At 41.8% G+C, this 57,671-nt stretch carries 48 protein-coding genes (1 of these 48 only partly in view); 38 read left to right on the top strand and 10 right to left on the bottom strand.

All coding sequences use genetic code 11. The features are described 5' to 3' along the window. From ureB (NQ550_RS18590) to NQ550_RS18560, 7 genes are all read left to right on the top strand, one after another. A protein-coding gene (gene ureB, locus NQ550_RS18590; RefSeq protein ID WP_019163039.1) for an urease subunit beta crosses the window boundary here: on the top strand, positions 1 to 169 show its final stretch. 191 nt of this gene lie to the left of the window's left edge; 169 of the gene's 360 nt are visible here — the last part of the coding sequence; its start codon lies off the left edge, out of view; the stop codon is at positions 167 to 169. 12 nt (positions 170 to 181) lie between these two features. Then, positions 182 to 1,903 carry an urease subunit beta gene (gene ureB / locus NQ550_RS18585; protein ID WP_025577732.1) on the top strand — a complete coding sequence of 574 codons (1,722 nt, stop codon included), beginning with the start codon at positions 182 to 184 and terminating at the stop codon, positions 1,901 to 1,903. A 258-nt stretch (positions 1,904 to 2,161) separates the two neighbouring features. After that, positions 2,162 to 2,668 (top strand): AmiS/UreI family transporter, encoded by a 507-nt coding sequence (locus NQ550_RS18580; RefSeq protein ID WP_008705095.1) that lies wholly within the window; start codon positions 2,162 to 2,164, stop codon positions 2,666 to 2,668. Positions 2,669 to 2,748: 80 nt separating this feature from the next. After that, the gene (locus NQ550_RS18575) at positions 2,749 to 3,225 is read left to right on the top strand and encodes an urease accessory protein UreE (RefSeq protein WP_020993181.1); all 477 of its coding nucleotides are present in this window, start codon (positions 2,749 to 2,751) and stop codon (positions 3,223 to 3,225) included. An 18-nt stretch (positions 3,226 to 3,243) separates the two neighbouring features. Continuing rightward, positions 3,244 to 3,936 (top strand): urease accessory protein UreF, encoded by a 693-nt coding sequence (locus tag NQ550_RS18570; protein WP_008705090.1) that lies wholly within the window; start codon positions 3,244 to 3,246, stop codon positions 3,934 to 3,936. 152 nt (positions 3,937 to 4,088) lie between these two features. Further along, positions 4,089 to 4,697: an urease accessory protein UreG gene (ureG, locus tag NQ550_RS18565; RefSeq protein WP_008705089.1), complete on the top strand. Its 609-nt coding sequence runs from the start codon at positions 4,089 to 4,091 to the stop codon at positions 4,695 to 4,697. Positions 4,698 to 4,709: 12 nt separating this feature from the next. After that, complete coding sequence (locus tag NQ550_RS18560; RefSeq protein ID WP_020993180.1) at positions 4,710 to 5,570, top strand: urease accessory protein UreD; 861 nt, start codon at positions 4,710 to 4,712, stop codon at positions 5,568 to 5,570. A gap of 79 nt (positions 5,571 to 5,649) precedes the next feature. Here NQ550_RS18560 and NQ550_RS18555 read toward each other — a convergent pair whose 3' ends face one another. From NQ550_RS18555 to NQ550_RS18535, 5 genes are all read right to left on the bottom strand, one after another. Then, positions 5,650 to 8,295 carry an ABC transporter permease gene (locus NQ550_RS18555; protein WP_025577738.1) on the bottom strand — a complete coding sequence of 882 codons (2,646 nt, stop codon included), beginning with the start codon at positions 8,293 to 8,295 and terminating at the stop codon, positions 5,650 to 5,652. Between the two features lie 15 nt (positions 8,296 to 8,310). Further along, positions 8,311 to 8,982, bottom strand: coding sequence for an ABC transporter ATP-binding protein (locus tag NQ550_RS18550; protein ID WP_025577740.1), 672 nt, complete (start codon positions 8,980 to 8,982; stop codon positions 8,311 to 8,313). A gap of 135 nt (positions 8,983 to 9,117) precedes the next feature. Continuing rightward, a complete protein-coding gene (locus tag NQ550_RS18545) occupies positions 9,118 to 9,927 on the bottom strand; it encodes a sensor histidine kinase (RefSeq protein ID WP_330366401.1) in 810 nt (269 codons plus the stop codon). 82 nt (positions 9,928 to 10,009) lie between these two features. Then, positions 10,010 to 10,687 carry a response regulator transcription factor gene (locus NQ550_RS18540; protein WP_020993179.1) on the bottom strand — a complete coding sequence of 226 codons (678 nt, stop codon included), beginning with the start codon at positions 10,685 to 10,687 and terminating at the stop codon, positions 10,010 to 10,012. Between the two features lie 205 nt (positions 10,688 to 10,892). After that, positions 10,893 to 11,252, bottom strand: coding sequence for an arsenate reductase family protein (locus NQ550_RS18535; RefSeq protein ID WP_025577743.1), 360 nt, complete (start codon positions 11,250 to 11,252; stop codon positions 10,893 to 10,895). A gap of 316 nt (positions 11,253 to 11,568) precedes the next feature. On the opposite strand from NQ550_RS18535, the gene NQ550_RS18530 reads away from it, so the two are divergent. Beyond that, positions 11,569 to 12,420, top strand: a complete 852-nt coding sequence (locus tag NQ550_RS18530) for a hypothetical protein (RefSeq protein WP_144137355.1) — start codon at positions 11,569 to 11,571, stop codon at positions 12,418 to 12,420. 137 nt (positions 12,421 to 12,557) lie between these two features. Here NQ550_RS18530 and NQ550_RS18525 read toward each other — a convergent pair whose 3' ends face one another. Further along, the gene (locus NQ550_RS18525) at positions 12,558 to 12,950 is read right to left on the bottom strand and encodes a C-GCAxxG-C-C family protein (protein WP_020993177.1); all 393 of its coding nucleotides are present in this window, start codon (positions 12,948 to 12,950) and stop codon (positions 12,558 to 12,560) included. Positions 12,951 to 13,265: 315 nt separating this feature from the next. Here NQ550_RS18525 and NQ550_RS18520 point away from each other — a divergent pair, with 315 nt between their 5' ends. The 6 genes from NQ550_RS18520 to NQ550_RS18495 all read left to right on the top strand — a co-directional run bounded on the left by NQ550_RS18520 (position 13,266) and on the right by NQ550_RS18495 (position 19,294). Beyond that, positions 13,266 to 14,129: a substrate-binding domain-containing protein gene (locus tag NQ550_RS18520; RefSeq protein ID WP_008705068.1), complete on the top strand. Its 864-nt coding sequence runs from the start codon at positions 13,266 to 13,268 to the stop codon at positions 14,127 to 14,129. A gap of 146 nt (positions 14,130 to 14,275) precedes the next feature. Continuing rightward, positions 14,276 to 15,133 carry a phosphate ABC transporter permease subunit PstC gene (gene pstC / locus NQ550_RS18515; RefSeq protein WP_025577747.1) on the top strand — a complete coding sequence of 286 codons (858 nt, stop codon included), beginning with the start codon at positions 14,276 to 14,278 and terminating at the stop codon, positions 15,131 to 15,133. Beyond that, a complete protein-coding gene (gene pstA / locus NQ550_RS18510; protein WP_008705064.1) occupies positions 15,123 to 16,028 on the top strand; it encodes a phosphate ABC transporter permease PstA in 906 nt (301 codons plus the stop codon). Before pstC ends, pstA begins: the two co-directional genes overlap by 11 nt. 5 nt (positions 16,029 to 16,033) lie before the next feature. Next, positions 16,034 to 16,792 carry a phosphate ABC transporter ATP-binding protein PstB gene (gene pstB / locus NQ550_RS18505; protein ID WP_008705063.1) on the top strand — a complete coding sequence of 253 codons (759 nt, stop codon included), beginning with the start codon at positions 16,034 to 16,036 and terminating at the stop codon, positions 16,790 to 16,792. Positions 16,793 to 16,794: 2 nt separating this feature from the next. Further along, positions 16,795 to 17,466, top strand: coding sequence for a phosphate signaling complex protein PhoU (phoU, locus tag NQ550_RS18500; protein WP_008705061.1), 672 nt, complete (start codon positions 16,795 to 16,797; stop codon positions 17,464 to 17,466). Between the two features lie 160 nt (positions 17,467 to 17,626). Then, positions 17,627 to 19,294 carry a sensor histidine kinase gene (locus NQ550_RS18495; RefSeq protein WP_025577749.1) on the top strand — a complete coding sequence of 556 codons (1,668 nt, stop codon included), beginning with the start codon at positions 17,627 to 17,629 and terminating at the stop codon, positions 19,292 to 19,294. Positions 19,295 to 19,362: 68 nt separating this feature from the next. On the opposite strand, the gene NQ550_RS18490 is transcribed toward NQ550_RS18495, so the two are convergent. After that, positions 19,363 to 20,946 carry a response regulator transcription factor gene (locus NQ550_RS18490; RefSeq protein WP_025577751.1) on the bottom strand — a complete coding sequence of 528 codons (1,584 nt, stop codon included), beginning with the start codon at positions 20,944 to 20,946 and terminating at the stop codon, positions 19,363 to 19,365. A gap of 36 nt (positions 20,947 to 20,982) precedes the next feature. Continuing rightward, a complete protein-coding gene (locus tag NQ550_RS18485) occupies positions 20,983 to 22,716 on the bottom strand; it encodes a sensor histidine kinase (RefSeq protein ID WP_025577753.1) in 1,734 nt (577 codons plus the stop codon). A 255-nt stretch (positions 22,717 to 22,971) separates the two neighbouring features. Here NQ550_RS18485 and NQ550_RS18480 point away from each other — a divergent pair, with 255 nt between their 5' ends. From NQ550_RS18480 to NQ550_RS18395, 18 genes are all read left to right on the top strand, one after another. Beyond that, positions 22,972 to 24,450 (top strand): ABC transporter substrate-binding protein, encoded by a 1,479-nt coding sequence (locus tag NQ550_RS18480; protein ID WP_008705054.1) that lies wholly within the window; start codon positions 22,972 to 22,974, stop codon positions 24,448 to 24,450. Between the two features lie 62 nt (positions 24,451 to 24,512). Continuing rightward, on the top strand, positions 24,513 to 25,418 hold the full coding sequence (locus tag NQ550_RS18475) for an ABC transporter permease (protein WP_025577755.1): 906 nt from the start codon (positions 24,513 to 24,515) through the stop codon (positions 25,416 to 25,418). A 10-nt stretch (positions 25,419 to 25,428) separates the two neighbouring features. Continuing rightward, positions 25,429 to 26,319, top strand: coding sequence for a carbohydrate ABC transporter permease (locus NQ550_RS18470; RefSeq protein WP_008705044.1), 891 nt, complete (start codon positions 25,429 to 25,431; stop codon positions 26,317 to 26,319). 162 nt (positions 26,320 to 26,481) lie between these two features. After that, complete coding sequence (locus tag NQ550_RS18465; RefSeq protein ID WP_025577757.1) at positions 26,482 to 29,247, top strand: glycoside hydrolase family 3 protein; 2,766 nt, start codon at positions 26,482 to 26,484, stop codon at positions 29,245 to 29,247. A gap of 197 nt (positions 29,248 to 29,444) precedes the next feature. After that, a complete protein-coding gene (locus NQ550_RS18460) occupies positions 29,445 to 30,002 on the top strand; it encodes a TetR/AcrR family transcriptional regulator C-terminal domain-containing protein (protein WP_022381285.1) in 558 nt (185 codons plus the stop codon). A gap of 255 nt (positions 30,003 to 30,257) precedes the next feature. Then, positions 30,258 to 30,839 (top strand): HdeD family acid-resistance protein, encoded by a 582-nt coding sequence (locus NQ550_RS18455; RefSeq protein WP_008705039.1) that lies wholly within the window; start codon positions 30,258 to 30,260, stop codon positions 30,837 to 30,839. Between the two features lie 73 nt (positions 30,840 to 30,912). Further along, a complete protein-coding gene (locus tag NQ550_RS18450; RefSeq protein ID WP_008705038.1) occupies positions 30,913 to 32,262 on the top strand; it encodes a radical SAM/SPASM domain-containing protein in 1,350 nt (449 codons plus the stop codon). Between the two features lie 511 nt (positions 32,263 to 32,773). Continuing rightward, positions 32,774 to 34,420, top strand: coding sequence for a response regulator (locus NQ550_RS18445; protein WP_025577760.1), 1,647 nt, complete (start codon positions 32,774 to 32,776; stop codon positions 34,418 to 34,420). Positions 34,421 to 34,423: 3 nt separating this feature from the next. Next, positions 34,424 to 35,875 carry a sensor histidine kinase gene (locus NQ550_RS18440; protein WP_025577762.1) on the top strand — a complete coding sequence of 484 codons (1,452 nt, stop codon included), beginning with the start codon at positions 34,424 to 34,426 and terminating at the stop codon, positions 35,873 to 35,875. A 403-nt stretch (positions 35,876 to 36,278) separates the two neighbouring features. After that, entirely contained in the window at positions 36,279 to 37,337 is a 1,059-nt protein-coding gene (locus tag NQ550_RS18435) for an ABC transporter substrate-binding protein (RefSeq protein ID WP_008705032.1), read from the top strand. Positions 37,338 to 37,526: 189 nt separating this feature from the next. After that, positions 37,527 to 39,047 carry a sugar ABC transporter ATP-binding protein gene (locus NQ550_RS18430; protein WP_025577764.1) on the top strand — a complete coding sequence of 507 codons (1,521 nt, stop codon included), beginning with the start codon at positions 37,527 to 37,529 and terminating at the stop codon, positions 39,045 to 39,047. Then, positions 39,047 to 40,102, top strand: coding sequence for an ABC transporter permease (locus NQ550_RS18425; RefSeq protein ID WP_008705030.1), 1,056 nt, complete (start codon positions 39,047 to 39,049; stop codon positions 40,100 to 40,102). Before NQ550_RS18430 ends, NQ550_RS18425 begins: the two co-directional genes overlap by 1 nt. Continuing rightward, on the top strand, positions 40,102 to 41,124 hold the full coding sequence (locus NQ550_RS18420; RefSeq protein WP_008705029.1) for an ABC transporter permease subunit: 1,023 nt from the start codon (positions 40,102 to 40,104) through the stop codon (positions 41,122 to 41,124). The genes NQ550_RS18425 and NQ550_RS18420 overlap by 1 nt, the downstream gene beginning before the upstream one ends. Before the next feature lie 678 nt (positions 41,125 to 41,802). Beyond that, on the top strand, positions 41,803 to 42,660 hold the full coding sequence (locus tag NQ550_RS18415; RefSeq protein ID WP_025577767.1) for a class I SAM-dependent methyltransferase: 858 nt from the start codon (positions 41,803 to 41,805) through the stop codon (positions 42,658 to 42,660). A 136-nt stretch (positions 42,661 to 42,796) separates the two neighbouring features. Beyond that, positions 42,797 to 43,660: a YitT family protein gene (locus tag NQ550_RS18410; RefSeq protein ID WP_025577769.1), complete on the top strand. Its 864-nt coding sequence runs from the start codon at positions 42,797 to 42,799 to the stop codon at positions 43,658 to 43,660. Positions 43,661 to 43,777: 117 nt separating this feature from the next. Next, positions 43,778 to 43,963, top strand: coding sequence for a hypothetical protein (locus NQ550_RS18405; protein ID WP_025577771.1), 186 nt, complete (start codon positions 43,778 to 43,780; stop codon positions 43,961 to 43,963). Positions 43,964 to 44,274: 311 nt separating this feature from the next. Continuing rightward, on the top strand, positions 44,275 to 45,210 hold the full coding sequence (locus NQ550_RS18400; protein ID WP_025577773.1) for a DUF2971 domain-containing protein: 936 nt from the start codon (positions 44,275 to 44,277) through the stop codon (positions 45,208 to 45,210). 62 nt (positions 45,211 to 45,272) lie between these two features. Then, the gene (locus tag NQ550_RS18395; RefSeq protein ID WP_197724765.1) at positions 45,273 to 46,586 is read left to right on the top strand and encodes a phosphodiester glycosidase family protein; all 1,314 of its coding nucleotides are present in this window, start codon (positions 45,273 to 45,275) and stop codon (positions 46,584 to 46,586) included. Here the strand turns inward: NQ550_RS18395 and NQ550_RS18390 are convergent. Then, positions 46,571 to 46,717, bottom strand: a complete 147-nt coding sequence (locus NQ550_RS18390; protein ID WP_008705017.1) for a hypothetical protein — start codon at positions 46,715 to 46,717, stop codon at positions 46,571 to 46,573. The two genes, NQ550_RS18395 and NQ550_RS18390, sit on opposite strands and share 16 nt — an antisense overlap. Before the next feature lie 512 nt (positions 46,718 to 47,229). Here NQ550_RS18390 and NQ550_RS18385 point away from each other — a divergent pair. The 5 genes from NQ550_RS18385 (at position 47,230) to NQ550_RS18365 (ending at position 53,396) form a co-directional block, all read left to right on the top strand. Then, positions 47,230 to 48,519, top strand: coding sequence for an aspartate aminotransferase type Ic (locus tag NQ550_RS18385; protein ID WP_022380885.1), 1,290 nt, complete (start codon positions 47,230 to 47,232; stop codon positions 48,517 to 48,519). A gap of 258 nt (positions 48,520 to 48,777) precedes the next feature. After that, the gene (locus tag NQ550_RS18380) at positions 48,778 to 50,157 is read left to right on the top strand and encodes a L,D-transpeptidase family protein (RefSeq protein WP_025577777.1); all 1,380 of its coding nucleotides are present in this window, start codon (positions 48,778 to 48,780) and stop codon (positions 50,155 to 50,157) included. 12 nt (positions 50,158 to 50,169) lie between these two features. Then, complete coding sequence (locus NQ550_RS18375; RefSeq protein WP_025577780.1) at positions 50,170 to 51,222, top strand: D-alanine--D-alanine ligase family protein; 1,053 nt, start codon at positions 50,170 to 50,172, stop codon at positions 51,220 to 51,222. 85 nt (positions 51,223 to 51,307) lie between these two features. After that, complete coding sequence (locus NQ550_RS18370; RefSeq protein ID WP_025577782.1) at positions 51,308 to 52,678, top strand: UDP-N-acetylmuramoyl-tripeptide--D-alanyl-D-alanine ligase; 1,371 nt, start codon at positions 51,308 to 51,310, stop codon at positions 52,676 to 52,678. Between the two features lie 121 nt (positions 52,679 to 52,799). Continuing rightward, the gene (locus NQ550_RS18365; protein WP_025577784.1) at positions 52,800 to 53,396 is read left to right on the top strand and encodes a hypothetical protein; all 597 of its coding nucleotides are present in this window, start codon (positions 52,800 to 52,802) and stop codon (positions 53,394 to 53,396) included. A gap of 99 nt (positions 53,397 to 53,495) precedes the next feature. Here the strand turns inward: NQ550_RS18365 and NQ550_RS18360 are convergent, their stop codons facing one another. Beyond that, entirely contained in the window at positions 53,496 to 53,768 is a 273-nt protein-coding gene (locus NQ550_RS18360; protein ID WP_022380881.1) for a hypothetical protein, read from the bottom strand. Positions 53,769 to 54,244: 476 nt separating this feature from the next. Between NQ550_RS18360 and NQ550_RS18355 the strand changes: the two genes are divergently transcribed. Beyond that, a complete protein-coding gene (locus NQ550_RS18355; RefSeq protein ID WP_029677035.1) occupies positions 54,245 to 56,503 on the top strand; it encodes a hydratase in 2,259 nt (752 codons plus the stop codon). The last annotated feature ends 1,168 nt before the right edge of the window (positions 56,504 to 57,671 follow it).

The following is a 57,671-nucleotide window of genomic DNA, read 5'->3' as shown; positions in this document are numbered from 1 at the left end:
TTCAGGAACATCTGTAAGATTTGAGCCGGGTGAAGAAAAAGAGGTTCAGCTTACAGAAATGGGAGGCAGACAGAGAGTATTCGGACTGAATGATCTCACCCGCGCCCAGGCAACTGACGATACAAAAGCAGCATCCATGGAAACTGCGAAATTAAAAGGATTTCTGTAAGGAGGGACAACAATGAGTACAAAAATTTCCGGAAGCAAATATGCGGCAATGTATGGCCCGACTACAGGAGATAAGGTACGTCTGGCAGATACAAGCCTTGTGATCGAGGTAGAAAAAGATTATACAACCTATGGAGACGAAGTAAAGTTCGGCGGCGGCAAGACAATCCGTGACGGTATGGGACAGTCTGTAAAAACCTGCAGTAAAGACGGAGATCTGGATCTGGTAATTACCAATGCATTGATCGTAGACTCTACAGGAATCGTAAAAGCAGATATCGGTATCAAAGACGGCAAGATTGCAGGAATCGGTAAAGCCGGAAACCCGGACATCATGGATGGTGTGACACCCGGAATGACAGTGGGCGCATCTACAGAAGCACTTGCAGGAGAGGGAATGATCGTAACTGCAGGTGGAATTGATACCCATATCCATTTCATCAGTCCGCAGCAGATCGACTGTGCATTATACAGCGGTGTAACTACTATGATCGGTGGTGGTACAGGCCCTGCAGACGGTACAAATGCGACTACCTGTACACCTGGACCATGGAACTTAAAAATGATGTTAAAGGCAACCGAGGAATACCCGATGAACTTAGGCTTCCTTGGAAAAGGTAACTGCTCAGACGAAGCTCCTCTCATTGAGCAGGTTAGGGCCGGAGCTATGGGACTGAAGATCCATGAGGACTGGGGCGCAACACCGGCAGTTATCAATCACTGTCTGAATGTGGCAGATGAATATGATGTACAGGTTGCCATCCATACAGACACATTAAATGAAGGTGGATGTGTGGAAGATACACTTGCAGCTATCGGCGGCAGAACCATCCATACTTATCATACAGAGGGTGCAGGCGGTGGACATGCACCGGATATCATCCGCGCAGCAGCAGCTCCGAACGTACTGCCATCCTCCACAAACCCTACAATGCCATATACAGTAAACACCCTGGATGAGCATCTGGATATGCTGATGGTCTGCCATCATCTTGACAAGAGAATCCCGGAAGATGTTGCATTTGCAGATTCCCGAATCCGTCCTGAGACAATCGCAGCAGAGGATGTTCTTCATGATATGGGTATCTTCAGTATGATGAGCTCTGACTCTCAGGCTATGGGACGTGTAGGTGAGGTTATCACACGTACCTGGCAGACAGCAAGTAAGATGAAAGATGAGAGAGGTGCACTTCCGGAAGATGCAGGACATGACAATGACAACTTCCGTGTAAAACGTTATATCTCCAAATATACCATCAACCCGGCAATCACACACGGTATTTCACAGTATGTGGGCTCTGTGGAAGAAGGTAAATTCGCAGACCTCGTTCTCTGGAATCCTGTATTCTTTGGCGCAAAACCGGATATTATCATCAAAGGCGGTATGATCATTGCATCTAAGATGGGCGATGCAAATGCATCCATTCCGACTACACAGCCGGTTCTCTATCAGCCAATGTTTGCTGCACATGGAAAAGCTAAGAATGAAGCCTGCCTGACCTTTGTATCCCAGGCTGCCATGGATGAAAATGTAAAAGAGAAATACGGTCTTGAGAAAACTGTAGTACCTGTAAAGGGATGCAGAAATATAAGCAAAAAAGATATGGTATTTAACGACAGAACACCGGAACTGACTGTAGATCCGGAGACATATAAGGTTACTGTTGACGGCGAAGAGATCACTTCCAAACCGGCAGAGAAACTTCCGCTGACACAGCTTTACAGTCTGTTCTAAACAACTTTAAACCATTACATTCTGGTTATCTGATCATAAAAATGATATTCGCAGGACTGTTATTTATGGAGTTTTGTGAGAACTTTTATAAGAACTTACCAAACAATATAATGACAGTCCTGTCAGTATAAAATTCTGATTTTTATATGAAAATAAGCTGGATTTATTCATCTTGTTATGCGTGTTGAATAAAAGTATTTCCACTTACGAAATATAAACAGAAAAATATACTGAAGAAGCAGGAGAGGAGAGAATATTATGTTAGGAGTTTGTCTTTTATTCGTAGGAATCGTACTGATCAACAATGGTATGTGTTCTTTATACAATGTAGACGGAAAATCAACCGCCATTATGAACATCTTTACAGGTGGTCTTTCTTTATTTATTAACTTTGTCAATCTGGTGCAGGGCAATTATTATGCAGCAGGAACAGGACTGCTGTTCTGTTTTACCTATCTTTTCGTAGCCCTGAGTAAATTCCTGAAAGCAAGCCCTATCCCATTTGCATGGTTTTCTACTTTTGTAGCCATCAATGCGGTGATCTTCGGTACAATCGAGGGATTTACAGGAAGCACTGCACTGGGAATCACACCGGATCTGCGTTGGGCAGCAATCTGGTATCTGTGGGCAATTCTCTGGGGAACTGCTTTCGTAGAAGATATCTGCGGAAAAAAACTGGGAAAATTCGTTCCATATCTTCAGGTATTTGAAGGAATCGTAACTGCATGGGTTCCTGGAGTTATGATGCTACTTCAGATTTGGTAAGAACACAATCAATAAACCTTATCAATTGGAGAACAGGTGGTATTAATAAAACATAAAGCAGATTCTGGAGGTTGAAAATAATGCTGTGTGAACAGGTTTTAGGAAAGCTTCATGATTTTGATATTACAGGAAAAACAATAGAATATGTAGATATCGAATGGCACGAAGCATTTAAGAAAATACATAAAAAAATAACAGACAAAGGAACAGAAGTGGGAATCCGCATGGACGATTCCATTCTCGCCAGAGGTCTGTATCAGGATGATGTGATCTATGCAGATAATGAGAAGCTTGTAGTGGTAAACACACCGCCATGCGAAGTTATCCGTGTTTCTCTGACTCCCGGACATGAGAAAATGTCTGCAAAGGTCTGCTATGAAATCGGAAACAGACACGCACCGCTTTTCTGGGGAGAGAATGATACGTTTATCACGATCTATAATGAGCCAATGCTTGTTATGCTTCAGAAAATCCATGGAGTTCAGGCAGAGAAAGAAGTGTTGAAGCTGGACTTTGACAAGAGAATTTCTGCAAGTATTCATAATCATCATCATTAATAACAACGGAGGTTCTTCATGTCAGAAAAACAGTTCTATCTTCTACAGGTAAATGATGCGCTGTTCCCTATCGGAGGATATTCCCACTCCCAGGGACTTGAGACTTATATTCAGCGTGGAATTGTCCATAATGTAGACACAGCCAGAGAGTACATCACTCACAAAATCAAATGGAATCTTGCGTATACAGAACTTCTGGCAGCCAGACTTGCATACGAAGCTGCAGAGAAAAAAGACCTGCAGGAACTTCTGTACTTGGAAGAACTTCTGGAAGCATCCAGAATTCCTATGGAACAGAGAGAAGCTGCCAGAAAAATGGGTTCCCGTTTTGCCAAGACCATTGAAAAGCTTGGACTTTCCATCAGCGAAACAGGGATTTTCAGAGAATATCTGGATGCAAGAAAGGGAAAAGCAGTAAATCATTGCTGTATTTACGGAGTTTTCTGTGCAGAAATGCAGATTCCTCTGGAAGAGGCGCTGACACATTATCTATATGCCCAGACATCTGCAATCGTCACCAACTGCGTAAAAACAATCCCCCTCAGCCAGACATCCGGGCAGCAGCTTCTGAGCGGATGCTATGGGGAATTTGATGAGATATTAAAGGATGTCATGAACAGAAGTGAGGAGGACTTATGTCTCTCTGCACCTGGATTTGATATCAGAGGAATCCAGCATGAGAAGTTGTATTCCAGGCTATATATGTCGTAGCTTGAATTTGGTATTAGTTTATTCCAGGCTCAAGCGTGGATAGAAACAGAATCATGTGTATAATATGAAATCTTCAAAAATAATATGTGGAAAGTCAGTAAACAGATTATAAGAAGCTATCAACAAGTAAAGTAGAAAAGAGGAAATCGGTTATGTCATACGTAAAAATCGGAGTTGCCGGACCTGTGGGTTCCGGAAAAACAGCACTTATTGAAGCACTGTCAAGAAAGATGGCAAAGGATTACAGCATTGGTGTCATCACAAATGATATCTACACAAAAGAAGACGCCCAGTTCCTTGCAAAGAACAGCGTTCTTCCTGTAGAGAGGATCATTGGTGTAGAGACAGGCGGATGCCCTCACACAGCCATACGTGAAGACGCTTCCATGAATCTGGAAGCAGTAGATGAGATGATGGAACGCTTCCCTGATATTGAACTTCTTTTTATCGAAAGCGGCGGAGATAACCTGTCTGCAACATTCAGTCCGGAGCTGGTAGATGCAACCATCTTCGTCATTGATGTAGCAGAAGGAGATAAGATTCCGCGTAAAGGCGGTCCTGGAATCACACGTTCTGATCTTCTTGTAATTAATAAGATAGACTTGGCTCCATATGTAGGTGCAAGTCTTGAAGTAATGGAAAGAGATTCCAAAAAAATGCGTGGTGACAGACCATTCCAGTTTACAAATATCCGCGGAGATGAGAACGTAGATAAAGTGGTAGAGTGGATCAAGAAAAACGTACTCCTGGAAGGAATGTAAAGGAAAATGCCTATGGATAACAAATTCGGAAAAATATCCCGCATCAGCGCCTGCGCAGCCTTAAAAGACGGAAGGACTATTCTGGAAGATCTGTCTTTTACAGCACCATACAAGATCATGATGCCTTTCGAAAAAGAAAACGGTGGGATCCAGATCATGCCGCTCTGTGCTTCCGCAGGAATTATGGCAGGCGATTCCCAGGAATTTTCCTATCATGTAAAGGAAGGCGCAGACCTGGAAGTCCTGTCCCAGTCCTTTGAGAAAATCCACAAAATGGACGAAGGCTCAGCCGCCCGAACCATTGAAGTGCAGGTAGACAAAAACGCCACATTATATTACTATCCACAGCCGGTGATTCCTTTCGCACAGTCAGCCTTTGACAGCAAGATGACTATCCATCTGGAAGACGAAACCTCCCGTTTATTCCTGCTGGAGATCATCTCCTGTGGTCGAAACGCTCATGACGAACGTTTTCAGTACCGCAGATTCTCCTCAAAAGTCCTGTTGTACAGAGGAGACAAACTGATTTATCGTGATAATACCAGCTACGAACCGGACAAAATGCCCATGGAAGGAATCGGAATGTACGAGGGCTACACACATATGGCAAACCTGTTTCTTTCTAAGATCTGCAGCAGAGATGGTGAAAGTTGCAGTCAGGAATCCGGGAGTGTAAAGTCAGCAGATTCAGCAATCAATCTGGAACTTCAGGAAAAAATCTGGCAGATCCTTGATGAAGATTCGGAAATAGATGGAGGCGTTACCCGTCTCACAACCGGAGATCTGGCGTTGAGAATCTTCGGTTATCGTGCTCAGAAACTGCAGCAGGTAGCGGAAAAAATCAAGAAATTATACGAAAAAGAACAAATATAAAAAATGGCGGGAAATCCCGCCATTTTTTGTGCTGATGTATAGAATTATGTCGCTGAGGCGACCCGCCGCAGGCGGAGAATCATTGAGCATCCCTTAATTGCTCTACAACGCTGCATTTCGCTGCGTTGTCATACATCATGCAAGGAATCAGCCACCCCAGCAGAAGAAATACCGGAATTGTCAGCAGGACAGGCAGAATGGTGAATTGATACTCAAAGAACCAGAACATACTGCCCAGCATTTTTCCTGCAAGAGGTCCCACCGCCAGCGACAGAATAAAGGCCACTGCTACGGAGGACATTGCGTAAAACAATCCCTCGTAGATCAGCATGGTTTTGAGCTGCCGGTTCGTCATTCCTACAGCCTGAAGCACAGCAAATTCACGGCGGCGGGAAAGAATACCGGTCATCATGGCGTTGAAGAAATTTAAGAGTCCCACCAGCCCGATGATAGCACAGAGGATACCACCTATCAGAAGGAACATCTGCCGGAACTGAGCAAATTCAGAGCGAGCCGTGGCCTTGCTTTCATACATCAAGGGCGAAAACTCACCGGCAGTGAGCTTCGATAGATATTGCTCTGCTTCGGCCTCGTCCGCTTCGTCCGCTGTGTCGAACAGGTAGAGCATCGGAATGGCTGCACCACCGCTGTCCCTCTGTGCGGTGTCCACAGACAAAACTGCATCATAGCCAACGCCGCTATAACGATAACTCATGGAATTCGGAAGTTCTACCAAGGCGCAGACCGTGTACTCTACATCTCTGGCTCCATACAGTTTTTTCTGACGGTACTCCTCCGGTGTATCTTCGGTGCGGAGTTCTCCGGTGCGGCTGTCGATATATTTCACATCATCCGCATAGGTAGCCGTGATCGTGTCTCCCACCTTGGGGTAGTATTCAGGATTGAGCAGATTACCGTAGTCATCTAAGGAAACCGCAATGGCAATGGCGTTATTGTCCGGCTCCAGCATAGGAGAAATATCTCCGTCGAGCACTTGCAGCTTGTCAAACAGACTGTTATCCAGAGCCTCGATTCTGGTATCTCCCATCACCATATTGCCCCGGTGCTCCATGCGGCTCATATGGGTGTCCAACTGCTCGGCGCTTTCGTACCTTGCATAGTCCTGCCGCAGAGCATCCTCCGTCATCCACAGATATGCGGGTTTTCGCACAGCATATCCCGTGCCGGAAAGACTGGCCTTTGTGTTTGCTGCGATCTCTCCGATCTGTTCCGGCGTGATGAATTCATCTGCTGGGTTATAACGAAAATAGTCGGGAGTGCTGACGATAAAATCGGCGCAGGTCATGGCGGATACATACTTCTCCATGCTGAAGCCGCCCACAAAGGCACACAGCGCATTGAACAGTGTCACCGACAGTGCCAGAGACAACACCACCAGTACCGTCTTTTTCTTGTTTCGTACCAGATTGGCAAAGGCCATCTGATGGAGCTTTGCTCCTCGGATGCTGCGCCGTTTTTTCTTGGTCTGCATCACATCCGTATATTTGGTAGCCTCCACCGGAGAGACCTTGGCTGCCATTTTTCCGGGCTTGGAACAGGACAAAAGCACCGTCAACAAGGCGAACAGCATAGAACCAAGGAAGATCACAGGCGAAGTGCTGATGGTGGTGATGCCTGTATTCAACTGGATGGAGTGCAAGACAACAGGCATCAAAACAGCGCCGATGCCGTAGCCCAGCAGCAGCCCCGCCGGAATGCCGATCAGACAAAGCAGAAGTGCCTGCTGGCGAATGATGCGTTTGAGCTGCCGGGGCGTTGTGCCAATGGTTTTCAGAAGTCCGTAAAACCGGATATCCCCCGCAACAGAGATCTGAAAAATGTTATAGATGATAAGATACCCCGTGAAAATCACCAGCAGCAAAAAAGCTGCTATGGCGATCATCAGCTCTGGATCGAGCTGCGATTCCAGCTGGGATGAGGTATATCCCCAGTTGACGCCGATCCGGACGCTGTTGGGATCAGTATAGCTGTCCCATGTGTAGCCAAGATCGGTATCCACCTGCTCCATCTGCCCTTGAATGTTTGTGCCGGAGGTCAGCATGACATTCAAATCGGTGCGGAAAGGCTGTAAACCTGTTTTCACTGCCTGCGCTTCGATGTCATCTGCGTAATCACGGCTGATGTTGATGTAATGAACAGGCATTAGTTCATCATAGTCCCAATAGCCCACCAGCGTAAAGGTATCTGTTACAGTAAAGGCGGTTTGATCCTTGTCCGTAATGGAATAGGAAACCGTGACCTCGGCGCCCAGCTCCGGCGTTACGCCAAGCAGCTGCAACGCTGCCGTATCCATGGCTACCTCTTTGCCGCTTTCGGGCATCCGTCCGGTAGTAGGGGTGGCATAGCTCCATTTAGTGCAGTTGGCATCCATGTAGCTGATCTCTGCCGGTATTTTGGCAAAGACCCCCTCCGCAGTGATACCGATTACCTTCCGTGCCCCCGTAGCCTTTACCTTTGGGTGGGCAGCGATGCGTTCCGCCTGCTCGGGGGAAACATCCTTAAAGGTGCCATGCGCATAGCCGCCTACCTGCCGAAACTGGTAGGTTTCATAGCTGGCGTTCAACGACAAGACAATGGTGAACATGGAGGTAAATAGCAGCGTGGTCAGCGCAATGGCAAAAATAGCGATCAGATTGCGGCGACGGTTCGCATAAAGAGATTTTAAGCTGAGCTTTCGAATACATTTTCTGTTTTTGACATTCATCGTAGCCACCTCCCGTTAGTTCTGGGAGACGATCCGACCATCTTCGATACGGATAATGCGGTCTGCCATCTGCGCAATTTCTTCGTTGTGAGTGATCATTACGATTGTCTGGGCGAACTTTTGACTGGTGACTTTCAAAAGGCTCAATACATCCTGGCTGGTTTTGGAATCCAGATTGCCGGTGGGTTCATCTGCCAGAATGATAGCGGGTGCTGCCGCCAGCGCACGGGCAATGGCTACTCGCTGCTGTTGACCGCCTGAGAGCTGATTGGGCAGCGCATCCAGACGATCATCCAGCCCAAGTGTCTGTACAATCTGCTGTACGAAATCCTTATTGACCTTGCCACCGTCCAGCTCAATGGGTAGAACAATATTTTCATACACATTCAGCACCGGAACAAGATTATATGCTTGGAACACAAAGCCGATTTTCCTGCGGCGGAAGATGGTCAGCGCTTCCTCCCTCAGGGAGAAAATATCCTGTCCGTCCACCATGACCGTGCCACTTGTAGGGCGATCCAGCCCGCCCAGCATGTGCAGCAGCGTGGATTTGCCGGAGCCGGATGTGCCGACAATTGCAACAAATTCGCCCTTCTTTACACTTAAATCAACTCCATCCAACGCATGAACTGCGTTATTGCCGGAGCCATAAATCTTTCTCAGGTTTTTTGCCTGTAAAACTTCCATAAATGAGTACCTCCATGAAAAAATCTGTATGTATGAAAGGAAATGGTCCTTTGATACATACAGATTATCGCATAGGAATCTTTCCACATTCTTTCCGGCGGAAAATGAAATCTAACAGTTTTGATAGAATTGTTGTTATTTCGGCAGAAATATGGAAAACGTACTTCCTTTTCCCGGAACGGAAGCAACCTTGATATAACCGCCCTCTCCGGATATGATCTGTCGGGCAAGGTATAAGCCAATGCCGACCCCTTCTTGTTTCTGCACACTATTTGAGCGGTAAAAGCGAGCAAATATCTTCGCTTGCTCACTTTCCGAAATGCCTGTGCCAGTATCCGATATATCGATCCTTTCAAACAGTTCATAGCTTACAGCAGAAATCCTGATTGTGCCATGCTCTGTATATTTGATGGCATTGTCTACGATATTAGCCAGCGCTTCCGCTGTCCATTTGAAGTCGAATACAGCAAAAGCATTGGTATCTTGCAGTTGCAAAGACAATCCTTTTTCAGAAGCCTTGGCGGCATATTGTTCTACTACGCTTTCAAGCAGCGGCTGCAGCGCTGCTTGCTGAGGGGAGAGTGAAATGATCCCATTTTCCAGTCTGGAAAGCTTTACGAGAGAATCGATCAAAAATCGCAGCTTTTCCGATTGTTTGTACAATGCCTCCACATTTGCCTTCGTTGATGCAGGCAGAGTTTCCTCCATCAAAAGCTCGCTGTATAACAGCAGGTTTGCAATCGGCGTTTTTGTCTGGTGGGAGATGTCCGCAATCAAGGTTTTGATTTTGTCTTTTTCCTGCGCTACATTTCGATAAGATGCTTCTGCGGCGGAAAGATAGTGCGCAAACTTCGTTTCCAATGCAGACAGCTGGCTTTCATCAAAATTGGTTTCAGAAAAGGAACCGGTCATGGCAGCGTCCAGCATCCTTTCGATTTCTTCCATCGTTTTTCTGGCCTTTCTCCGCTCCCATAATACAACAGCTGCCGCCGCCAGAAAACACAGCAGTATGATCACAATGCCGGTTTTATTCATCTTTTATCACCCAGCTATAACCGATTCCATAGACGGTTTTAATGTACTTTTGTGCACCAAGCTTATCCCTCAGACGCTTGATTGTAACGGACAAAGCATTTTCATCCACATATTCTGCGCCATCTGTCCAGATCCGGTCGACAAGGTCTCCACGGGTCATGGTTCGACCACGATTTTCAACAAGCAGACGCAGTAATTTTTGTTCTGTTTTACTCAATTCCACTTTTGAATCTCCCACATAAAAGGTCATAGCCTCAAAGTCAAAGTGAAATAGATCAATATGGATCGATACATTTTTATGGTTTGACGCTTGCTTTCGCAGTTGGGTATTCACCCTTGCCCGCAAAACCGAAAGAGAAAAGGGCTTGGTAATGTAATCATCAGCGCCCCTCTCCAGTCCGTCTACGATGTCCAGATCGGTGTCATTGGCAGTCAGCAGAATAACAGGAACTCCGGGCATGTTTTCCTTGACTTCCCGGAGCAGCTCAAGCCCACTGCCATCTGGCAGATTGATATCCAACAGGATTAGGGATACACTACCGCAAAGCAATTGCTCTCTTGCCGCTTTTAGATCATGGCAGGATATAATCTGACGGTCATCTGCTTTCAATGCTTTACTTAAACCCTGATTCAACCCTATATCATCTTCAATAATCAATAATTGTTCCATGTATCTCACTCCTTCGTTATTCAAATGCCACCATCATTTCCTTGGGCAATTTTTTTCGTTTCGTTTTGGATTTCTGTTTCAGCCGGACAGCATGAATAGCACCTTCGGCAACCAGAAGTTCCCAGTCATATCTGGAGTTTTTGATTGTTCTGTTTTATGTGGCAAAGATTGATAAGAAAGCTATAAAAAAGAGGTTATGCGCACATCACATGTGCATAGCCTCGCTCCATTCTTTCTCCCTGAATCCGGTAAGTACAAAGTCATCTCCGATTACCAGAGGCCGTTTCACCAGCATTCCATCTGTAGCAAGGAGTTTCAGCTGCTCATCTTCAGACATATCTTTTAACTTATCTTTTAATCCCATTTCCTTATAGATCATTCCGCCTGTATTAAAGAATTTCTTCAGTGGAAGACCACTTTTTGCGTACCATTTCTTCAGTTCTTCGTAAGTAGGATTTTCTTCTTTAATAGCCCGTTCTTCATAATTGATATTGTGTTCGTCCAGCCATTTCAGGGCTTTCATGCAGGTACTGCATTTGCGGTAAACTAAAACTTTCATAGACATTCTCCTCGTATAGATTTATCGTAACTATTTACAGGTAATTACTTCCTCCATTATTGTTCCAGATAGATATATCATAAATTGGAAAGGGCGATTTTGCAAGAGAATGTTATGGAAGAATTGTAAGGTTCAGGTTTTCATGTTAATATATCCATATACAAAAGAAAAAACAGTTCCAGTTCCCCGGAGAGGAGAAATCATGCGTGATGAGACGAAGATGGACGTATATACGTCCGGAGTGACTGGCGCGGAGTATGATGCAGGAATGAAACAACTTATGAGCAATAAGGAGATTATCATTCCCATTTTGCAGATGACAGTGCCGGAGTTTAAAACGTGCTCACAGGAAGAAATTCTACAGTGCTTAGACATTTCTTCTATTACAAAAGATGATTTCGTAAGTGATATACCAAATGTAGAAAAGGATCTGAGATTAACAAAAGAAGACAGTGAACTCTCATCTCTTGTGGAGAAACTGGTGAGGTTTGATATTCGGTTTAAAATAATAAATCCAAAGTTATCTACAGAGAAAATAAGAGTGAATTTACATATTGATATGGAAGCGCAGAAAAGCTACCGTCCAAGTAATCCGTCATACCCTATATTAAAACGTGCAGTATATTATGTGGCCAGAGACCTTTCATCTCAGTTAAGTACTATTACGCAGACTACAGATTATTCAAAGTTGGAAAAATGTTATTCCATATGGATCTGTGCAGAGGATGTGCCAAAGAAACTGCAGAATACATTGACGGAATACTCTTTTTCGAAGAAGGATATTATAGGGGTAGCAGATGAACCTGAGGAGGATTATGATCTCTTAACAGTAATTATAATCCGACTGGGAAAAGAAACAGAAGAAAAAGGAATATTTGATTATCTGAAAGGGCTTTTTACTGGTGATATAAAGAGAATACAAAGATATTCACATATAGAATGGTCAGAACCATTTCAGGAGGAGGCGAGCAAAATGACAGGATTTGGAGATATGATTTATGAAAGAGGAATACAGCAAGGAATGCAACAAGGAATACAGCAAGGCCGTCATGAGGGAATGATTCTGGGGGCTCTCATGAGTGGAAAAACTCCAGAAGAAGTTTCGAAGATGTTGAACTTGCCTCTGGAAGAAATAAAAAAAGTTCAGGAACAGCAGATGACTGTGAACAAGTAGTGAAAGTAAATTACAGATATAAAATTAATTGGGAACTGGGAGCATTAATCAAGCTAATCATAAAAGAGGCTATGCACATTATACGTGCATAGCTCCTTTTGCGTTGGTATTTATGCATTGCGAATATCTGCCTGAAATCAATTTTCTGATTTTAATGCGTCTTCCAGGAATTTCACCGCATCTCTGACACAGTCATCACAGGAGCGGATTACCTTTCCGGTTTCCACACCCTTTAAGTCTTTACATATTACAGTTCCATTCTGCTGTTTAAACTGATTCATGACAGAGCGGACAGTCTGAGAGGTTCCGGCTTTGTCCTGGTTAATAAGTCCAGCTACAACTGCAGCACCGGAGATTGCTCCGCATGTACCGGCCATAGTGCCAAGACCTGCACCGAATCCCTGTGTGATCTTTTTGAGTGTATCCTCATCCATAGATGCCTCTTTACAGAAAGAACAGGCCACAGCCTGTGCACAGTTATAGCCGTTATGTTTCTTTTCTACTGCTTTTTCACATCTTAAATTTTTCATATATAAAATCCTCCTGTGTATAAATTTTAACCGAATCAAGTAAGTCCCCTGCTTGACTTGCGAAAAGTAATAAGCAGTGGGTGGGGACTTGAAGATATAGTTTATGATAGCACCTTGAACCTGTTTTTACAACCTTCACAAAAATTTTCAATTTACAAAGATTTTACTTTAGCGTGGTTTTACATTTAACTTTGGATTTCTATAATAGCACTTGTAAATGAGGCAACAAGTTATAAAACATAAAGATATTAAAAAGGAAATGAGCCTTTCACTTTATATTAAAAACATGGCTCATGGGAAGAGGAGAAAATTATCATGAAGAAAAAAATCGCAACAATCCTTACAGCAGCAGTTATCGGAGCAACAGCTTTCACAACAATCGTAAGTGCAGCAAGCGGAGACATCACAGTTGTATCCCGTGAAGATGGTTCCGGTACACGTGGAGCATTCGTAGAACTGTTTGGAATTGAAGAAGAAAAAGACGGTGAGAAAGTAGATATGACTACAGATGAAGCAAGTGTAACAAACAGCACATCTGTTATGATGACAACTGTTGCAGGTGATGAAAATGCAATCGGTTATATCTCACTTGGTTCTCTGGATGATACAGTAAAGGCAGTTAAGATCGACGGTGTAGAAGCTACTGTAGATAATGTTTCCAATGATTCTTACAAGATCGCACGTCCATTCAACATCCTTACATCTGATAAAGAAAGCGATGCAGCAAAGGATTTTGTAAACTACATTATGAGCTCTGACGGACAGAAGATCGTAGAGGACAACGGATATATCAAAGAAGCAGCAGATGCTAAGGCTTATGAAGCAGCAGACGGAGTTTCCGGTAAAGTAGTAGTTGCAGGTTCTTCTTCAGTAACACCGGTTATGGAGAAACTTGCAGAAGGCTATGAAGCAGTAAACAAAGACGTAACTGTAGAAGTTCAGCAGAGTGATTCCACAACAGGTGTAAACATGGCAGCAGAAGGAACAGCAGATATCGGTATGGCATCCCGTGACCTGAAAGATGAAGAGAAAGACCTTGGTCTTACAGCTACAGTTATCGCAAGAGATGGTATCGCAGTTATTGTAAACAAAGACAATGATGTTGATGAACTTACAAGCGATCAGGTAAAGGCTGTATACACAGGCGAGACTACTACATGGGAAGATCTTGCTAAATAATGTAACAGATTTAGTTTCAGAGCAGTTCGCCTGTGAATGAAATAGTACAGCAGGCGGGCTGTTTGCATGTTGAAAATCATATTTTCAGAATCACTGTAAAAGTGACAGGTTATGATTTTTGATACAGGGAAAGAAAGGTGTAATGAATGAACCACTTTAAAGAAAAAGCAATGAAATGTGTATTTCTGATCGCAGCCTGTACTTCAGTGTTGGCAGTGTTTCTGATCTGTGCATTTCTGTTTGCAAATGGTGTCCTGGCTATCGGGAAAATCGGTCCGCTGAAGTTCCTGCTGGGAACAAAGTGGAAGCCGTCAAATGATATTTTTGGAATCCTTCCAATGATCGTAGCAAGTATCTATGTAACTGCAGGTGCCATTCTCCTGGGTGTGCCGATTGCACTCTTTACTTCTGTTTTTATGGCACGTTACTGCCCGAAGAAAATTTACAGACCATTGAAATCAGGAATTGAATTGATGGCAGGTGTACCTTCTATTGTATATGGTTTTTTTGGCCTGATTCTCATTGTTCCTCTGATCAGACAGATTTTCGGCGGAACAGGAACCAGTATGCTGGCAGCCTGTGTTCTGCTTGGAATGATGATCCTGCCGACTATCATCGGAGTTACGGAATCTGCGATCCGCAGCGTACCTGAGAGTTATTACGAAGGTTCACTGGCACTGGGAGCAACCAAGGAGAGAAGCATCTTTTTTGTCATGCTTCCGGCAGCAAAATCAGGTATTCTGGCAGCAGTAGTACTTGGAATCGGTCGTGCGATCGGTGAGACAATGGCAGTTGTAATGGTTGCAGGTAACCAGCCGAGAATGCCACAGGGAATCCTGAAAGGTGTCCGTACAATGACTGCAAATATCGTCACTGAGATGGGTTATGCAACAGGTCTTCACAGAGAAGCTCTGATCGCAACAGCAGTTGTGTTATTTATCTTTATTCTTATCATTAACCTGAGTCTTTCTTTACTGAACAGGAGGGCAGAACATGCAAATTGATACAGCAGCGGCAATTGATTTGTCCAAAGAAAAAAAGCAGAATGAGTCTTCTTTCTCAGATCAGATGAAGGCATATATTAAGCATCCGGGATCAGGTGTTCTTGCATTGCTTACCCTTTTAGGTGCAGTCCTGACATTTGCATTACTGTTCTTTCTGATCGGATATATTCTGGTCAAGGGCGTACCGTATCTGTCAACAGACTTGTTCAGTTTAACTTATAATTCAGAGAATCTTTCCTTACTTCCTTCTCTGATCAACACATTCATCCTGACGGTTGTTTCACTTGTAATCGCAGCACCGCTGGGAATCTTTGCAGCCATCTATCTGGTAGAATATGCGAAAAAAGGAAGTAAGCTTGTAAATGTGATCCGTATTACAGCAGAAACACTTTCAGGAATTCCTTCTATTGTATATGGCCTTTTCGGTATGCTGTTTTTCGTAACAGCACTGCATTGGGGACTTTCTCTTCTGTCCGGTGCTTTCACATTGGTAATTATGATTCTTCCTCTGATCATGCGTACTGCGGAAGAAGCCCTGAAATCTGTTCCTGATTCTTATCGTGAAGCCAGCTTTGGACTTGGAGCAGGTAAACTTCGTACCATCTTCACCATTGTTCTGCCATCAGCAGTACCTGGTATTCTGGCAGGTGTGATCCTGGCCATCGGACGTGTGATCGGCGAAACAGCAGCCCTGATTTATACAGCAGGTACAGTTGCAGAGGTACCGAAGAACTTGATGGGTTCCGGACGTACTCTGGCACTTCATATGTATGTGCTGTCAGGTGAGGGCCTTCATATGAATCAGGCATCTGCAACAGCAGTTGTTATTCTGGCATTTGTTCTTGTAATCAATTTCCTGTCCGGAGCAGTTGCCAAACGAATTGCGAAAGGATAAGAAAAATGAGTGGAAATGAAAAAATAACAGTTGAAAATATGAACTTACATTACGGAAAGTTTCATGCGCTGAGGAATATAAACATGGCAATTCCGGAGAAAGAAATCACAGCTTTTATCGGGCCGAGTGGCTGTGGTAAATCTACACTTCTGAAATCTTTAAACCGTATGAATGACCTTGTTGAGGGATGTGTGATCACCGGTAAGGTACAGCTTGACGGTGAAGATATTTACGGAGATATGGATGTGAATCTTCTGAGAAAAAGAGTGGGAATGGTATTCCAGAAGCCTAATCCTTTCCCTATGAGTATTTATGATAACATTGCATATGGACCGAGAACCCATGGAATCCGTTCCAAGTCTAAACTGGATGATATTGTAGAAAAATCTCTCCGCGATGCGGCAATCTGGGATGAAGTAAAAGACAGATTAAAGAAAAGCGCACTGGGTATGTCCGGTGGTCAGCAACAGAGACTTTGCATTGCCAGAGCACTGGCAGTTCAGCCGGAGGTACTTCTGATGGATGAGCCTACATCCGCACTTGACCCTATCTCAACTTCCAAGATCGAGGAGCTGGCGATGGAGTTAAAGAAGGATTATACCATTGTTATGGTAACTCATAATATGCAGCAGGCTACACGTATTTCTGATAAAACAGCTTTCTTCCTTCTGGGAGAAGTAGTTGAATTTGATGATACTGATAAACTGTTCTCTATGCCTTCTGACAAGCGTACAGAGGATTACATTACAGGAAGGTTTGGTTGATTATGTCAAAGTATTTCGAAAGACAGCTGGAGGAACTGCACGTTCAGCTTATCACACTGGGAAGCTATTGTGAGAAAGCAATTTCATTCTCTGCAAAAGCAATCCAGAAGGTGCAGAATGAAGAGATTGCCCGCCAGGTTTTTGAGACGGACAGAGATATTGATGCCAAAGAAAGAGAGATTGAGAATCTGTGCCTGAGTCTTCTGCTTCATCAGCACCCGGTTGCAAGAGATTTAAGAGAGATATCTGCAGCATTGAAGATGGTTTCTGATATGGAACGTATCGGTGACCAGGCAGCAGATATTGCAGATCTGTCTTTGTATGTTGCAAAGAATACTACTGCGATTCCGGAGACTATCACACAGATGGCGGAGGACACTGTGCGTATGGTAACTGAGAGTGTGGATGCTTTTGTAAAGAGTGATCTGGAGTTGTGCAGAAATGTCATTGACAGAGACGATGTGGTGGATGATGCATTTAATGAGATCAAAGAGAAGCTTGCAGATATGATTTACGGAGGAAATCTGGATGCCAAGACAGGGCTGGATCTTCTTATGACTGCAAAGTACTTTGAACGTATTGGTGATCACGCAGTGAATATTGCTGAATGGGTAGAATATTCCATCACAGGACAGCACAGAAATAATGAGCATCAGGATTATCTGAATAATTAATTGAATAGAGAAAGTCTCTGATTTTGAATATAATTATTTGGAAGCAGGGCTTTTTATATCCGCAGGCGGGAACCGTTTGCGGATATTTGAGTTATTATATATCTCAATCGGAGACCGATATCTGCCTGAGGTATTAAATAAAAAGGGGAAGTGAAGAGAAGTGACAAAAAAAATCTTTAAATCTATAATGTTTGTATGTGCATTGGTTCTGACTGTGGGACTGGCTGCTGTAATGGGAATCCTTTACAGCAATTTTGACGGACAGATGCGCAAAGAGCTGTCTAAGGAAGCTGCTTATCTGGCATATGGTGTGGAGCAGCAGGGAACAGATTATCTGAAGAATGTAAAGGATAAGAGCTCAAGGATTACTTATATTAATAAGGATGGAACTGTGCTTTTTGATAATAAGGCTGATGCAGATGAAATGCAAAATCATAAGAACAGAACTGAATTTCAGAAAGCAGAGAAATATGGTGCAGGAGAATGTTCCAGGTATTCGGATACACTTTCTGAGAAAACAATTTATTATGCACTGCGTCTGAAGGATGGAACTGTGCTGAGAGTTTCAGGCACTCAGGATTCTGTGCTGGCACTGGTTGAAAATCTTCTTCTTCCCTTATGTGGACTCTTATTTCTGATGCTGATTCTATCAGGAATCATGGCATCTGTGATATCAAAAAGGATCGTAAAACCTGTGAATGAGCTGGATCTGGAGCATCCGGAGGAGAATAAGATTTACGAGGAGCTTTCTCCGCTTTTAGGTAAAATCCATAAACAGAACCGGCAAATCCAGAAGCAGCTGGAACTGGCAAAACAGCAGCAGGAAGAATTCTCTCTTATTACAGAAAATATGCAGGAAGGTCTGATCGTGATTGATAGGTATACCATGATTCTTTCTGCCAATTCCAGTGCATGGAATCTGTTCCGGGTAGATAAAGTATGTCAGGGAGAAAGTGTTTACTGTCTGGATCGTGCGGAAGATTTCAGACATGCGATCGAGCAGGTTCTCAGCGGAGAACATGCGGAACTGATATTGAAATTAAATGGAAGCGATATCCAGTTGATTGCCAATCCTGTGGTACGTGGACAAAAAACAGAAGGTGCTGTGATCCTGCTTGTGAATGTGACAGAGAAGCTTGAGAGGGAGAATCTGCGGAGAGAGTTTTCGGCAAATGTCTCTCATGAGCTGAAGACTCCTCTGACTTCTATTTCAGGATTTGCGGAGATCATGCAGGGCGGTCTGGTGAAATGTGAGGATATTCCCAAGTTTGCAGGGCGTATTTATAAGGAATCCCAGAGACTGCTTCAGCTGGTTGAGGATGTGATCCAGATTTCCCAGCTTGACGAGGAAAAAACATCCTACACCTGGGAACTGGTGGATGTTTATCAGGTTTGTAAGAATGCCTTTGAAAGTCTGAAGGAGAAAGCACAGAGCATGAATGTGCATCTTTATATCTGTGGGGACAGTATGAAGATGGAAGCAGTTCGGACACTTCTGGAAGAGGCAGTTTATAATGTCTGCGATAATGCCATTAAGTATAACCGAAATGATGGAAGTGTAAGCATTTTTCTGACTCAGACTGCACATGAGATACAGATTGTAGTCAAGGATACAGGTGTGGGAATTCCAAAGGAAGATCAGGATAGAGTTTTTGAGAGATTTTACAGAGTGGATAAAAGTCATTCCAAAGAGATTGGAGGTACCGGACTGGGACTTTCTATTGTGAAGCATGCGGTCAGCACTTTGAATGGAAGTATTGTGCTGAGAAGTGAAGAAGGAAGTGGAACGGAAATTACTATGAAATTTCTGAAAGTGCATAAGGAATAAAATAGAATAGATACAGAGGGGATGTCAGTTTGACAGCCCCTCTAAATTATACCGTAGAAAGAACCTTTTTATTTTTTTCGATATTCATTGGGGGTGCAGCCGACCACATCTTTAAACAGTTTGGAAAAGTAGGAATAATTTCCATAGCCGACTTTCAAAGCAACTGTTCCAACCGGGATGTCAGGGTTGAGCAGAAGCTCTTTTGCTTTTTCTAACCGATAGGTGGTGATGTAATTGATGATAGAGGTCTGCGTTTGTTTTTTGAAAAGTCGTGCCAGATAATCTGGATTGAGATAAACCATATCAGCCAGCATGGTACGTGAGATATCTTCGGAGTAGTGCTGATGGATATAGTTGAGTACAATATCAACGACGGAGTCTTTTTCGTTGACGAAGCTATTGTATTCTACGGCGCGTTGTATCAGATAGCGCAGATAATTAAACATATATGGTACAGCGTCCAGAGATTTTGTGATCAGTTCGTCTCTTTCTTCTGAAGAAAATAGAGTGTGTGCTTCGATTCCGTTTTTATGTAGATAGGAAAAAACAATTTGTTCGATATCAAGTCTCAGATGCAGAAGAAAATTTTTGGTGATACCACTGGCCTGAATGTATTTGGACAGGTAATTTTCGATATTCTGTAAAGCTGCGTCTGCCTGTTTTTGTTCCAGAAAAGTATTGATTACTTCCAGTGATGGAGGGATGTAGGAAGTTGTGCTGGGAACAAAATCTTGCAGAAAAAGTGGTTTATTTACGGAGTTAAGGTTGGATTCTCTCATTTCACGTAGTCTGGTAAGAGTTTCAGGCAGTTCTGTCAGGGAAACCTCTGGTGCAATGCCGCATGCAATTTCACAGTGCAGAAAACTCTGAAGATTTTTGAACAGTGTTAGTAGATTTTCTGTAAATGGCTGACGGATTTGTTCCAGTTGCAATCCAGAAAGTATGACAACGTATTCAAAGGTGTTCAGTATCACTATAGACTCATAGAGAATGCAGGATTTCTGAAAGGTTTCGGCTGTAATATTCTGGAAAGAAAAATCTACCATGGAAGACTCCATGGGCATTATCTGGCCGGAGAGTGGATAAAGCCGGAACAAAACAGGAATGAAGAGGTCATCTGCTGTATAGGAAAGATCTTTTTTTCTTAATTCTGTTTCAAGAAGAGAAGGTTCACGAAACAGAGTGGTGGCAAAAAGTTCTTTCCAGAATAAATCTACAATATAGCGGTAATTATCTTTCCATTTCTGACTGTCTGCTTTTGTCTGGGTGAGCGCAGCATTCTTTCTGACTTTAGAAACTGCTTTTTCCAGAATATGGGATAAAGTATCAAAGTCTATAGGTTTTAGCTGGTAATCGAGGGAGGACAGTTCGATAGCTTTTTTTGCGTAATCAAAATCCGCATAGCTGGTCAGGAAAATAAATTGTATTTCTTTTCCTGATTCCCGGACCCAGGAAAGAAGATCAAGACCAGAACCGCCGGGCATTTCGATATCGCAAACACAGATATCGATGGAGTTTTTTTCTATGATTTTCTGAGCTTGACGGATATTGAAAGCAGTGAGTACTTCTGTGACTGTTAGTTGCTCCCAGTTTATTTTTTTCTCAAGGGCCGCTACAACAAAGCGGTCATCATCAACTAATAATACGTTCATAAAACTTTCCTTTCATAAATTAGGCAGAGAATTGGATCAGACTGCAGGGAGAAGGATGGTTACGCAGGCACCCCCAGATGGGAGGTTTGAGAAAGTAATGACCGCTTCTCCCTGACCGTACAGCAGATTCAGACGTTGGATGGCATTGGTAATTCCAATACGGTGACCATTTTGAGGTTCCAGAGGAATAGCAGAATTTAGGGATTGCAGGATGTCTTCCGAGAATCCGCATCCAGTGTCCATGACCTGAATCTGAATATTTTCATGTGAATTTCCGCCGGCAGTCATCCAGGCGATGTCTGTGCGTATGATTATGGGTTCATCAAAAGTATTGGAGTGTTTGATGGCGTTTTCTATAAAGGTCTGGATCAGAATTGGTGGGATTCGTATGTTTTCTGTACCTTCTTCTGCGTGAATTTCATAGGAGAACGTATCTCCGTAACGCATCTTTTGGATTTCCATATAATTTTTTATATGTTCCAGTTCATTTTTTACAGGAACAAGATCCTGGGTGTTCTGGAAAATATATCGAAAATAGTTGGAAGTAATCATAGACATTTTCATGATCTCTTCGTAAAGCTGCGTCTGTGCCATACTGTAAATGGTATTCAGACAGTTCAGAAAAAAGTGAGGACGTATCTGTAGCTGAAGATAATTCATCATTGTTTTTTGTTTTTCCAGTTCTTTTTCGTAAATGTCAATTTTCAGTTTTTTGATCTGGCGCATCAGATTTTTGAACTGGGAGTTCGCCTGCTCAAGTTCGAGAAGATTGGTGTCTTTTAAATTGATGGTTTCTGCAGAATCATCCAGATGTGCCAGATTTTCTAAAAAGAGTTTGATCGGAGTCAGAACGTGTTTCTTCATATAGAAAATGGAAGTAAACAGGATAACTGCGACCAGAAGGACTGCCAGTGCAAGAATAAACTGAAGCAGGATTATTTTTTCATAAGCCCTGAATTTGCTGAGAATAATCTGAGGATAAAAAGCACCCATAATCAGAGCACCGCTGATAATCAGATTATTTCCCTTATTATAGGTCTCGTAAGAATCGGAATTGCTTTTTCTTGAAAATTCAATATGGTGTTGCTTCAGCAGTTCTTTATTAGTAAGTACGGTTCCGTTTTGCGAGGTAAGAGAAATGAAACCGTCTTTTTCTTTAATTATGTTTTTTAGTGGCTGAATGATATTGTCAGCAGGAATAAAACAGCAGGCGTAGTGGGAGCCTGTATGAAAGGATTTGTAAAAATATACGTTCTTTCCGAGCATTAGTACTTCCCAGGCATCCGTGTAGAAACTTGTTTTGGGCGCAGTTATTTTTTGGATCAGATGCTTGTTCAGCAGTACGAGCTGATTCTGAGTAAGTGTCTGAAAAATTTCTGTAGGACGATACATCCGTTCATTCTCTGAATTATATAGAAAAATCTGATATCCTTTTTCAAAAGATTCCAGAAAAATATCAATATTATTATGAACTCGTTCTGCGGATGAAATGAATTCCAGTTTGTCCTGTGTTTCCAACAGAGTATCTGCATCGTCATTTTCAGTCAGGAGCCGGATTAAATAGCGATTGATGGAAATATGTGCGGTGTCGATTTGCGAAGCATAAAGGGATGTTGTATCTTGCAGGGACTGAATACTTTGGGAACGCATGGAAAAAATGACAAAACAGCTGATCATGATATCCAGGATTACAACCGGAACCAGCAGAAAAAACAAAAATTTTATGACATGATCAATGGAGTATCCGGCAACACGATGTCTGGAATACATATAAATACCTCCTGAAATATTATAAAATCATTATGATGAAAACAATTATAACAAAAATCCGATAAAAAGATAACAATATTCCGACCTTTTGATACAACAAAAGAGACAAGCTATGAAAAAAGAAATCGGATTTCGGAAAGTGTGAGGTCGTTATTTTACTATTAAAATACTGGAAAATCTGTATAATGAGAAACATCAGACAGAGAGATGTATACATCAAAAAAAATTAAAAAGGAAAAGAATTGAGGTAAAAGGATGAATAAGAAAGTGATTGCAGCGGGAATGGCTATGGTACTGGCTTCTATGGGGCTGACTGCCTGTGGTGATTCCGGTTCAAAAGAGGCTAAAGATTCTTCTGATGAGACTTATACAGTTACAATGGCTTATATTGGAGATAAGGAGGAAGATACAGATCGCATCGAGAAGAAAATCAATGAGATTATGAAGAAAGATATCAATATGGAACTCGATATCGAACCGATCAGCTGGGGTGCCTATGCGGAAACAATGAAGCTGATTCTATCCGGTGGAGAAAAGATGGACATTGTACCAATCCTGGTGGAACAGGTTAATTCCATGGTGAATGCGAAGCAGGTTATTGACATGTCTGAATATATCGACAAATATGGCAATAATATTAAAGAACTGCTTGGTGATACTGCGAAAGCAGCAAATATCGGAAATTATGTATACGGTGTGACAACAGGACGCGAATGGTTCTGCCAGTCATCTGTTATTATGCGAAAAGATATTCTGGATGAGTGTGGAATTGATGTATCTTCTATCACAGATTATAAAGATTTGACTGACGTTTATGCAACTGTGAAAGAAAAATATCCAGATATGGTCATGATGGCAAGCAATAACAGTGCAACACCGGATACCAAATATGAAATGAATGATACACTTACTGATGGATTTGGTGTATTGATGGATCATGGTCAGGACACGACAGTTGTAGATTATTATGAGACAGATGAATATAAAGAGTTTGTAGAAACAATGTATGACTGGCAGCAAAAAGGTTATTTGTCCAAAGATGCTGCAACCACAACAGAGAGTGCGGAGAATCAGGTAAAAGCAGGTGCCGCTTTTTCTTACCTTGCACCAAACAAACCAGGATATGATACCCGTGCCGCTTTACTTTGCGGAACAGAGATGGAGATTGCTCCGATTTCCGAACCATGGGCTGGCACTGCACAAATTTCTTACCTGACTTATGGCATCAGTTCAAGTTCTGCTGATAAAGATAAAACAATGCAGTGTCTGGATTATTTATATGGAAATGCAGATATTCTGAACCTGTTGAACTGGGGGGAAGAAGGTGTTGATTACGAAGTTGTAGATGCTGAAAATAATATCATTAACTATCCGGATGGAAAAGATGACAGCAACACGTATCATCTGGCAGAAGGATGGCAGTTATTTGACCAGTTTAAAATGCATATCTGGGAGGGTGATTCACCAGATATCTGGGATGAAACAAAGGCACTGAATGAGAGTGCAATCAAATCAAAAGCATTCGGATTTACCTATGATTCTACAAGTGTTGCAAACGAACTGGCTGCACTGAGTAATGTAAAAGCAAAATATGCAGCTGCTCTTGGTTCTGGTACAGTAGATCCTGAAGAAACACTTCCGAAATTTATTGAGGAACTGAAGAAAGCAGGAATTGAGAAAGTGATCAGCACCAAACAGGAACAGCTGGACAAGTGGCTGGAAGAGAATAAATAACACAGACAGGGGATGCCGCTATGCATCCCCTGTTATATTCCAGATAATTGAAAGGAAAATTTATGAAAAAAGCAAAATTTAAAAGATGGGCACCGCTTTATCTGATGATGGCACCGGGGCTGATTTATCTTTTTATCAATAATTATATGCCGATGGCAGGACTTGTGGTTGCTTTCAAAAATTACAACGTGGTAGATGGAATCTTTGGCAGCCCATGGGCCGGTCTCAGCAATTTTACTTATCTGTTTAATGATGCGTGGACGATTACAAGAAATACGTTGCTTTATAATATTGTATTTATTATCATCAACCTGATTCTGGGAATTGCATTTGCCATCTTTATCTGTGATATTCGGAGCAAGGCATGCAAAACAATTTATCAAAGTGCAATTTTACTGCCGTTTCTTATGTCTATTGTAATTGTAAGTTATATCACTTTTGCCTTTTTCAGTGGGGACAATGGAATGCTGAATAAGACAATTCTTCCGTTTTTCGGGAAAGAAGCAATTAATTGGTATTCAGAATCCAAATATTGGCCTGTGATCCTGGTTATCGTAAATACATGGAAAGGTGTAGGATATGGATGCCTGATTTATATTTCCAGTATTTCCGGAATTGATCCTTCTTTTTATGAGGCTGCAGAACTGGATGGAGCTTCAAAGTGGAAACAGATCCGATACATTACACTTCCATCGATCATGCCGTCTGTAATCACTTTGACACTGTTAAACATTGGAAGAATTTTCTATTCTGATTTTGGATTATTCTATCAGGTTACACAAAATTCCGGTCAGCTTTATGATACCACCAATGTAATCGATACTTATGTATACAGGGCACTGCTTCAGTCCGGAAATATCGGAATGGCTTCAGCGGCAGGCTTTTATCAGTCCATTGTCGGATTTGCCTGTGTACTGCTGGCAAATGTGGTTGTGCGCAAATTAAGCCCTGAAAATGCAATGTTCTAGGAGGTAAAAAATGGTTAGAAGCAAAAGTGCAAAAAGATTTGAACGATTGGCACATACGGTCATGATACTGGTTACAATCTGTATTGTATTGCCGTTTATCTTGTTATTTATGTCATCTATTACCTCTGAAAGTGCTCTGGTTAGAGATGGATATTCCTTTTTTCCAAAAGAGTTCAGTATTCATGCCTATAAGTTTATCTGGGATAATGCTGCAAATGTATTCAGGGCATATGGAATTACAATACTGGTCACTGTAATAGGAACCAGTATTAATGTGGCAATGTCTGCATTGTTGGCGTATCCGCTTTCCCTGAAAAATCTTCCAGGAAAAAGAATCCTGAATTTCTACATATTTTTTACAATGTTATTTAATGGTGGACTGGTTCCTACATATCTCATGTATACAGGAATTTTCCATATCAATAACACACTGCTTGCATATATTGTGCCGGGACTTCTGATGAGTGCCATGAATGTTATGCTGATTCGTACATTCTTTGCAACCAGTATTCCGGATGCACTTTTTGAAGCAGCTCAGATTGACGGTGCAAGTCAATTCCAGATTTTTTTCAAAATTGTATTGCCACTGGGTAAACCCATTCTTATTGCCATGGGTCTGCTTTCCGGATTAGGATACTGGAATGACTGGACAAATGGTCTGTACTATATTAGAGATACGAAGTTATATGGCATTCAGAACCTTCTGAATAAGATGATTTCAGATTTGACAGCACTGACACAGAATGCTTCTGGTGCGTCAACTGTTGCAATTGCAGATATTCCATCTGCATCTGTCAGAATGGCAATAGCGTTTGTTGCAATGCTACCGATTTTATGCCTGTATCCGTTTTTACAGAGATATTTTACCAAAGGTATCGCGCTTGGTGCCGTAAAAGGCTGAAGATGTTTTGAAGGAAAGGTGGATTATTTTCCTGTAAATATTTAGTGTTTTCAGCAAAGATTTTTTCTGATAAGATGGGGAATAGAAAGTATTGGGGAAAAACGGTCGGAACGATCATTGCATCGCTTGAGAGATGTTGTTCTCAGAAAGAAAGGATAAAACATGAACGATTATAAATTGGATTTAGAGAAATATGCAACACTGGCGAGACAGGCAGCCGCAGAGGGATGTGTACTTCTGGAGAATGAGAAGCAGGCACTTCCTTTGAGAGAGGGAGAGAGTGTGGCTGTTTTTGGCCGCATGGCATTTCATTATTATAAAAGCGGACTTGGTTCCGGCGGTCTGGTGAATACGAGATATGTAGTGGGAATTCTGGATGCGCTGAAGGAGTGTAAAGAGATTCAACTGGATGAGAAACTGCTGGGTATTTATGCAAACTGGATTAAAGAGAATCCTTATGATGAAGGTCAGGGATGGGGTCGTGTTCCATGGTCTCAGAAAGAGATGGAAGTTACAGAGGAAATGCTGGACTGCGCACGTAGCAACGATGTTTCGCTTATTATTATAGGAAGAACTGCAGGTGAAGATCAGGATAATAATACGAATCCGGGAAGCTATTGTCTGACGGAGACGGAGGAGGATTTGATCTGCCGGGTCTGTGAGGTGAGTAAGTGCACAGTTGTGGTGCTGAATGTTGGAAATATTATTGATATGAGTTGGGTGGAGAAATATCATCCTCAGGCTGTGCTGTATGCATGGCAGGGTGGTCAGGAAGGTGGCAATGGTGTGGCTGATGTGCTGACCGGTAAAGTGTGTGCATGTGGGAAGCTGACAGATACCATTGCTGAGAGGATTGAGTATTATCCGTCTACGGAGAATTTTGGTGATCCATATAAGAATTATTATAAGGAAGATATTTATGTGGGTTATCGTTATTTTGAGACATTTGCGAAGGATAAGGTGCTGTATCCGTTTGGATATGGTTTGTCCTATACGAATTTTGAGACAAAGGCGGAGATTTTTAAGAATACTGAGGATGAACTCACAGTGGCTGCGACGGTTACCAATATCGGTGATGTGAGGGGCAAAGAGGTTGTACAGGTTTATGTAAAAGCACCGCAGGGTAAACTTGGAAATCCGGCAAGAAAGCTGATCGGATTTGCAAAAACCCGGGAACTGGCACCGGGTGAAAAAGAAGAACTTGTTATCATCATTCCCAAATATGATATGGCCTCTTATGATGACAGTGGAGTGACAGGACACAAATCCTGTTATGTTCTGGAAGAGGGAACTTATGAAATTTTTGCAGGCAGTGATGTAAGAAGTGCGAAATCAGCAGGAATTTACAAAGAAGAATTACGTGTAATAGAACAGTTACAGGAGGCATATGCACCGATTGAGAAATTCCGGAGAATGAAAGCCGTTCTGAGAGCGGATGGAACTTATCAGGCAGTAACAGAAGAGGTTCCTGTCCGCACAGCAGATCCACATAAACGCAGAGAGGAAAGAATGCCGAAGACTCTGGAGTATACGGGAGATAAAGGCTATAAGCTGGCAGATGTACTGGATAAAAAAGTTTCTATGGATGAGTTTGTGGCACAGATCAGTGAGGCGGATCTGATTGCCATGTTCCGCGGTGAAGGAATGTGCAGTCCAAAGGTCACTGCTGGAACTGCAGCTGCATTTGGCGGTGTGACAGAGTCTTTGAAGGCTCTTGGAATCCCGGTGGGATGCTGCGCGGATGGGCCGTCAGGGATTCGTATGGATTGCGGTACGAAAGCGTTTTCTCTGCCAAATGGAACTTTGCTGGGCTGTACTTTTAATACGGAGCTTGTGGGTGAGCTGTATGAAATGACAGGGAGGGAACTTCGACTAAATAAGATTGATTCCCTGCTGGGACCAGGTATGAATATTCACAGGAATCCACTGAATGGTCGAAATTTTGAATATATTTCTGAGGATCCGCTTCTCACAGGAAGAATTTGTGCGGCTCAGGTGAAGGCAATGGCTAAATCCGGAATTGGAAGTACGATTAAGCATTTCTGTGGAAATAATCAGGAAGTGGGACGAAGTACTTCTGATTCTGTTATGTCTGAGAGATGTCTGAGAGAAATCTATCTGAAGGGATTTGAGATTGCAGTAAAGGAGGGGGGTGCACGTTCTGTAATGACTACTTATGGAAGTGTAAATGGGCTCTGGACTGCAGGTAGCTATGATCTGTGTACAACCATTCTGAGAAAAGAGTGGGGATTTCAGGGTATTGTCATGACTGACTGGTGGGCGAAGTCCAATTATGAGGGTCATCAGGCAGAGGTAACTGCGAAAGCTCCTATGGTAGCTGCCCAGAATGATATTTATATGGTAGTGAGTGATGCGAAGTCCAATCCGGAGAATGACGATGTGGAGGAAATGCTTCATGCAGGAAAAATTACTGTGGGAGAATTGCAGAGGAATGCAGCCAATATCCTGGGATTTCTGTTAAAAAGTCCTTCTGTTTTATTGTTGACAGACAGAATATGTAAAGAAGAACTGGAGGCTATGAATACAAAGGAAGAGGACGATGTGGATGCCGGAAGTCTGGTAAGTATTGAAAGTGATTCGGTGACACAGAAAATTGTAATTGACGGTGCATTATTACATCCTGCAAAGGGAAAGGCAGATGTGATTGCTGTGACTAATGAGTTCATGGGTGATTTCACAATGAAGTTTACTTTGAAATCTGATCTTGGTGAGCTGGCTCAGCTTCCGGTTTCTGTATTTTTGGATAATATTCATAAGATGACTGTTTCAGTACAGGGGACCAATGGAAAATGGGTAGAAGAAAGCCGCATCCTGAATATGGGATTTAGTCATAATCACTATATCAAATTTTATTATAGTGCGGATAATCTTGAAATTAAAGAAATTGTGCTGATTCCGAATAGGTAAGACCAATTTTAGGAACGCTTGCAAAACTATATTCTTTATGGCATAATTATGAAAATACTCAGAACCTGCGAAAGATGAGTGATAATTGCTTTATAAAAGTGGTTATCTGTGGACTTTTTTAATGCGGAGCGGGCTGTTCAGAGGAAAAGTGTTACTGATGATTAGAACAGTGTTAAGAGTGATGAGGAAAAGATAATATGTCAGGTTTTACAAAGGAAATTATTGCAAAGACTTTTACAGAATTGCTGGATGAAAAGCCCATGTCTAAGATTACGGTGAAGGATATCGTGGAACGATGTGGTGTAAACAGAAATACTTTTTATTATCATTTTAAGGATATTCCGGATGTAGTGGAGTTTATTTTGAAAAAGAAGTGGGATGAGATTCTGGAACACCCACAGGACAGAGCCTCTATTCTGGAATGTATGGAAGAAATGGCAGATCTGGTGAGAAATAACAGAAAGGTTATGTTTAATGTTTACAGATCAGTGAAAAAAGATACGTTCCTTTTTTATATGAATGAGATTTCCAACTATATTATTATGGAATATTTTCGGAAAAATGCAGATCAGTTTGATCTTGATGAGGGAGAAATCCGGATTCTGATTCAATATTATAAGTGTCTGTTTATGGGATTTCTGATGGAGTGGCTGGATAATAATCTGAAATCTGATTTTGGAGAAGAAATGCGTCAGGCTTCCCGGCTTTTTGAAAAGCACCCGGAGCTACATGCGGTATTGAACAGATCAGAATAGAGTGAAAATACCTGTTGTTCCTGATATTTATTATAGCAATTCTCTTAAATGTATTATCTGAGAGAAGCGTTATAGGTAATTCCTTTAATTTTCATATTATACAAAATTAAGCTTATGTCTGTTTTTTGGACATGGGCTTTTTTTTGTCTATTTATTGTTAAAAAAATCACAGCTATAATAGCAGCCATAAAGAGATGAAAACAAGAGCCTGACAGTCACAGGTTCGGGTATATTTCAGAAGGGAGGAGCAATAGGATGGATGCACTGAAGCAGTTAAAATTAGCCAAGAATGGTTATATTATTATGTCTGTATTATTTATGGTTCTGGGTGCCTGTCTGATTATCTGGCCGGATTGTTCGATGGCAGTTTTCTGTACAGCAGTAGGGATTATGCTTATTGTATACGGATTGATAAAGATTCTGGGATATTTTTCCAGAGATATCTATTGTCTGGCATTTCAGTTTGATCTTGCCTTTGGAGTGCTGCTGGCAGCAGTAGGAATTATTATTATAGTACGCAGGAACGTAGTGGTGAATCTGATCTTTGGAATCTTTGGACTTCTGATTCTTGCGGATGCATTATTTAAAATTCAGATGTCGATAGATGCAAAGAAATTCGGGCTGAATCTCTGGTGGAGGATTCTCCTGGTAGCGATTCTGACCGGTGTTCTGGGATTTTTACTTTTGATAAGGCCGTTTGAGGCAGCAGAGATCATGATGATCCTGGTTGGTGTTTCGGTTCTGTTTGAGGGAATTCTGAATCTTTGTGTGGCGATTTACACTGTAAAAATTATTAAAAACCAGAAACAGGATATCATAGATATGGATGAATATTGATAAAATAATAAAAATATACCTGATACACAGGTGTTTATATATATATCACATCACAACAAGGAGGAGCAATCACATGAAATTAATGGACAAAGCAAAACAGGCTGCACTTGCAGCAGCAGTTAAGACAGGTCTGGGTTATCTGGAGAAGGACCCGGAAGTAAATATACCGAAACTGATGGAACTTGTAGATAAATTTGTACCGGATGGCTGGTATGAGTCACAGAGAAATGCAATCCGTAATGCAATCCAGAATAAGGACAGCAACTGGTATAAACTGATCCTGAGGATTTATGAGCTGGATCCAGGAGTACGTGAAGCATTCTTTACAAACTTTATTATCAATGCCAGCTTAAAGGGAAGTGCACTTCAGGAAGAAACAGCAGAAGAGAACAACTGTAATGTTCCATGGGCAATCCTTCTTGATCCTACAAGTGCCTGTAATCTGCACTGTACAGGATGCTGGGCAGCAGAGTATGGTCACAAATTGAATCTTGATTTTGACACCATCTGTTCTATTGTAGAGCAGGGCAGAAAAATGGGAACTTATATGTACATATATACAGGTGGTGAACCGCTGGTACGTAAGAAAGACCTGATGCGTATCTGCGAGAAATATCCGGACTGCGAGTTCCTTTCCTTTACAAATGGTACACTGATCGACGAAGAATTCTGCCAGGAAATGCTTCGTGTTAAGAACTTTGTTCCGGCAATCAGCCTGGAAGGTTCTGAGGAAGCAAACGACGGACGTCGTGGAGAAGGTGTATATCAGAAAGTTATGCATGCAATGGAACTTCTGAAAGCTCATAAACTTCCGTTTGGTGTATCTACCTGTTATACTTCTGCAAATGTGGACAGTGTAAGCAGCGAGGAATTTTTTGATCACATTATTGACTGTGGTGCGTTATTCGTATGGTTCTTCCATTATATGCCGACAGGCAATGACGCTGTAGTAGAATTAATGCCGAATCCACAGCAGCGTGAGAAGATGTATCACAAGATCAGAGAGTACCGTTCTACAAAAGCTATTTTTGGAATGGATTTCCAGAATGATGCGCAGTATGTAGGAGGATGTATTGCAGGAGGAAGACGTTACCTTCATATCAATGCGAATGGTGATGTAGACCCATGTGTATTTATCCATTATTCTAATGCAAATATTTATGAAAATACTCTGCTGGAAGCATTGAAGAGTCCGATTTTCATGGCATATCATGATGGTCAGCCGTTTAATGAAAATATGCTTCGTCCATGCCCGATGCTTGAGAATCCGCAGAAGCTTCGTAAGATGGTTGAAGAATCCGGTGCGAAGTCTACAGATTTGCAATCACCGGAGTCTGTGGAGCATCTCTGTGCGAAGTGTGATGCTTATGCAGAGCATTGGGCACCGAAAGCAGAGGAATTATTTCCTGTAAAAAATAAGTAACTTAATAATAAGAAAAAATATTAACTCAAAATTTAGCCAAAGTTATCAGAGAAAGTTCCCTGTCCGGTCATCCCCTGTCCGGATGGGGAACTTTCTCGTCTTTGAATAAGGGGACGCGCGAAACAGCATCTCTCTGTGGGTTCAGTTCCGGGGGCTAAGTAACTCTAAGGTGGAGAAAATCCGCTAAAAGCATGAAGAAAAACGCAAAACTCGCTCCGTTGCAAACTTCGCTCAGACAGGTTGCTGCTTTTCTTCATAACGCGGATTTTCTCCGCCTAAGAGTTACTAAGCCCCCTCCAGATTCACCCACAGAGAGATGCTGTTTCGCGCTGTTGATTGATTGTGGAAGGAAGTGTGTGAAGCATTTTATTGTTAAAAAATAACTTGCCTGAGTGTGCGACATGTATTAAAGTTATGGTGTTAACCTGTATGATGGATATGTAGAAGTTCTCGTAAATAATGTATTTAAGAGGATTGCTGTAGATTTTTTAGTATGAGAGAGTGAGTAGGGATGTTAAAAACTTTTTTAGTAGAGGATGAAGTTGTGATCAGGGAGATGATTAAGAAGATGATTCCCTGGGAGCAGTATGGGTTTGAACTGGCAGGAGAAGCATCTGATGGGGAGATGGCGCTGCCGTTGATATTAAAGAGCAAACCGGATCTTCTGATCACTGATATTAAGATGCCGTTTATGGATGGCCTAACGTTATGTAAATTGGTGAAGAAGGAGTTGCCGGACATTAAGATTGTGATTCTTAGTGGCTATGATGACTTTAACTATGCGAAGCAGGCAATCAATATTGGTGTGGAGGATTATCTGCTGAAACCAATTACTAAGAATGCATTTATTGAGCGTTTGGAGGAGATTCATAATCGTTATGAACATGAGAAGACGCAGAAGGAATATTATGAGAAATTCAAACTGGAGATGCAGGAGTATGAGAGGAATGCGAGCCGTGATTTCTTTGAATCTCTGGTGAGAGCGGACTTTGATCTGGAAGAGATTTATCGGAGAGCAGATCGTTTGAATCTTGATATTGTGGCAGAGGCTTATAATATTCTGATTTTTACACCGGATGCTTCAGACAGCAGTTGTAATTCGTCGGAAGGATATTCAGACTGGGAGGCAGAAGTACATAAGAAGATTGAGAATTATTTCCTCAGTCATCCGGTTGCGATGCTTTTCAGACATCAGGTGTTCAGTTATGCGATTCTGGTCAAGGGGCAGCGAGATACGATAAAGAAGAATACATGCGAATGTGTGGAAACAATTCAGAAGATCATGGAAGAAACCAGAGCAAATGTGGACTGGTTTGTGGCAGTCGGCGAGGAGGCAGACCGTCTGAGCAGAATTAAGCAGAGTTATCACACGGCTGCAAGAACTTATGCATTCCGTTATCTGTATGACGGGCATATTCTTTATTACAATATGCTTGAGCAGGTAAAGGAGAATTCAGCAGATACTTCAAAAACAGAAGCTGTTCAGCTTAAGAATGTGAATATCAATGCCCTGAATCCGGAAATCCTTCAGAAATTTTTAAGCAGTGGTCTGGAAGATGAAGTAGACAGTTTTGTCCATGATTATTTCCATGCTATTGGCAGGGAACCGATGAAATCACTGGTGTTCCGTAATTATGTGGTTTTGAATGTGCGTTTTTCTGTACTGTCATTTCTTAAGAAAATTGGATATGATGATACGGAATTGTCCAGAGAAGAGACAGATGATGTTGTGAAGAAGACAAGCCAGTCTACAGAAGCTTCTGTTGCATATGCAGAGGAAGTCTTGAAACGGGCCATTGCAATCCGTGATGAAAATGCAGGCAGTCAGAACAGAAGTGTGTTGAAGCAGGCAATAGATTTTATAGATGGACATTATATGGATGAAGAGATTTCTCTGAATAGAGTGGCGCATGCGGCGAATGTGAGTGCCAATCATTTCAGCGCGCTTTTCAGTCAGAATATGGGACAGACATTTATTGAGTATCTGACTTCGCTTCGCATGGACAAGGCAAAGGAGCTGCTTCGCTGTACTTCCAAACGTTCCAGTGAGATTGCAGGGGAAGTGGGATATAAGGATGCGCATTACTTCAGCTATCTTTTTAAGAAAACTCAGGGAATGACTCCGAGTGAGTATCGTAAGACGAGAGGAGAAGTCTGATTCATGAAGCAGAAACAGGAGAAGCTGGAAACAAAGATGAAGTGGATGCTTCTGAGCACTATGATCCCTATGACAATTCTGATCATAGTGCTTCTTGTTTTTTTCTGGCATTATACAAATGAATATAATCAGTTGTCTAATAATCTGGCGGTGAGTTCGGAATATAATGCAAACTATAGAAATTCCAATAATGATATGAGCTTTAAAGATGAAGTGGATATGGATATCTATTATGTGACTATCGGGCGAAAAGGTAAGGACGGGCTGCCGACAGAGCAGGTAGACAAGGCAATCAGTACTGTGGAGAGTCTGAAGAAAACCACATCAAAGAAGGAAAGCCTGCGTTCTCTGAAATATCTGACTAACTATCTGGAGAATCTTAAGAAACGGATGAATCAGCTTCTTGAGATAAAGAATTATCAGGAACGACAGGAATTTGTGGCAAATAATACAGAAATCCTGACCACGCTCTTTGAGAAAGAAATGCAGAATTATATTTATCAGGAGGCGACGGAACTGGTGCAGATAGAGTCTCAACTGGCTGGAAATGTACGTCTGACGATCATCACTATGTGTGCGGCGATTTTGGTTGCTACGGCTATTCTGTTGCGGCGTTCTTTCCGTCTGACATACAGCATTACCAAACCGATTTCTGAAATTCTCCATAATATTAAGAAGGTTGGAAAAGGAGAGTACAAAACTATTAATGTAGTATCTGCCGACAGTGTTGAAATCCAGGAGCTTGATGCCGGTACCAGAAAGATGGCAGGAAGGATTGAAGGGCTTCTTGAGAATGTGCGTAAGGAGCAGGAGGTACAGCATATGACGGAGCTGCAGCTGATCCAGGCACAGGTAAATCCGCATTTTCTGTATAATACACTGGACACTATTGTGTGGCTGGTGGAGGGTGGTATGCAGCAGGATGCAGTGGATATGATCACAAGTCTGTCTGTTTTTTTCCGCACTTCGCTTTCGAAGGGGAAGGATATCATTCCGCTGTCGGAAGAGAAACGCCACACATTGAGTTATCTGGAGATTCAGCAGTCAAGATACAGGGATATTATGGAATTTGAGATTAATATTCCGCCGGAACTGGATGAAGTGATGGTGCCGAAGCTTACTTTGCAGCCGTTAGCGGAGAATGCTCTTTATCATGGAATTAAGAATAAGCGTGGAAAAGGTAAGATTCTTATTGAAGGATTCAATCTGGGAGATGATATGATGCTGAGAGTGACTGACAATGGTCAGGGAATGACACCGGAACGTCTTTATGAAGTACAGGAAGCCATCCGCACCGGTGAACGTGCCGGGTTCGGACTTGCTGCGGTGTCAGAGAGAATTGCACTTTATTATGGTCCGGGTTATGGACTGAAGATTTCTTCTACAGAGGGAGAAGGTACGGTTATGGAAGTGTATATGGCGAAAAAAATTAACCTGGATAACAATTCAAGATAAACAAAGAAAAAGCTGCATGAAGTTAAGAATCTTAACAGATATGCAGCTTTTGTTATGTATTCAGGTGGATAAAGTCAATTATTTTATTGTTTATTCATATCCAATAACAGTTTTATGGCCTGCTGATAGAGACTTACGAAGGTCTGCCAAATAATGGAATGTATGAATTATGTCGACTAATGCTGAATTGTGCAAAGTGAATATAAAAGAAAGTTGATAATTTATTTCTGTATTTATAATGCACAATAAAAAATCCAACTTCCGCAATAAAAAAATAAACTTTGTATAAATTATGAACAAAATATGATAGAAGAATAAACTTTTTGCGGAAAATATTCTATGGAATTTTCCTGGATTTTTACTATAATAAAGACATCTTAAATGAATCGGGAGGATTTACAAAATGAAGAAAAAAATCGTGTCAGCTTTATTAACAGCAACAATGGTATGCGGTATGAGCGTTGTTCCGGCAGTGGGTGTAGCAGCAGCGGACGACACAATCACAGTTGGTTTCTCACAGGTAGGTGCTGAATCTGACTGGCGTACAGCTAATACAGAATCCATGAAATCCACATTCAGCGAAGAGAACGGATATGAATTAATCTTCGACGATGCACAGCAGAAACAGGAAAACCAGTTAACAGCAATCCGTAACTTCATCCAGCAGGAAGTTGATTACATTCTTTTAGCTCCTGTAACAGAGACAGGTTGGGATACAGTTCTCCAGGAAGCTAAAGATGCTGATATTCCTGTAATCATCGTAGACCGTATGGTTGATGTATCTGATGACAGCTTATATACAACATGGATCGGAACTGACTCCTTACTCGAAGGAAGAAAAGCAGCTGAATGGCTGAATGCATACACAACAGCTAAGGGAATCGATGCAAAAGATGTTAACATCGTTGATATCCAGGGTACAATCGGATCTACAGCTCAGATTGGACGTTCTAAAGGCCTTGAAGAAGGTGTTGACAACTATGGATGGAACTTACTTGCTCAGCAGTCCGGTGAATTCACACAGGCTAAAGGACAGGAAGTTATGGAGTCCATGCTGAAACAGTATGACAATATTAATGTTGTATACTGCGAGAACGATAACGAAGCATTCGGTGCTATCGATGCTATCGAAGCAGCTGGTAAAACAGTAGGATCTGATATCGCAAACGGTGAAATCATGGTTATGTCTTTTGATACAACAAATGCTGGTTTAACAGATACATTGGCCGGCAAGATCGCATGCGATGTTGAGTGTAACCCATTACACGGACCACGTGCAGAAGAACTGATCAAAGCTCTTGAAGCTGGTGAAGAAGTTGAAAAACTGAACTATGTAGATGAAGAAATCTTTGCTACAGATGATACAGTTGATAAAGTTAAAGCTGTAAACAGTCTTGATGAAGAGGGCGAATATGACGTAACACCTATCACACAGGAAATTATTGACGGACGTGCATACTAATTTTTGACAACATATAATAGACGTGTAATAGAAGAAATATAAACAATCCGGAGCGTGGTTCATAATTCGGAGAAACCCGGATTTATGAATCACGCTCTCTTTATGCCGAAATGATTTACAGATACCCGCTTTGCTGAAGCTTTTCAGTAAATGAGGGGTAAACCAGTATAGAAAGCAGGTGGAAAGAATATGGAACAAAATGTAGTATTGGAAATGCATGATATAAGCAAAAACTTTACAGGAGTCCGTGCCCTTTCCCATGTGGACTTTACCCTTCGAAAAGGTGAAATCCACGCACTGATGGGGGAGAATGGTGCAGGTAAATCAACACTGATCAAGGTGTTGACCGGTGTACATGAATTTGAAAGTGGAACGATTCATATGGCTGGAAACAGTAATGCCATTATTAACCACTCACCTCAGGAAGCTCAGGCAAATGGTATCAGTACAGTATATCAGGAAGTAAACCTTTGTCCCAACCTGACTGTAGCTGAGAACCTTTTTATTGGCAGAGAACCGAGAAAGATGGGAATGATAGATTGGAAGCAGATGAATGAGCGCTCAGGAAAACTTCTTGAGAGCCTGGACATTCATGTGCCGCCAACACAGATGCTGGAGGAATGTTCCATTGCGATTCAGCAGATGATCGCAATTGCCCGTGCAGTGGACATGAAGTGCCAGGTACTGATTCTCGATGAACCGACATCTTCACTGGATGATGATGAAGTTGAAAAGCTGTTTGTACTTATGAGAAGACTTCGTGACGAAGGTGTAGGTATTATCTTTGTTACGCATTTCCTTGAGCAGGTATATGCAGTCTGCGACAGGATTACAGTTCTTCGTAATGGTGAACTTGTTGGGGAATATGAGACGAAAGATCTTCCGAGAGTAATGCTGGTTGCCAAGATGATGGGTAAGGATTTTGATGATCTTGCAGATATTAAAGGCGATCATAAAGACAAGAGAATCACAGATGCAGAACCTGTAATCGAGGCAAAAGGATTATCTCATAAGGGAACGATCAAACCGTTTGATATTACCATCAATAAAGGTGAGGTTATTGGTCTTACCGGACTTCTGGGTTCCGGACGTTCTGAATTGGTTCGTGCAATTTATGGGGCGGATAAAGCTGATACAGGAACTTTAAAAGTAAAGGGAAAAGAAGTAAAGATCAATACTCCGCTGGATGCCATGAAACTTGGTATGGCATATCTTCCAGAAGACAGAAAGGCAGAAGGTATTATTGCAGATCTTTCTGTAAGAGAAAATATTATTATAGCGCTCCAGGCTAAACGCGGTATGTTCCATCCATTAAGCAAGAAAGAAATGGAGGATGCTGCTGATAAGTATATTAAATTACTGCAGATTAAGACAGCAAGTCGTGAAACCCCGATTAAGAGTCTGTCCGGTGGTAACCAGCAGAAGGTTATCCTTGGAAGATGGCTTCTGACTAATCCGGATTATCTGATTCTGGATGAGCCGACCAGAGGTATTGATATCGGTACTAAGACAGAGATTCAGAAACTGGTTCTTGATCTTGCGGATCAGGGAATGGCAGTTACATTTATCTCCTCAGAGGTTGAGGAAATGCTCCGCACCTGCTCCCGTATGGCAGTTCTTCGTGATGGCCAGAAGGTAGGGGAGCTGGAAGAGGATGAACTTTCCCAGAGCGGAGTTATGAAAGCTATTGCCGGAGGTGACGATAAATAATGAATAAGAGTAAATTAAAGAAAATAACAAGTGCACGTCTGTTTCTTCCTATTGTGTGTCTGATTGCAGTACTTTTGCTGAATGTGATCAGAACACCGGATTTCTTTAATGTATCAATCCGAAACGGTGTACTCTATGGTTACATTGTTGATGTTATTAACCGTGCTTCAGAGTTGGTTATCCTTGCAATCGGTATGACACTGGTAACAGCAGCTTCCGGTGGACAGGATATCAGTGTTGGTGCGATCATGGCAGTTGCAGCGGCTGTCTGCTGTCAGATTCTTTCCGGCGGACAGGTTTCTGTAAATGATTACCAGAATCCTGTGATCCTGGCTGTTATCGCAGCACTTCTTGCATCTGCATTATGTGGTGCATTTAATGGATTTCTGGTTTCCAAGCTGAATATTCAGCCAATGGTTGCAACTCTGATCCTTTACACAGCCGGTCGTGGTATTGCTCAGCTGATCACAAACGGACAGATTACTTATATTCGTGTGGATTCCTTTAAGATGGCTGGTGGATATATTGGAAAATGCCCGATTCCTACACCTATTTTCTTTGCAATCATTACAGTTGTTATTGTGTACCTGATTTTGAAGAAGACTGCTCTTGGGCTTTACATTGAAAGTGTTGGTATCAATGGAAAGGCAGCTCGTCTTGTGGGATTAAATTCTACGATGATTAAATTCCTTACCTATGTTATCTGTGGTGTACTGGCTGGTATTGCCGGTATTGTGGCATCCAGCCGTATCTACTCTGCAGATGCAAACAACATTGGTCTTAACTTGGAAATGGATGCCATCCTTGCAGTTGCGCTTGGCGGAAACTTCCTTGGTGGTGGTAAATTCAGCCTGATCGGTTCCGTAATCGGTGCCTACACTATTCAGGCTCTGACCACAACACTCTATGCGATGAACGTAAAAGCAGACCAGCTTCCTGTTTATAAGGCAATCGTAGTTGTTATCATCGTTACACTGCAGAGTGATGTATTTAAGAAATATATTGCCAACTTAAAGGCTAAAAGAAGTGTGGCAGCAGAAGGAGGTCAGAAGTAATGAAAGCAAATGTACAGAAAAAGAAAATAACGGGAAATGGCTTCCTGCTTCTGATCACAATCGCATTATTTGTAGTAATGTATGTTGCAGGTATGATTGTTTTTGCTGATAAAGGTTTTGCAAAACCTCAGATGTTTCTGAACCTGTTTGTATCTAATGCGGGTCTTCTGGTTATTGCGTGTGGTCTTACAATCGTTATGATCACCGGTGGTATTGATATTTCCGTAGGTTCTGTTACTGCACTTGTATGTATGGTTCTTGCAGACCTTATGGAGAACAAAGGTGTGAACGCATATGCAGCAGTTTTAGTTGCACTGCTTATTGGTGTTGCTTTTGGTATTGTTCAGGGATTTCTGGTAGCTTATCTGGATATCCAGCCATTCATCGTTACTCTGGCAGGTATGTTCTTCGGACGTGGTCTGACAGCTATCATCAGTACTGATATGATTTCTATCAAGAATGAGTTATTCCTGAAATGGGCAAATTACCGTTTCTATATGCCTTTTGGTTCAACCAGTAAGAAGGGTAAATTTATTCCGGCTTATATTCCGCCGACAGTTGTGATTGCTCTGATTGTTGTAATTCTGATCGCGGTTCTTCTGAAATATCGTAAGTTTGGACGTAAGCTTTATGCGATCGGCGGTAGCCGTCAGAGTGCATTAATGATGGGTCTGAATGTTAAGAAAACTATTTTTAATGCTTATGTTCTGGATGGTTTTCTTGCAGGCCTTGGTGGCTTCCTGTTCTGTTTGAACAGTTGTGCAGGTTTCGTTGAGCAGGCAAAGGGTCTTGAGATGGATGCAATTTCATCAGCGGTTATTGGTGGTACGCTTCTTTCAGGTGGTGTTGGTACTCCGATTGGTACTTTGTTTGGTGTGTTGATTAAGGGTACGATTTCCAGTTTGATTACTACTCAGGGTACTTTGTCAAGCTGGTGGACAAGAATTATTCTTTCTGCGTTGCTTTGTTTCTTTATTGTTATTCAGTCTGTTGTGGCTTCTATGAAGAAGAAAGCGAAATAAGTGGTTGTATTATGAAACAAGCTGAGACTTTTGGGAGTCTTGGCTTGTTTTTTTGTAGAGGGACGCGCGAAACAGCATCTCTCTGTGGGTTCAGTTCCGGGGGCTAAGTAACCCTAAGGTGGAGAAAATCCGCTAAAAGCATGAAGAAAAACGCAAAACTCGCTCCGCCTCCGACTTCGCTCAGACAGGTTGCTGTTTTTCTTCATAACGCGGATTTTCTCCGCCTAAGAGTTACTAAGCCCCCTCCAGATTCACCCACAGAGAGATGCTGTTTCGCGCTGGGTACTGGCAACGATTTAGAGCGAAGCAAGTAAATTTCTGATAAACTGTGGAGAAGATATTGGGGTATGGGCAGGTTGCGAAGAGGATGATGTTATTAACTTGAACGTGAGTATCGATACTTTATTATTATTGTTCGCTAGTAATATCCTGCGAAGCGTGTTATTGAGAACGGAGTGAACAGTAATGCTTTATTTGTTTATAACTGTGAATTATGATGGTTTGCTTGCCATGGGGGGAGTTTTATTTTATACTTTAAGCAATGAATGATGTTAAGGTTAAAGGGGATTTTGATCTTGATATTATTGAAATTATGTGAGAAATGTGGCTTTACTAATGGTTGGATATGTAGTACAATCGTAACTTATTATGCGTTTATTTTAGGAGGATTATGATACGATGTGGATCGCAGATGGATGGAAAGATTATGAGGTTATTGATACTTCCTGTGGGGAGAAGCTGGAGCGTTGGGGGGATTATCTTCTGGTGAGGCCGGATCCGCAGGTTATATGGGATACGCCGAAGGTGAATAAGGGCTGGAAGCATATGAACGGGCATTATCACAGAAGTAAGAAGGGCGGCGGTGAATGGGAGTTTTTTGATCTGCCCGAGCAGTGGGATATTCATTATAAGGGACTTACCTTTAATTTGAAACCATTTAGTTTTAAGCATACCGGGCTTTTTCCGGAACAGGCGGTGAATTGGGACTGGTTTGGCAATAAGATCCGCAATGCGGGACGTCCGGTGAAGGTGTTGAATCTTTTTGCATATACAGGTGGTGCGACCCTGGCAGCAGCGGCAGCGGGGGCTTCTGTTACTCATGTGGATGCTTCTAAGGGTATGGTTACCTGGGCAAAGGAGAATGCGGTTGCTTCCGGTCTGGGAGATGCTCTGATCCGCTGGCTGGTGGATGACTGTGTGAAGTTTGTTGAGCGTGAGATTCGCAGAGGGAATCATTATGATGCGATCATTATGGATCCGCCTTCTTATGGACGTGGACCGAAGGGGGAGATCTGGAAGATTGAGGATTGTATCCATGACCTGATTAAGCTGTGTACAAAGATTCTCAGTGATGAGCCTCTGTTTTTCCTGATCAATTCCTATACAACAGGTCTGGCACCTGCAGTTCTTACTTATATGTTGTCTACTGAATTGAAAAAGTTCGGCGGGCATGTGGACTCTCAGGAGATCGGGCTTCCGGTAAGCTCTAACGGACTGGTTCTTCCATGTGGTGCTTCTGGAAGATGGGAGGCGTAGAAAGGTTTCCTTTTGTTTGTCATTGACGGAAAACTGCTTTTTAGCCGAATCAGTTAAGTCTCCTGCAGAGATTGTGAAAAGCAATTTCACATGAGTTCAATTTGAACTGTTTGGCGAGATGGGAGGAAACGTGATTATGAAGGAACTTAATTTAAAACATGAAGCCAAGCGTTACGGCTGTGCGGTTCTGGCTGCAACGATCATGGCGTTGAATATTAAGACATTTGTTCGTGCAGGCGGTCTTTTTCCGGGAGGATTTACAGGACTTACTCTGCTGATCCAGAACATTTTTCAGACATTTATGGGGATTGCAGTTCCATATACGCTGATTAATGTACTGCTGAACTCTATTCCTGTATTTATTGGTCTGAAATTTATCGGAAAGAAATTTACGATAAGTTCTGTCTGTGTGATCGTGCTTTCTGGTCTGCTTACGGATATTATTCCCAGTCAGCCGATCACTTATGATACATTGCTGATCAGTATCTTTGGCGGTTTGATCAATGGCTTCTGTATCAGTCTCTGTCTGATCGGTAATACCAGTACAGGTGGAACGGACTTTATTGCGATTTATTTTTCCGAGAAAAATGGCAGGGATATCTGGAATTATATCCTGTGTGGAAATGCAGTGATCCTGACTGTGGCAGGTTTACTTTTTGGATGGGACAGGGCACTTTACTCTATTATCTTTCAGTTTACCTCTACTCAGGTGATTCAGATGCTGCATCAGAGATATAAGAAGCATACGCTGTTCATCATTACGAAGGAGCCGTATCAGATTTATGAAGAGATTTTCAAGCTTACCAACCATACGGCAACACGTTTCGAAGGTATTGGATGTTATACAGATGAGAAGACCAGCATGATCTATTCTGTAGTTTCTACAGAAGAAGCAAAATATCTGGTAAAGAAGGTACATGAAATTGATCCGAAAGCCTTTGTGAATATTATCAAAACCGATTACATAAACGGAAGATTTTACCAGAAAACAGATTATTAATTACTTGTATTCCCTTTCTGTGAGCGTATAATACAGGATATAAGGAATCTGTTCGTTCATGGAGTTTGTACTTAAAATTGGATGAACAGTAACCGGCACACAAGGAGGGTGATATATATGGGTAATGCAACAGAAAGCACACTTCCTCACGGCAATACCTCAGGCTATGACCGCAAAGCCTGCAGGACATGCGCCTGTTCCACCTGTTATGAGCAGGAGTTCTGCGACAGATGCAGTTCCTGTCAGAATCAGTCACGGAAATTAAACAGGTGCAATGCTTACGAGGGGGCATATAACTATTAACCTCAACATATCCCTATCTGCTGCAAAATAATAAACAGTGGATGGGGATTTCTTTATAAAAAACAGTTATTATATTATAAGTATAAGCAATGTTTTTCTATAGCAAGCCTCTTAATCAATATGCATTATTTACGAGGGTTGCTATAAGTTTACAGATTCATAAGATGTATCTGATATAATAATTCTGTTACTTACTGATATAAACTTTCCGTAAGTTCTTTTGCTGATGAACTTTGCTATAGAATTTTTTTGGGGATGGCAGAATGTTGAATGGTTACAAAAGAACAATTATTTACAGGAGAAGAAAAAATATGATCGTATATCACTATTGCAGTTTAGAATCATTGAATTCTATTTTGAAAAATCGTTCCCTCCGTCTGACAAATATCCTGAAATCCAATGATTCCATGGAGATCAGCTGGATCTGCAGGTATTATGACGCAGAATTTAAAAGAGCTTATGAAAATGCTTCAGATTTATTCAGATCAAAGATTTCATCAGAGAGATTGATGGGATATGTGAAACTGTTTACAGATGAATTTTTCAATGAAAATCATGCAGACTTCAGATATTATGTAACCTGTTTTTCGTATCAGAATGATCTGCTTAGTCAGTGGCGGGGATATGCGGATGACGGGCGCGGAGCTGCCATCGGATTTGACCTGGATGTATTAAAAGAAGTTGTAACGGTTTCTCCGGAGATTTCAAAGCCGTCAATTGTGTCATTACATAAGATCAGTTATTCTGAAACAGAGCAGAGAGAAGTTGTACATCAGATAGTGCATGAATTGGTTGATGAAATCGAGAAGATATTACAGAAAGAAGAACAATGTCGGGAAAGCATTGAGGAGAAGCAGGATTATGAGATAGAAGTACTGGATAAAGTCATGAACTGTTTTGAGAAAAAGTTTTTGAAATTATTTCAGGAATCTGTTTACATGAAAAATCCGTTTTTCAGAGAGGAAAGCGAAATCCGATTGTGCGAGTTTTCGCCGAAACAGTTTCTGATGGGAAGAGAAGTTGAACTTTCTCTCGGTGCACGTTTATATAACTATTCCTACTATGTAAAAGAAAGTCAGCTGATATCTTATGTGGATTTTGATTTTTCAGATTGCCTTGACCAGCTGATAAAGGAACTCGTTATAGGGCCAAAGTGTCTGATGTCAGAGAGAGACATGGAATATTATCTGACAACGCTCGGTCTGTCGAATTGTCGGGTAAAGAAATCGCATGGGACATATCGGTAATATATTTATAGCAATTCCCTTATATGGGCATATCAGACATCATGGAAAGGCAGATGAAAGACATGAAAAGAAAATTACCATTCAGAAAAGTGGCGGTATTTCTGATACTGGCATTATTTCTGACAGCAGGCATCAGTATGCGTGCAGTTACCGTAAATGCGGCTACATATGTAAAACAGGACAGAACCTCTGTCAGCATCACATCAGGGAAAACCGGCTGGCAGAAAATAGGCGGGGATTATTACTTCTATAATTCCAAAGGTCGTCTGATCTGTGGATCTTTCAAATACAAGGGCTATTATTACTATAGTATTGCCAACGGTAAACGATTTACCGGCTGGATGAAACGTTCCGGCAACAAATACTATTATAATCGCAAAAATGGTGCCATGTTCCGTAATCGCTGGGCTACAGGAGATAAATATACCTATTACTTTAATAAATCCGGTGTGGCGATCGCCAGTCAATGGCTCACCCAGGATGGAAAAAAGTATTATTTCCTCAGCAATTCCACAATGGCAAAAGGCTGGCAGAAAATAGGCGGATATTATTACTATTTCAGCAAAAAAACAGGAGTGCTTGCGACAAATACCTGGGTTGGCAACTATTATGTCAACAGCAAAGGCCAGCGCGTGAAAGCATCAGACTCCAAACCAACAGTCAGCCAGAGCGGAAACACCTATACTTATAAAAGCAACACTTTAAATATTAAGCTGGAACGCAGATCAGTTCATGGAATTTCCTACTGGGTAGCGCATATAAAGATATCCAGTGCCAAACAGCTGAAATCTGCCCTCTCAAACGGAACTTACGGCGGATCTCGCCAGACAACATCTGATGCAGTAGCCTCAAATGGCGGCATTATCGGAGTAAATGGCAGTGCTTTTGACTACGGAACAGGAAAACCATCTCCGCTCGGTATGTGCATCAAGAACGGAATCATCTATGGTGACTATATGACAAGCTATTCTGTCATGGCAGTAAAGAAAGATGGAACTATTTATACTCCGGCACAGGGACTTATGGGAAAAAATCTTCTTGCAGCCGGTGTAAAAGATACATATAATTTTGGTCCGGTTCTTATTAAAGATGGCGAAGCCCAGCTTCCATGGGCTGAAACAGAAAAATATTATCCACGTACAGCGGTAGGAATGGTAAAGCCCAACGATTATGTACTCCTTGTAACAGATACCGGCAGCTATAATGGTCTTAATCACTGGGATATGGTGAATATTTTCAAATCCTACGGCTGTACTTATGCTTACAACCTGGATGGAGGCGGTTCTGCAACCCTGTACTTTAATGGAAAAGTAATGAATAAACTTATCGGCAATACTCAGCGTCCATGCGCAGACTTCCTTTATTTCACCCGATAATCCTTTTCCAGATAAGAATCCCGTCTGCTTGCACATGCTGCCAAAGCCCAGCACACAAGAATCAGCAGCCCGATCCCCATAGCCAGCACAGCAAGCAGGATTACGATAATTGCGTGGATAAACATAGACATGGATGACCTCCTTTCACAGTCATTCGGTTATGAACTGAGCAGCGAAGCAGATGATTTTATCCGCCTGACTTGTCTCATTCACTGACTTGGATAAAAATGGATGTCGTATAAGGAGTAATAAAAAGATATCAGGATGACCTGACAAGAACAATTAAGACAGTTAAAAGATCTGTTAACTGATTTAAATATACGCTGTCACACTCAAAAAAGCAAGCCGAAACTTTCGAGGGATTTCGACTTGCTTTTTGGCTGATTATTTACGAGGCTTGTTATAAGTATCAGAGAAAGATGTTACGGCAATCCAGAATAAATTTGGGTTACGTTACTGAGAACAGAGGGAACAGTAACGATTGTTTTGGTAAAATATTAACAATTCCATAAAAACACTTGACAACCCTACTTTACCATACTAAAATGTAAAAAGCAAAAAAAACTGTTGCCGCAGGAAAAACAAATGATTGCCCCATACGGAAAAAGGGACATCCTTCCATGGCAGAACAAGGAGGAATATTATGAAAAAATACAGCGACATGAGCAAAGAAGAACTGCTTACACTCAAAGCACAGCTGGATAAAGAATACGCAGATATCAAAGCAAAGGGCTTAGCTCTCGATATGTCACGTGGAAAACCGTCAGCAGACCAGCTCGATCTCTCAATGGGATTAATGAACGTATTAAGCAGCGATTCAGACCTCAAGTGCGAAACAGGAGTAGACTGCCGTAACTACGGTGTTATCGACGGAATCCCGGAAGCTAAACGCCTCCTTGGAGAAATGTCCGAAGTAGATCCGGACCACATCATCATCTACGGAAACTCAAGCTTAAACGTTATGTTTGACAGCATTGCACGTTCTATGACACAGGGTGTAATGGGAAATACCCCATGGTGCAAACTTGATAAGGTAAAATTCCTCTGTCCTGTACCGGGATATGACCGCCATTTCAAGATCACAGAATTCTTCGGAATCGAAATGATCAACGTGCCAATGACACCACAGGGACCGGACATGGATATGGTAGAGAAGCTTGTCAGTGAAGACGCATCCATCAAAGGAATCTGGTGTGTGCCGAAATACTCCAACCCACAGGGATATACCTATTCAGCAGAAACAGTAGAGCGCTTTGCGCATCTGAAACCGGCAGCACCTGATTTCCGTATCTACTGGGATAACGCATACAGCATTCATCATCTCTATGATGACAATCAGGACTTCCTTGTAGAAATCCTTGAAGCATGTGCAAAAGCAGGAAATCCTGATCTTGTATATAAATTTACATCAACATCAAAAGTCAGCTTCCCGGGTTCCGGTATTGCAGCAGTTGCAGCTTCCAAAGCAAACCTGGAAGATTTCCGCAGCTACATGCAGATCCAGACAATCGGACATGACAAATTAAACCAGTTACGTCATGTAAAATTCTTCAAAAATATCGACGGTCTTCATGAACACATGAGAAAACATGCGGCAATTCTCCGTCCGAAATTTGAAATGGTCCTTAACACACTGGACAGAGAACTTGGCGGTCTTGGAATCGGCGAGTGGACAAAACCACATGGTGGATACTTCATTTCCTTTGATTCAATGGAAGGATGTGCAAAAGCTATTGTTGCCAAGGCAAAAGAAGCAGGTGTTGTACTTACAGGAGCAGGCGCAACTTATCCATATGGAAAAGATCCGAAAGACTCCAATATCCGTATTGCACCAAGCTTCCCGACTCCTGAGGATCTTGGAAAAGCAGCAGAAGTGTTCGTACTCTGTGTTAAACTTACAAGTGTAGAGAAACTACTGGCTACTGTTCGCTGATAATATCCCGCGAGGTGTTTTTTGTGAGCGAAGATTACAGAAAACCCGAGACATACCGCGCGAATTTATGCAATTAGCATAAATTCTGTGCATCGCGAAGCGTGTTACTGTGAACGGAGTGAACAGTAACACTACTGGAAAACGCATAAAAGAGAATAATCGTATTTACTTTCTGGATAAATAATGTGATAATAAAACTGCCCGGCATAATTTCTTGCCGGGCGGTTGCTGTTTATAAAAAAGAAAGGAGAGGATGTCGTGAGTAGCAGAAAGAAAATCATGATCACCCTGATCATAATCTTGCTCCTGCTGACTGCCGGAGTATATGGATATGGTGTATACTATTTCACAGAGCATTTCTTACCGGGATCAATGGTAAACGGATTCAACTGTTCCTATATGACAGTATCCCAGTCAGAAGAATTGCTTACGCAGAAGGTGGGAGCATATGTTCTTACTATTGACACCAGAAATAACGGACAGGAAAGTATCACAGCAAAACAGGCGGGACTTTCCTATGACTCAGATGGAAGTGTTGATAAACTGATCAGAAATCAGGATCGTTTTACATGGTTTCTTGCTTTTAATCAGCACAGGAATTATGAGGTGTCCTCCTCCATTAAATATGATGGGCAGAAGACAGAGGCTGCCATTTCCGAACTGAAATGTATGCAACAGGAGAATATGACAGAGCCTTCGGATGCTCATATAGAAGAGAAAGACGATAAGTTTGTAATTGTTCCTGAGCAGGAGGGAACTGCACTGAAACCAGAAAAAACAAGTCAGGATATTATAGATGCTCTTGTCACAGGACGAACGCCGGTTGATCTGGAAGCAGATGGATGCTACAAAGAACCGAAAGTTTATCAGAGTGATGAAACTCTGACGAAGAATTGTGAACTGATAAACAAACTTACGGATGTAGTGATAACCTATGATTTTGACGATTGCACAGAGACAGTAGACAGAGATATGATCAAAAACTGGCTCACAACAGATGAAAACGGTCTTTATATACTTGACAAAAAACAGATAGAAGCATATATCAGTGAACTGGCGGCTAAATATGATACGGTTGGAACAGAGAGAACATTTAATACATATGATGGTCGTGAGATTACTGTCAGCGGAGGGAATTATGGCTGGCAGATCGATCAGAAAGCGGAGCTGAAAGAACTTACAGAACTGATAAAAAACGGAGAAACCCAGGTCAGAGAACCTGTTTATTCCCATGAAGGTCTGGTCAGGAAAACAAATGATATCGGATATACGTATATAGAGATTGACCTGACGGCCCAGAGAATGGTATTCTATAAAGATGGAACGCCGACTGCGGATGCGCAGATCGTATCCGGAAATCCATTCGTGCCCAACTGTGCAACTCCTGTGGGATGTTATACAACAGGTGAAATGAAGAGCGGATGTACAGTGAACGGAGAGGACTATCCTTCTGCTGTAAATTACTGGATCCCATTCGATGGAAATCTGGGGATCAGTGATGCTCCATGGAGAATGGATTTCGGAGGACAGCTTTATGAATTTGAAGGCACACATGGAAGCATCTGTGCACCATCCGATCAGGTGCAGATTATTTTCAGCAATGTTGAGAAGAACACACCGATTGTTATTTATGAATAAAGGAGAAAAATGATGAAGATTGTAGTATTAGCGGGGGGAACAAGTACAGAACGTACTGTCTCCATTACATCAGGAACAGGAATATGTAAGGCATTACGACAGAAAGGACATCAGGCGATTCTTGTGGATATTTTTTGCGGCATTGAGAATGTGGACCGGGAGAATCCGTTTCCGTCAGAGTATGATGTGGACGCAGCATCAGAATATATGTCAGCATTTAACGACAGGATTGAACAGATGAAAAAAGAGAGAAGAAGCTTCTTCGGACCAAACGTGCTGAAACTCTGCGAGGCGGCTGACATTGTTTTCCTGGGACTTCATGGTGCGAACGGAGAAGATGGAAAAGTACAGGCAACATTTGACCTGATGGGAATCAAATATACAGGAACCGGATATTTAAGCAGTGCCCTGGCAATGGATAAGGGAATCACCAAGCAGATGTTCCTGATGAATAATGTACCAACACCGCGGGGAGTGTCTATGGTAAAAGAAGAAATGACCACAGATCTGAAAGCACTTGGAATGGAATTTCCTGTAGTTGTAAAAACCTGCTGTGGCGGTTCCAGTGTAGGTGTTTATATTGTGAATGATCAGGCCGAATATGAGCAGGCTCTCAAAGACGCTTATTCTTATGAAAATGAAGTCGTGATCGAAGAATATATAAAAGGACGTGAATTTTCAGTAGCGGTTGTGGACGGAAAAGCTTATCCGATCATCGAAATTGCTCCGCTTCAGGGATTCTATGATTATAAGAATAAATATCAGGCCGGCTCTACGATTGAGACCTGTCCTGCCGAAATTTCACCGGAACTCACAGAGAAAATGCAGCATTATGCGGAAGCAGGAGCCAAAGCTCTGTTTATGGAAGGATACTGCCGTCTTGATTTCATGATGAAGGAGAATGGAGATATGTATTGTCTGGAAGCAAATACTCTTCCCGGAATGACACCAACCAGTCTGATTCCGCAGGAGGCAAAAGTTCTGGGAATCGACTATCCGACTTTATGTGAGAAACTGATTGAAGTTTCCATGAAAAAATATCCGACGCAGGATTTCACACTATAGAGCGTGTCTGCAGTAATTTATAGAATTGTTATAGATGCATTATTAAGAGAATTGCTATAACAGGAAAGAAGATATAAAAAATATTATGAAAAACTTAACTCTTGAAAATATCGCCCGCGTATGCGGCGGTACTTATTATGGTCCGGCTGATAAATTACAGGAAGAAGTAATGTCTGTTATCACAGACAGCAGAAAAGCAGAAGAAGGATGTCTGTTTGTACCTATTGTGGGGGAACGTGTAGATGCCCATAAATTTATCCCACAGGTAATGGAAGCAGGGGCACTGGCAACCTTGTCGGAACGGGTGCTTGATAACGCTGATTTTCCTTATATCGCAGTAGAATCTTCTCTTCAGGCAGTGAAAGATATTGCAGAGTTTTATTTAAAGCAGCTTCAGATCCCGGTTGTGGGAATTACAGGAAGTGTTGGTAAGACAAGTACAAAAGAAGTGATCGCATCTGTTCTGAACCAGAAATACCATACTCTGAAAACACAGGGCAACTTTAACAATGAACTTGGTCTGCCTCTCACAATTTTCCGTCTGCGTGATGGAGATGAAATTGCAGTTCTGGAAATGGGGATCAGTGATTTCGGTGAGATGACCAGACTTGCGCAGATTGCAAGACCGGACACCTGCGTGATCACGAATATCGGTACCTGCCATCTGGAGAATCTGGGAGACAGAAATGGTGTTCTGAAAGCAAAGACAGAAATTTTTAAATTCCTCAGACCGGAGGGACATATTGTATTAAATGGCGATGATGACAAGCTTATCACAGTAAAAGAATATGAAAAGATAAAACCTGTATTTTTCGGAATGAGTAATGAATGTCAGGTTTACGGTGATAAGATTGTAAGCAGAGGTTTAAAGGGAATGACCTGCACCATTCATCTGGGGGATACGGCATTTACAGTTGATATCCCGATGCCGGGGCGCCATATGGTATATAATGCGCTGGCAGCAGCTGCAGTTGGAAATATTTATGGACTTACAACTGAGCAGATCAAAGCCGGAATCGAGAGCCTGGAGCCGATCAGCGGTCGTTTCAGAATGATCGAAACAGATAAAATTCTGATCGTAGATGACTGCTATAATGCAAATCCCATGTCCATGAAAGCCTCTCTGGATGTTCTGCAGGATGGTGCAGGACGCAGAATAGCAGTCCTTGGCGATATGGGTGAACTTGGAGAGAATGAAGTTCAGCTTCATGAGGAGGTAGGAGAGCATGCCGGAAAATGTGATATTGATGTTCTTATCTGTACAGGTAAACTGTGCAGAAATATGGCAGAGAGAGCACAGCGGACAAATCCGGACCTGAAAGTAATCTATGAGCCGGACAGAGAAAGTCTGCTGGAGCATCTGGAAGGTTATGTACAGGATGGTGACACTATTCTTGTGAAAGCTTCCCATTTTATGAAGTTTGAAGAGGTAGTTACGAAACTGGAAAATATGTAAACATTTTTGTCTTTTTATGAGAGAATTTGATGAGCGATTTTAGTTCCATGATACCGGAAACAGCAGTATAATAATCCTGTCAGTTTATGAGCAGGCAGCGTGTTCAAGTGAGGAGGATGTTATGCTGGAGAAAGTTATGGAACTGCATTTCCTGCTGTATGCCATGATGTTAATGGGCGGACTGGGAGCACTGGGGATGCTGACCACACATCTTACCTACCGAAGAATGATCAGAAAAAATACAGAGGTTAAATCAAATCTCAAAGAGAAATGGACAAATCTTTGGAAAACAAGAGACAGGCTGTTGAACCGTATGAACCGGTTTGTCTGGTATCCGTCACTTTTCTGTATCGCTTTTCTTGGACTGGCTTTTTTTCTGTATTCCAAAGATGCACGATGGGACGGAATGCCGCTGGCATATCTTTATGTGGCTGCGATCATTCCGACAGCATTGCTTTTGCTGAGACAGGCGCTGGATTTTACATACAGAGAAGAACTTCTGATGAATTCTTTTTCTGATTATGTGGAACATGCCCGCACATGGGTAGAAGAAGTGCCGGTGCCGGAGAAGGCTGACGAAGCTGTAAAAGAGGAAATCGTTGAACATATTGCGGACAGTATCCGCCAGACTGCAGCAGCAGGAAGCCATTTCAGCGGAATGCTTACACCCGAGGAAGATGAGATTATGAGAGAAATCATAAGAGAATTTATGAAATAAAGACATGAAAATTCACTGCAAATGAGATACACAGGATCAGAAACAATATGGCAATGTAAAGTTTCTGATCCTGTACACATTTTAAGACAGAATAATTTATTATTCGTCATCCTCTTCAATTACCTGGATTTCCAGATAATCAAAATCAATCTGCTCTATAAAATTATCCTGATAAAATCTGGCTTTTCCATGTTTTTTAAAATGTCTGACTGTAGATTCCAGCCAGATTGGGTTTCCCAGATCCATTTCATAACAGATACTTTCCAGACCACGAAAAATCTTGTGGGTCCGCGTATCTTCGGAGTCATCGCAGATCACAGTATCTTTCAGTAAATGATTATCTTTCCATATTTTTCCCCATAAACGGAACATATCGGTAATACCTCCCTGTCAGAACTGCCACAGGCGGCAGAAATCTCATTTTCTAAGTGATTCCCAGTATAGCGGATTTTGGTAGGAAAGTAAAGAAAGTAAAAAAACGCTACTGCTTGTAGTAACTAAAATGTTACTGTTCACTCCGTTCTCAGTAACATAGCCAAAATTCATTCCAGATTGCCTGCGGCAATGGAATTTTGGCTTGTATGTCTCGGGATTTTGGCATATTCATGCCAAAACACCTCGCGGAATAGTGGTGTGTGAACAGTAACACTAAAATACTTATAGTCTTAGGCTTGATTATTCCGGTGGAATATTCTATAATAAAACCTAAATTTCCATAAATTAGCGTGTCAAAGTGCCGGTTCAGGAGAAAATCAGTTTTCATCTGGAAATTTGAAGACTGGTGTGGATAAGGTGAGTTCCATAACTGCATTTGTGATATGCAAAAAAAACAGAATGGAGGAGACATTATGAAATTATACGATACCGGTGTGTATTTGCTGAATGGTCAGAAGATTGTTCCGGAGAATCAGGCAGATTTTCCTGTTTCCAAAGAGGAAGCTGCAAAGAGTACAATTGCCTATTCAATTCTGAAAGCACACAATACTTCCGGAAATATGGACAAACTTCAGATTAAATTTGATAAACTGACTTCTCATGATATCACTTTTGTCGGAATTATCCAGACTGCACGTGCTTCAGGCCTTGAGAAATTTCCGGTGCCATATGTACTGACAAACTGCCATAATTCACTCTGTGCAGTAGGCGGAACTATTAATGAAGATGATCATATGTTTGGACTTACCTGTGCCAAGAAATATGGCGGCGTATATGTACCACCCCATCAGGCGGTTATCCATCAGTTTGCAAGAGAAATGCTTGCAGCAGGCGGTAAAATGATCCTCGGTTCAGACAGCCATACACGATATGGCGCACTGGGAACCATGGCAATGGGTGAGGGCGGACCGGAGCTTGTAAAGCAGCTTCTTTCCCAGACTTATGATATCAATATGCCAGGCGTCGTTGCCATTTATCTTACCGGTTCTCCTCGTCCGGGCGTAGGTCCTCAGGACGTTGCGCTTGCGATTATCGGCAAGGTTTTTGCAAACGGATATGTGAAGAATAAAGTTATGGAATTTGTAGGACCCGGTATTGCAAATTTAAGTGCTGATTTCCGAATTGGCGTAGATGTAATGACAACAGAGACCACCTGTCTTTCCTCTATCTGGCAGACAGATGAGAAGATTCAGGAATTCTATGAAATCCATGGCAGAAGTGAAGATTACAAAGAACTGAAACCAGGTGAAACAGCATACTATGATGGCTGTGTAGAGATTGATCTGAGTGAGATCAGACCAATGATCGCTATGCCATTCCATCCAAGCAATACATATACAATTGATGAACTGAAAGCAAATCTGGATGATATTCTGGCAGATGTTGAGAAAAAAGCACAGATCAGTCTTGATGGAAAAGTTCCATATACATTAAGAGACAAAGTAATTGATGGTAAACTTTATGTAGAACAGGGAATCATCGCAGGATGTGCAGGTGGTGGATTTGAAAATATCTGTGCAGCAGCTGATATCCTTAAAGGCAAGAGCATTGGTGCAGATGCCTTCACATTGAGTGTATATCCGGCAAGTACTCCGATTTATATGGAACTGGCTAAGAATGGCGTTCTGGCAGGACTTCTTGAAACGGGAGCTGTTGTGAAGACTGCTTTTTGCGGACCTTGCTTTGGTGCAGGGGATACTCCTGCAAATAATGCATTCAGTATCCGTCATACGACCAGAAACTTCCCGAACCGCGAAGGTTCCAAAATCCAGAATGGCCAGATTTCTTCTGTTGCACTTATGGACGCACGTTCTATTGCGGCAACTGCAGCAAACAAAGGTTTCCTGACTTCAGCAGAGGATTATACGGGTGGTTATACAGGACAGAAATATTTCTTTGATAAGACAATTTATGACAATCGTGTATTTGACAGCAAGGGTATAGCTGATCCGGGTGTAGAGATCCAGTTTGGTCCGAATATTAAGGACTGGCCGGAGATGGCTGCACTTCCGGAGAATCTGATCGTGAAGGTTGTTTCTGAGATCCATGATCCGGTTACTACAACAGATGAACTGATCCCGTCCGGTGAGACATCTTCTTATCGTTCCAATCCACTTGGACTGGCTGAGTTTACACTTTCCAGAAAAGATCCTGCTTATGTAGGACGTGCGAAAGAAGTTCAGAAAGCTCAGAAGGCTATTCAGGAAGGAAAATGTCCGGTTGAGGCATTACCGGAGATGAAACCTGTAATGGATGTGATCAAAAAGGATTATCCGAATGTAAGCAAGGAAAATCTTGGTGTGGGAAGTACGATCTTTGCAGTGAAACCAGGTGATGGTTCTGCGCGTGAGCAGGCTGCTTCCTGTCAGAAAGTGCTTGGCGGATGGGCAAATATCGCCAATGAGTATGCGACAAAGAGGTACCGTTCCAATCTGATCAACTGGGGTATGCTTCCATTCCTGATTAAAGAAGGGGAGCCTCCGTTTGCAAACGGAGATTATCTGTTCTTCCCACAGATTCGTAAGGCAGTGGAAGAAAAGGATGATGTGATCCGGGGATATGTTGTCGGTGCTGAGGGACTGAAGGAGTTTGAAGTGGCTCTTGGGGAGCTTACGGATGATGAGCGTGAGATTATCCTTAAGGGATGCCTGATTAATTATAATCGAAAATAGGAAGTGATGAAGATGCAGCTATCCTCTCTTTGGGTTGGGAGTAGCTGCATCTTTATTATTTATGAAATTATGAGAATTGCGGGAACTGCTTTGCAGCGGAGCGATTCGTGGATATAATAGAGCCCCGGGCAGCAACATACTGCATCGAAGAAAGTGAAATAGTCTGAAAATTATCAAATAAATAAAAATATTATAAAATTAGTGCAAATAAGACAAAGATAAATAGAAAATATTGAAATAAAATGCAAAAATGTATTGACAAATAATAACAAGAGTGTTATTATAACACCATCAAAAGAAACAAGGAAACGAATTAAACAATCAAAGAAATTCATTCAATTCATAGCATATATAAATGTTCCAATGAAAAGGATGAAAATAAAAGAAAGGTTCGGGTGATTCCATTGGGAAAGAATTTATAACTTCATCAATATAAGAGTAACGGGTATCGCATTTCCTGCAAGAAAGACCTGATACGGAGATTATAAAAAAGTATTTTCCTTATATAATATAAGAGCATACGCACAGTCTGATTAATAAGGAAGGAATGTATCAAAGGTATTATAGAAGCGATAACTTATATTGAATATCTGTTGCAGACCTGATACAGGGATTTTGGTAAATGTGTAAAGAAATATTTACCGGAAGAGCATAACCCTTATCTCAGTAGTTAGCCTGAAAGCAGAGGTTCAGGTAACAGATAAACTGAAGGTAAGAACGATGTTTTGAGAGGCATATAGAAGTTTAAGTATATGGTTTGAAATCCTGCATCAGAAGAATATCCGGTATATAAAATTACAGGATATTGAGAGAAATATTAAGGTACTTTTTCAGTGATATTTTACATGATTCAGAACATCTGCCATTAATGTTCGATAAATATGAAAAGCACATAAGGAAATTAAACAGTTGTGAATTTAAGAAGTTAGGTTTATGATTGCTTAGCACGAAAAATAATGAAAAGGTGTATCCGATATTTCATAAATGAAAACAAATTATAATACGTGAAATTATAATTTAAAATCTATAAAACTTTCTAAGTAAGTTCCGATGAACTGAATAACTGATATCATAAAAGCATAAAAGCAGGAATGAATCAGATTATAAACAGTACATATGGATTATGAGCAGGAAACAGAATAGGAATTTTAAATAAACATAGAAAAAT

Source organism: Blautia wexlerae DSM 19850, from assembly GCF_025148125.1.
Taxonomy (GTDB): Bacteria; Bacillota; Clostridia; order Lachnospirales; family Lachnospiraceae; genus Blautia_A; species Blautia_A wexlerae.
This window is presented reverse-complemented; position numbering and strand designations above follow the sequence as displayed.

Bases quoted from the DNA above. Each gene is read 5' to 3' on its own strand.
- ureB (WP_025577732.1), top strand. From the start codon at position 182: ATGAGTACAAAAATTTCCGGAAGCAAATATGCGGCAATGTATGGCCCG.
- NQ550_RS18580 (WP_008705095.1), top strand. From the start codon at position 2,162: ATGTTAGGAGTTTGTCTTTTATTCGTAGGAATCGTACTGATCAACAAT.
- NQ550_RS18575 (WP_020993181.1), top strand. From the start codon at position 2,749: ATGCTGTGTGAACAGGTTTTAGGAAAGCTTCATGATTTTGATATTACA.
- NQ550_RS18570 (WP_008705090.1), top strand. From the start codon at position 3,244: ATGTCAGAAAAACAGTTCTATCTTCTACAGGTAAATGATGCGCTGTTC.
- ureG (WP_008705089.1), top strand. From the start codon at position 4,089: ATGTCATACGTAAAAATCGGAGTTGCCGGACCTGTGGGTTCCGGAAAA.
- NQ550_RS18560 (WP_020993180.1), top strand. From the start codon at position 4,710: ATGGATAACAAATTCGGAAAAATATCCCGCATCAGCGCCTGCGCAGCC.
- NQ550_RS18555 (WP_025577738.1), bottom strand. From the start codon at position 8,295: ATGAATGTCAAAAACAGAAAATGTATTCGAAAGCTCAGCTTAAAATCT.
- NQ550_RS18550 (WP_025577740.1), bottom strand. From the start codon at position 8,982: ATGGAAGTTTTACAGGCAAAAAACCTGAGAAAGATTTATGGCTCCGGC.
- NQ550_RS18545 (WP_330366401.1), bottom strand. From the start codon at position 9,927: ATGGAAGAAATCGAAAGGATGCTGGACGCTGCCATGACCGGTTCCTTT.
- NQ550_RS18540 (WP_020993179.1), bottom strand. From the start codon at position 10,687: ATGGAACAATTATTGATTATTGAAGATGATATAGGGTTGAATCAGGGT.
- NQ550_RS18535 (WP_025577743.1), bottom strand. From the start codon at position 11,252: ATGTCTATGAAAGTTTTAGTTTACCGCAAATGCAGTACCTGCATGAAA.
- NQ550_RS18525 (WP_020993177.1), bottom strand. From the start codon at position 12,950: ATGAAAAATTTAAGATGTGAAAAAGCAGTAGAAAAGAAACATAACGGC.
- NQ550_RS18520 (WP_008705068.1), top strand. From the start codon at position 13,266: ATGAAGAAAAAAATCGCAACAATCCTTACAGCAGCAGTTATCGGAGCA.
- pstC (WP_025577747.1), top strand. From the start codon at position 14,276: ATGAACCACTTTAAAGAAAAAGCAATGAAATGTGTATTTCTGATCGCA.
- pstA (WP_008705064.1), top strand. From the start codon at position 15,123: ATGCAAATTGATACAGCAGCGGCAATTGATTTGTCCAAAGAAAAAAAG.
- pstB (WP_008705063.1), top strand. From the start codon at position 16,034: ATGAGTGGAAATGAAAAAATAACAGTTGAAAATATGAACTTACATTAC.
- phoU (WP_008705061.1), top strand. From the start codon at position 16,795: ATGTCAAAGTATTTCGAAAGACAGCTGGAGGAACTGCACGTTCAGCTT.
- NQ550_RS18490 (WP_025577751.1), bottom strand. From the start codon at position 20,946: ATGAACGTATTATTAGTTGATGATGACCGCTTTGTTGTAGCGGCCCTT.
- NQ550_RS18485 (WP_025577753.1), bottom strand. From the start codon at position 22,716: ATGTATTCCAGACATCGTGTTGCCGGATACTCCATTGATCATGTCATA.
- NQ550_RS18480 (WP_008705054.1), top strand. From the start codon at position 22,972: ATGAATAAGAAAGTGATTGCAGCGGGAATGGCTATGGTACTGGCTTCT.
- NQ550_RS18475 (WP_025577755.1), top strand. From the start codon at position 24,513: ATGAAAAAAGCAAAATTTAAAAGATGGGCACCGCTTTATCTGATGATG.
- NQ550_RS18470 (WP_008705044.1), top strand. From the start codon at position 25,429: ATGGTTAGAAGCAAAAGTGCAAAAAGATTTGAACGATTGGCACATACG.
- NQ550_RS18465 (WP_025577757.1), top strand. From the start codon at position 26,482: ATGAACGATTATAAATTGGATTTAGAGAAATATGCAACACTGGCGAGA.
- NQ550_RS18460 (WP_022381285.1), top strand. From the start codon at position 29,445: ATGTCAGGTTTTACAAAGGAAATTATTGCAAAGACTTTTACAGAATTG.
- NQ550_RS18455 (WP_008705039.1), top strand. From the start codon at position 30,258: ATGGATGCACTGAAGCAGTTAAAATTAGCCAAGAATGGTTATATTATT.
- NQ550_RS18450 (WP_008705038.1), top strand. From the start codon at position 30,913: ATGAAATTAATGGACAAAGCAAAACAGGCTGCACTTGCAGCAGCAGTT.
- NQ550_RS18445 (WP_025577760.1), top strand. From the start codon at position 32,774: ATGTTAAAAACTTTTTTAGTAGAGGATGAAGTTGTGATCAGGGAGATG.
- NQ550_RS18440 (WP_025577762.1), top strand. From the start codon at position 34,424: ATGAAGCAGAAACAGGAGAAGCTGGAAACAAAGATGAAGTGGATGCTT.
- NQ550_RS18435 (WP_008705032.1), top strand. From the start codon at position 36,279: ATGAAGAAAAAAATCGTGTCAGCTTTATTAACAGCAACAATGGTATGC.
- NQ550_RS18430 (WP_025577764.1), top strand. From the start codon at position 37,527: ATGGAACAAAATGTAGTATTGGAAATGCATGATATAAGCAAAAACTTT.
- NQ550_RS18425 (WP_008705030.1), top strand. From the start codon at position 39,047: ATGAATAAGAGTAAATTAAAGAAAATAACAAGTGCACGTCTGTTTCTT.
- NQ550_RS18420 (WP_008705029.1), top strand. From the start codon at position 40,102: ATGAAAGCAAATGTACAGAAAAAGAAAATAACGGGAAATGGCTTCCTG.
- NQ550_RS18415 (WP_025577767.1), top strand. From the start codon at position 41,803: ATGTGGATCGCAGATGGATGGAAAGATTATGAGGTTATTGATACTTCC.
- NQ550_RS18410 (WP_025577769.1), top strand. From the start codon at position 42,797: ATGAAGGAACTTAATTTAAAACATGAAGCCAAGCGTTACGGCTGTGCG.
- NQ550_RS18405 (WP_025577771.1), top strand. From the start codon at position 43,778: ATGGGTAATGCAACAGAAAGCACACTTCCTCACGGCAATACCTCAGGC.
- NQ550_RS18400 (WP_025577773.1), top strand. From the start codon at position 44,275: ATGATCGTATATCACTATTGCAGTTTAGAATCATTGAATTCTATTTTG.
- NQ550_RS18395 (WP_197724765.1), top strand. From the start codon at position 45,273: ATGAAAAGAAAATTACCATTCAGAAAAGTGGCGGTATTTCTGATACTG.
- NQ550_RS18390 (WP_008705017.1), bottom strand. From the start codon at position 46,717: ATGTCTATGTTTATCCACGCAATTATCGTAATCCTGCTTGCTGTGCTG.
- NQ550_RS18385 (WP_022380885.1), top strand. From the start codon at position 47,230: ATGAAAAAATACAGCGACATGAGCAAAGAAGAACTGCTTACACTCAAA.
- NQ550_RS18375 (WP_025577780.1), top strand. From the start codon at position 50,170: ATGAAGATTGTAGTATTAGCGGGGGGAACAAGTACAGAACGTACTGTC.
- NQ550_RS18370 (WP_025577782.1), top strand. From the start codon at position 51,308: ATGAAAAACTTAACTCTTGAAAATATCGCCCGCGTATGCGGCGGTACT.
- NQ550_RS18365 (WP_025577784.1), top strand. From the start codon at position 52,800: ATGCTGGAGAAAGTTATGGAACTGCATTTCCTGCTGTATGCCATGATG.
- NQ550_RS18360 (WP_022380881.1), bottom strand. From the start codon at position 53,768: ATGTTCCGTTTATGGGGAAAAATATGGAAAGATAATCATTTACTGAAA.
- NQ550_RS18355 (WP_029677035.1), top strand. From the start codon at position 54,245: ATGAAATTATACGATACCGGTGTGTATTTGCTGAATGGTCAGAAGATT.